59 protein-coding genes and 1 pseudogene (2 of these 60 cut by a window edge) are annotated in these 54,674 nt (G+C 61.9%); 20 read left to right on the top strand and 40 right to left on the bottom strand.

The window, feature by feature from the left end:
- The 7 genes and pseudogenes from AXW83_RS15695 to AXW83_RS15665 all read left to right on the top strand — a co-directional run.
- Nucleotides 1–467, top strand: partial view of an ABC transporter ATP-binding protein gene (locus tag AXW83_RS15695; protein ID WP_156640098.1) — the 3' portion only. Its footprint begins 289 nt before the window's first position; 467 of the gene's 756 nt are visible here — the last part of the coding sequence; its start codon lies beyond the left edge, outside the window; its stop codon occupies nt 465–467.
- 17 nt (nt 468–484) lie between these two features.
- Nucleotides 485–1,309, top strand: coding sequence for an IclR family transcriptional regulator (locus tag AXW83_RS15690; protein ID WP_066615008.1), 825 nt, complete (start codon nt 485–487; stop codon nt 1,307–1,309).
- 11 nt (nt 1,310–1,320) lie between these two features.
- Nucleotides 1,321–2,025 carry an SDR family NAD(P)-dependent oxidoreductase gene (locus tag AXW83_RS15685; RefSeq protein WP_236841686.1) on the top strand — a complete coding sequence of 235 codons (705 nt, stop codon included), beginning with the start codon at nt 1,321–1,323 and terminating at the stop codon, nt 2,023–2,025.
- Nucleotides 2,026–2,039: 14 nt separating this feature from the next.
- Nucleotides 2,040–2,690 carry a hypothetical protein gene (locus tag AXW83_RS15680; RefSeq protein ID WP_066615006.1) on the top strand — a complete coding sequence of 217 codons (651 nt, stop codon included), beginning with the start codon at nt 2,040–2,042 and terminating at the stop codon, nt 2,688–2,690.
- Between the two features lie 329 nt (nt 2,691–3,019).
- A complete protein-coding gene (locus tag AXW83_RS15675; protein ID WP_066615005.1) occupies nt 3,020–4,012 on the top strand; it encodes a dihydroxyacetone kinase subunit DhaK in 993 nt (330 codons plus the stop codon).
- A 1-nt stretch (nt 4,013) separates the two neighbouring features.
- Complete coding sequence (locus tag AXW83_RS15670; RefSeq protein WP_066615004.1) at nt 4,014–4,631, top strand: dihydroxyacetone kinase subunit L; 618 nt, start codon at nt 4,014–4,016, stop codon at nt 4,629–4,631.
- 42 nt (nt 4,632–4,673) lie between these two features.
- A pseudogene (locus tag AXW83_RS15665) lies at nt 4,674–5,739 on the top strand (ABC transporter ATP-binding protein).
- Nucleotides 5,740–5,892: 153 nt separating this feature from the next.
- Here the strand turns inward: AXW83_RS15665 and AXW83_RS15660 are convergent.
- From AXW83_RS15660 to AXW83_RS15630, 7 genes are all read right to left on the bottom strand, one after another.
- Nucleotides 5,893–6,966 carry a Gfo/Idh/MocA family protein gene (locus AXW83_RS15660; RefSeq protein WP_066615003.1) on the bottom strand — a complete coding sequence of 358 codons (1,074 nt, stop codon included), beginning with the start codon at nt 6,964–6,966 and terminating at the stop codon, nt 5,893–5,895.
- A gap of 15 nt (nt 6,967–6,981) precedes the next feature.
- Nucleotides 6,982–7,722 (bottom strand): SDR family NAD(P)-dependent oxidoreductase, encoded by a 741-nt coding sequence (locus AXW83_RS15655; RefSeq protein WP_066615002.1) that lies wholly within the window; start codon nt 7,720–7,722, stop codon nt 6,982–6,984.
- A 153-nt stretch (nt 7,723–7,875) separates the two neighbouring features.
- Nucleotides 7,876–8,625, bottom strand: a complete 750-nt coding sequence (locus tag AXW83_RS15650) for an N-acyl homoserine lactonase family protein (RefSeq protein ID WP_066615001.1) — start codon at nt 8,623–8,625, stop codon at nt 7,876–7,878.
- Nucleotides 8,622–9,635, bottom strand: coding sequence for a Gfo/Idh/MocA family protein (locus tag AXW83_RS15645; RefSeq protein ID WP_066615000.1), 1,014 nt, complete (start codon nt 9,633–9,635; stop codon nt 8,622–8,624). The genes AXW83_RS15650 and AXW83_RS15645 overlap by 4 nt, the downstream gene beginning before the upstream one ends.
- 98 nt (nt 9,636–9,733) lie before the next feature.
- Nucleotides 9,734–11,023, bottom strand: coding sequence for an ABC transporter substrate-binding protein (locus tag AXW83_RS15640; protein WP_066614999.1), 1,290 nt, complete (start codon nt 11,021–11,023; stop codon nt 9,734–9,736).
- A gap of 67 nt (nt 11,024–11,090) precedes the next feature.
- Nucleotides 11,091–11,834, bottom strand: coding sequence for a carbohydrate ABC transporter permease (locus AXW83_RS15635; protein ID WP_168166106.1), 744 nt, complete (start codon nt 11,832–11,834; stop codon nt 11,091–11,093).
- Between the two features lie 101 nt (nt 11,835–11,935).
- A complete protein-coding gene (locus tag AXW83_RS15630) occupies nt 11,936–12,865 on the bottom strand; it encodes a carbohydrate ABC transporter permease (protein WP_082767165.1) in 930 nt (309 codons plus the stop codon).
- Between the two features lie 295 nt (nt 12,866–13,160).
- Between AXW83_RS15630 and AXW83_RS15625 the strand changes: the two genes are divergently transcribed.
- On the top strand, nt 13,161–13,967 hold the full coding sequence (locus AXW83_RS15625) for a GntR family transcriptional regulator (RefSeq protein ID WP_236841685.1): 807 nt from the start codon (nt 13,161–13,163) through the stop codon (nt 13,965–13,967).
- On the opposite strand, the gene AXW83_RS15620 is transcribed toward AXW83_RS15625, so the two are convergent.
- From AXW83_RS15620 to AXW83_RS15595, 6 genes are all read right to left on the bottom strand, one after another.
- Nucleotides 13,968–14,270: a hypothetical protein gene (locus tag AXW83_RS15620; RefSeq protein WP_066614995.1), complete on the bottom strand. Its 303-nt coding sequence runs from the start codon at nt 14,268–14,270 to the stop codon at nt 13,968–13,970. It lies immediately after the preceding gene.
- Entirely contained in the window at nt 14,267–15,313 is a 1,047-nt protein-coding gene (locus AXW83_RS15615) for an LLM class flavin-dependent oxidoreductase (RefSeq protein WP_066614994.1), read from the bottom strand. The genes AXW83_RS15620 and AXW83_RS15615 overlap by 4 nt, the downstream gene beginning before the upstream one ends.
- A gap of 31 nt (nt 15,314–15,344) precedes the next feature.
- Nucleotides 15,345–15,851, bottom strand: a complete 507-nt coding sequence (locus tag AXW83_RS15610; RefSeq protein ID WP_236841684.1) for a flavin reductase family protein — start codon at nt 15,849–15,851, stop codon at nt 15,345–15,347.
- 205 nt (nt 15,852–16,056) lie between these two features.
- Entirely contained in the window at nt 16,057–16,632 is a 576-nt protein-coding gene (locus AXW83_RS15605) for a flavin reductase family protein (RefSeq protein WP_066614993.1), read from the bottom strand.
- A gap of 30 nt (nt 16,633–16,662) precedes the next feature.
- Nucleotides 16,663–17,388 carry an SDR family NAD(P)-dependent oxidoreductase gene (locus AXW83_RS15600; RefSeq protein WP_066614992.1) on the bottom strand — a complete coding sequence of 242 codons (726 nt, stop codon included), beginning with the start codon at nt 17,386–17,388 and terminating at the stop codon, nt 16,663–16,665.
- A gap of 36 nt (nt 17,389–17,424) precedes the next feature.
- Nucleotides 17,425–18,180: an SDR family NAD(P)-dependent oxidoreductase gene (locus AXW83_RS15595; protein ID WP_066614991.1), complete on the bottom strand. Its 756-nt coding sequence runs from the start codon at nt 18,178–18,180 to the stop codon at nt 17,425–17,427.
- Nucleotides 18,181–18,334: 154 nt separating this feature from the next.
- Here AXW83_RS15595 and AXW83_RS15590 point away from each other — a divergent pair, with 154 nt between their 5' ends.
- Entirely contained in the window at nt 18,335–19,105 is a 771-nt protein-coding gene (locus AXW83_RS15590) for a hypothetical protein (RefSeq protein WP_066614990.1), read from the top strand.
- A 222-nt stretch (nt 19,106–19,327) separates the two neighbouring features.
- Here AXW83_RS15590 and AXW83_RS15585 read toward each other — a convergent pair whose 3' ends face one another.
- The 8 genes from AXW83_RS15585 to AXW83_RS15550 form a co-directional block, all read right to left on the bottom strand.
- The gene (locus AXW83_RS15585; RefSeq protein ID WP_066614989.1) at nt 19,328–20,146 is read right to left on the bottom strand and encodes a carbohydrate ABC transporter permease; all 819 of its coding nucleotides are present in this window, start codon (nt 20,144–20,146) and stop codon (nt 19,328–19,330) included.
- The gene (locus AXW83_RS15580) at nt 20,146–21,105 is read right to left on the bottom strand and encodes a carbohydrate ABC transporter permease (RefSeq protein ID WP_066614988.1); all 960 of its coding nucleotides are present in this window, start codon (nt 21,103–21,105) and stop codon (nt 20,146–20,148) included. The genes AXW83_RS15585 and AXW83_RS15580 overlap by 1 nt, the downstream gene beginning before the upstream one ends.
- Complete coding sequence (locus AXW83_RS15575) at nt 21,102–22,517, bottom strand: FAD-binding oxidoreductase (protein ID WP_156640090.1); 1,416 nt, start codon at nt 22,515–22,517, stop codon at nt 21,102–21,104. Before AXW83_RS15575 ends, AXW83_RS15580 begins: the two co-directional genes overlap by 4 nt.
- Nucleotides 22,489–23,247, bottom strand: coding sequence for an ABC transporter ATP-binding protein (locus tag AXW83_RS15570; protein ID WP_066614987.1), 759 nt, complete (start codon nt 23,245–23,247; stop codon nt 22,489–22,491). Before AXW83_RS15570 ends, AXW83_RS15575 begins: the two co-directional genes overlap by 29 nt.
- A gap of 9 nt (nt 23,248–23,256) precedes the next feature.
- Nucleotides 23,257–24,399: an ABC transporter substrate-binding protein gene (locus AXW83_RS15565; RefSeq protein ID WP_066614986.1), complete on the bottom strand. Its 1,143-nt coding sequence runs from the start codon at nt 24,397–24,399 to the stop codon at nt 23,257–23,259.
- A 25-nt stretch (nt 24,400–24,424) separates the two neighbouring features.
- Complete coding sequence (locus tag AXW83_RS15560; RefSeq protein ID WP_066614985.1) at nt 24,425–26,326, bottom strand: branched-chain amino acid ABC transporter ATP-binding protein/permease; 1,902 nt, start codon at nt 26,324–26,326, stop codon at nt 24,425–24,427.
- Between the two features lie 10 nt (nt 26,327–26,336).
- Entirely contained in the window at nt 26,337–27,209 is an 873-nt protein-coding gene (locus AXW83_RS15555; protein ID WP_236841959.1) for a branched-chain amino acid ABC transporter permease, read from the bottom strand.
- 108 nt (nt 27,210–27,317) lie between these two features.
- Nucleotides 27,318–28,265, bottom strand: coding sequence for a dihydrodipicolinate synthase family protein (locus tag AXW83_RS15550; protein ID WP_066614983.1), 948 nt, complete (start codon nt 28,263–28,265; stop codon nt 27,318–27,320).
- Between the two features lie 300 nt (nt 28,266–28,565).
- Between AXW83_RS15550 and AXW83_RS15545 the strand changes: the two genes are divergently transcribed.
- Complete coding sequence (locus AXW83_RS15545) at nt 28,566–29,903, top strand: extracellular solute-binding protein (protein ID WP_066614982.1); 1,338 nt, start codon at nt 28,566–28,568, stop codon at nt 29,901–29,903.
- Between the two features lie 110 nt (nt 29,904–30,013).
- On the opposite strand, the gene AXW83_RS15540 is transcribed toward AXW83_RS15545, so the two are convergent.
- The 4 genes from AXW83_RS15540 to AXW83_RS15525 form a co-directional block, all read right to left on the bottom strand.
- A complete protein-coding gene (locus AXW83_RS15540) occupies nt 30,014–31,288 on the bottom strand; it encodes a TRAP transporter large permease (RefSeq protein ID WP_066614981.1) in 1,275 nt (424 codons plus the stop codon).
- Nucleotides 31,288–31,785 (bottom strand): TRAP transporter small permease, encoded by a 498-nt coding sequence (locus AXW83_RS15535; RefSeq protein WP_066614980.1) that lies wholly within the window; start codon nt 31,783–31,785, stop codon nt 31,288–31,290. Before AXW83_RS15535 ends, AXW83_RS15540 begins: the two co-directional genes overlap by 1 nt.
- A 9-nt stretch (nt 31,786–31,794) precedes the next feature.
- Nucleotides 31,795–32,793 carry a sialic acid TRAP transporter substrate-binding protein SiaP gene (locus tag AXW83_RS15530; RefSeq protein ID WP_066614979.1) on the bottom strand — a complete coding sequence of 333 codons (999 nt, stop codon included), beginning with the start codon at nt 32,791–32,793 and terminating at the stop codon, nt 31,795–31,797.
- A 226-nt stretch (nt 32,794–33,019) separates the two neighbouring features.
- On the bottom strand, nt 33,020–33,784 hold the full coding sequence (locus AXW83_RS15525) for an IclR family transcriptional regulator (protein WP_066620569.1): 765 nt from the start codon (nt 33,782–33,784) through the stop codon (nt 33,020–33,022).
- Between the two features lie 304 nt (nt 33,785–34,088).
- Here AXW83_RS15525 and AXW83_RS15520 point away from each other — a divergent pair, with 304 nt between their 5' ends.
- On the top strand, nt 34,089–35,057 hold the full coding sequence (locus AXW83_RS15520; protein WP_066614978.1) for a Bug family tripartite tricarboxylate transporter substrate binding protein: 969 nt from the start codon (nt 34,089–34,091) through the stop codon (nt 35,055–35,057).
- A gap of 107 nt (nt 35,058–35,164) precedes the next feature.
- The gene (locus AXW83_RS15515; RefSeq protein ID WP_168166104.1) at nt 35,165–36,250 is read left to right on the top strand and encodes a glycoside hydrolase family 88 protein; all 1,086 of its coding nucleotides are present in this window, start codon (nt 35,165–35,167) and stop codon (nt 36,248–36,250) included.
- A gap of 78 nt (nt 36,251–36,328) precedes the next feature.
- Here AXW83_RS15515 and AXW83_RS15510 read toward each other — a convergent pair whose 3' ends face one another.
- Both AXW83_RS15510 and AXW83_RS15505 read right to left on the bottom strand, forming a co-directional pair.
- A complete protein-coding gene (locus AXW83_RS15510) occupies nt 36,329–37,828 on the bottom strand; it encodes a tripartite tricarboxylate transporter permease (RefSeq protein WP_066614976.1) in 1,500 nt (499 codons plus the stop codon).
- 15 nt (nt 37,829–37,843) lie between these two features.
- A complete protein-coding gene (locus AXW83_RS15505; protein WP_168166103.1) occupies nt 37,844–38,269 on the bottom strand; it encodes a tripartite tricarboxylate transporter TctB family protein in 426 nt (141 codons plus the stop codon).
- A gap of 357 nt (nt 38,270–38,626) precedes the next feature.
- Between AXW83_RS15505 and AXW83_RS15500 the strand changes: the two genes are divergently transcribed.
- Both AXW83_RS15500 and AXW83_RS15495 read left to right on the top strand, forming a co-directional pair.
- A complete protein-coding gene (locus AXW83_RS15500) occupies nt 38,627–39,613 on the top strand; it encodes a dihydroxyacetone kinase subunit DhaK (protein WP_066614974.1) in 987 nt (328 codons plus the stop codon).
- Between the two features lie 2 nt (nt 39,614–39,615).
- Nucleotides 39,616–40,227 carry a dihydroxyacetone kinase subunit L gene (locus AXW83_RS15495; RefSeq protein WP_066614973.1) on the top strand — a complete coding sequence of 204 codons (612 nt, stop codon included), beginning with the start codon at nt 39,616–39,618 and terminating at the stop codon, nt 40,225–40,227.
- A gap of 7 nt (nt 40,228–40,234) precedes the next feature.
- Here AXW83_RS15495 and AXW83_RS15490 read toward each other — a convergent pair whose 3' ends face one another.
- The 7 genes from AXW83_RS15490 to AXW83_RS15460 form a co-directional block, all read right to left on the bottom strand.
- Nucleotides 40,235–41,521 carry a four-carbon acid sugar kinase family protein gene (locus AXW83_RS15490; RefSeq protein ID WP_066614972.1) on the bottom strand — a complete coding sequence of 429 codons (1,287 nt, stop codon included), beginning with the start codon at nt 41,519–41,521 and terminating at the stop codon, nt 40,235–40,237.
- Between the two features lie 8 nt (nt 41,522–41,529).
- Nucleotides 41,530–42,261 carry an SDR family NAD(P)-dependent oxidoreductase gene (locus AXW83_RS15485; RefSeq protein ID WP_066614971.1) on the bottom strand — a complete coding sequence of 244 codons (732 nt, stop codon included), beginning with the start codon at nt 42,259–42,261 and terminating at the stop codon, nt 41,530–41,532.
- A 22-nt stretch (nt 42,262–42,283) separates the two neighbouring features.
- Entirely contained in the window at nt 42,284–42,943 is a 660-nt protein-coding gene (locus AXW83_RS15480; protein ID WP_066614970.1) for an HAD family hydrolase, read from the bottom strand.
- A gap of 10 nt (nt 42,944–42,953) precedes the next feature.
- Nucleotides 42,954–43,985, bottom strand: a complete 1,032-nt coding sequence (locus AXW83_RS15475) for an amidohydrolase family protein (RefSeq protein WP_066614969.1) — start codon at nt 43,983–43,985, stop codon at nt 42,954–42,956.
- Nucleotides 43,986–44,921: 936 nt separating this feature from the next.
- The gene (locus tag AXW83_RS15470; protein ID WP_066614968.1) at nt 44,922–45,314 is read right to left on the bottom strand and encodes a response regulator; all 393 of its coding nucleotides are present in this window, start codon (nt 45,312–45,314) and stop codon (nt 44,922–44,924) included.
- The gene (locus tag AXW83_RS15465) at nt 45,311–46,252 is read right to left on the bottom strand and encodes an HWE histidine kinase domain-containing protein (protein ID WP_236841683.1); all 942 of its coding nucleotides are present in this window, start codon (nt 46,250–46,252) and stop codon (nt 45,311–45,313) included. Before AXW83_RS15465 ends, AXW83_RS15470 begins: the two co-directional genes overlap by 4 nt.
- Nucleotides 46,253–46,430: 178 nt before the next feature.
- Nucleotides 46,431–46,811 carry a response regulator gene (locus tag AXW83_RS15460; protein ID WP_066620567.1) on the bottom strand — a complete coding sequence of 127 codons (381 nt, stop codon included), beginning with the start codon at nt 46,809–46,811 and terminating at the stop codon, nt 46,431–46,433.
- A gap of 708 nt (nt 46,812–47,519) precedes the next feature.
- Here AXW83_RS15460 and AXW83_RS15455 point away from each other — a divergent pair.
- The gene (locus tag AXW83_RS15455) at nt 47,520–48,110 is read left to right on the top strand and encodes a tyrosine-type recombinase/integrase (RefSeq protein ID WP_066614966.1); all 591 of its coding nucleotides are present in this window, start codon (nt 47,520–47,522) and stop codon (nt 48,108–48,110) included.
- Here the strand turns inward: AXW83_RS15455 and AXW83_RS15450 are convergent.
- Nucleotides 48,102–48,308: a helix-turn-helix domain-containing protein gene (locus AXW83_RS15450; RefSeq protein ID WP_236841682.1), complete on the bottom strand. Its 207-nt coding sequence runs from the start codon at nt 48,306–48,308 to the stop codon at nt 48,102–48,104. The genes AXW83_RS15455 and AXW83_RS15450 overlap by 9 nt on opposite strands.
- A gap of 142 nt (nt 48,309–48,450) precedes the next feature.
- On the opposite strand from AXW83_RS15450, the gene AXW83_RS15445 reads away from it, so the two are divergent.
- The 4 genes from AXW83_RS15445 to AXW83_RS27650 all read left to right on the top strand — a co-directional run bounded on the left by AXW83_RS15445 (nt 48,451) and on the right by AXW83_RS27650 (nt 51,165).
- Complete coding sequence (locus tag AXW83_RS15445) at nt 48,451–49,065, top strand: hypothetical protein (RefSeq protein ID WP_156640088.1); 615 nt, start codon at nt 48,451–48,453, stop codon at nt 49,063–49,065.
- 155 nt (nt 49,066–49,220) lie between these two features.
- Nucleotides 49,221–50,273 (top strand): hypothetical protein, encoded by a 1,053-nt coding sequence (locus AXW83_RS15440; RefSeq protein ID WP_066614963.1) that lies wholly within the window; start codon nt 49,221–49,223, stop codon nt 50,271–50,273.
- Nucleotides 50,270–50,620, top strand: a complete 351-nt coding sequence (locus AXW83_RS15435; RefSeq protein ID WP_066614962.1) for a DUF3768 domain-containing protein — start codon at nt 50,270–50,272, stop codon at nt 50,618–50,620. The genes AXW83_RS15440 and AXW83_RS15435 overlap by 4 nt, the downstream gene beginning before the upstream one ends.
- Nucleotides 50,621–50,622: 2 nt before the next feature.
- Nucleotides 50,623–51,165: a hypothetical protein gene (locus AXW83_RS27650; RefSeq protein ID WP_066614961.1), complete on the top strand. Its 543-nt coding sequence runs from the start codon at nt 50,623–50,625 to the stop codon at nt 51,163–51,165.
- Nucleotides 51,166–51,633: 468 nt separating this feature from the next.
- Here AXW83_RS27650 and AXW83_RS26615 read toward each other — a convergent pair whose 3' ends face one another.
- From AXW83_RS26615 to AXW83_RS15410, 4 genes are read right to left on the bottom strand one after another with little or no spacing between them, the layout of a single operon-like run.
- A complete protein-coding gene (locus AXW83_RS26615; RefSeq protein ID WP_082767162.1) occupies nt 51,634–51,939 on the bottom strand; it encodes a YciI family protein in 306 nt (101 codons plus the stop codon).
- A 14-nt stretch (nt 51,940–51,953) separates the two neighbouring features.
- Entirely contained in the window at nt 51,954–52,385 is a 432-nt protein-coding gene (locus tag AXW83_RS26610) for a GlcG/HbpS family heme-binding protein (RefSeq protein WP_082767161.1), read from the bottom strand.
- 17 nt (nt 52,386–52,402) lie between these two features.
- Nucleotides 52,403–53,584 carry an alpha-hydroxy acid oxidase gene (locus tag AXW83_RS15415; protein ID WP_082767160.1) on the bottom strand — a complete coding sequence of 394 codons (1,182 nt, stop codon included), beginning with the start codon at nt 53,582–53,584 and terminating at the stop codon, nt 52,403–52,405.
- Nucleotides 53,581–54,147: a hypothetical protein gene (locus AXW83_RS15410; RefSeq protein ID WP_066614957.1), complete on the bottom strand. Its 567-nt coding sequence runs from the start codon at nt 54,145–54,147 to the stop codon at nt 53,581–53,583. Before AXW83_RS15410 ends, AXW83_RS15415 begins: the two co-directional genes overlap by 4 nt.
- Here AXW83_RS15410 and AXW83_RS15405 point away from each other — a divergent pair.
- The gene (locus tag AXW83_RS15405; protein ID WP_066614956.1) at nt 54,136–54,330 is read left to right on the top strand and encodes a hypothetical protein; all 195 of its coding nucleotides are present in this window, start codon (nt 54,136–54,138) and stop codon (nt 54,328–54,330) included. The genes AXW83_RS15410 and AXW83_RS15405 overlap by 12 nt on opposite strands.
- 73 nt (nt 54,331–54,403) lie before the next feature.
- Here AXW83_RS15405 and AXW83_RS15400 read toward each other — a convergent pair whose 3' ends face one another.
- A protein-coding gene (locus tag AXW83_RS15400) for a 5-dehydro-4-deoxyglucarate dehydratase (protein ID WP_066614955.1) crosses the window boundary here: on the bottom strand, nt 54,404–54,674 show its 3' end. 680 nt of this gene lie beyond the right edge of the window; 271 of the gene's 951 nt are visible here — the last part of the coding sequence; its start codon lies beyond the right edge, outside the window — the gene reads right to left on this strand; its stop codon occupies nt 54,404–54,406.

The following is a 54,674-nucleotide window of genomic DNA, read 5'->3' as shown; positions in this document are numbered from 1 at the left end:
CCGACATGACAGGGCGCAGCCGCGCCGAGCTCAAGCCAAAGGCGATGGAGCTTCTGACCAGCGTCGGCCTCAAGGATTTCGCGAATAGCCTGCCGCATGAGCTGTCCGGCGGCATGAAGCAACGGGCGTCGATCGCACGTGCGCTTCTGCTGCAGCCTCGGCTGCTATTGATGGACGAACCGTTCGGTGCGCTTGACGCCCTGACGCGCGAGCAGATGCGCGTCGATCTGGAGGCGCTTTGGCTCGCCAACCGCATGACGGTCGTGTTCATCACCCACTCTATCGACGAGGCGGTGCTCCTTGCCGACCGCGTGATCGTCATGACGCCACGGCCGGGCCAGGTGGAGCAGATCCTGGACATCAACATTCCACGCCCGCGAGGTTTGGCCGCGCGCCGATCGCCGGAGTTTCTTGCGCGCAGCGAGGAGATTACCGAATTCTTCCTCTCCCGCGGCGTATTGCACTGATATCGAGGGACGAAGCCATGGCGGATCTTTCCGCGAGGTCTGGTTGGGGCGGTGGTATCGACAGGGTCGTGGTCGCGATCGAGCTGATGGCGCAGGCTGACGGACCCGTTCGCCTTTCTGATCTGGCAGCGACGCTTGGCGTGCCCAAGAGTGCTGTGCATCGGGTGCTCGCGGGGCTGGTCGAGCGCGGCTGGGTCGAACGCGACGAGGGCGATACTTATGTTCTCACCTTGCGTTTGGCGCTTCTTGGTCAGCGCCTTTTGGCAAGCTATGACGTCGACAACCTTCGGCAGCCGATTCTTGATCGGCTTGCAGCACAGACCAAGGAATTGGTCAGGCTGACGGCCGTTCAAAACGGGGAACTCGTCTGGATAGGCTCGGCTCGTGGACGACGCTCCGGCCTCGTCTACGAAGCGGATATGACGGAGAGGGTCATCCCGTTTGCGACAGCCAACGGAAAGGCTTGGCTCTCAACTCTCTCGATCGACGATGCGGTAAAGATCTGCCTCGATGCCGGACTTGGTCGTGCCACGGGTAGTGACAAAGCCGTGAAAACAATCCCGGAGCTGATCGCCGAACTCGATCTTACCCGATCGCGGCGATACGGGCTCGCGATGGAGGAGGCTGAGCAAGGCGTGGCCGCAATCGCCGTTCCTGTCGAATGCAATGGTGCAGTCGTCGGTACAATGAGCATAGCTGCGCCGATCATCAGGCTGAGCGAAGATCGCATTCAGAATTTGCTACCTGATTTGCGGCGCGCCTCGCAACTTATGGCCCTGGCCTGGTCCCCTTCATCAAAGAAAGCGCCGTCTCCCGCGAAACGCGCCGAGGCATCGCTGTGACGAACCCGGGTGTGGCAATCGTGACGGGGGGCGCCGGGGCGATCGGTCGCTCGATTCTGCAGCGGCTGAATACGGACGGTTTCACCACTGTATCCTGGGATCTTATCGACGACGTAGCCGAAGCTCACTTGGCGCTTTCAGTCGATGTCACCGATGCCGACGCGCTCGCCGCAGCCGTCTCGGAGACGGAAAAGCGGCTTGGTGCGATCCGCGTGCTCGTCGTGAATGCTGGTATACTGGGTCCTGTCGCGCCGGTGTGGCTGGTGGCGCCAGCCGAGGTTCGGCGCGTGCTCGAGGTCAATCTAGTGTCCGCCTTCATGACACTGGGTGCGGTTGTCCCGGCGCTTCTTAGAAACGATGCGCCTAGTCGCGGACGCATCGTCGTCATGGCCTCCGTACAAGGCAAGGAAGGGACCGCCCTCGCCGGCCCTTACGCGGCATCGAAGGCAGGGCTGATCGCGCTCGTGAAATCGCTCGGCAAGGAGCTCGCGGGCGAAGGCATTCTCGTCAACGCCATAACGCCGACCGTCGTCGCTGGGCCTATGGAAAGGTCTCTGGCGCCGGAGCGGCGCGCGGACCTGCTGGGTCGCATCCCGCTCGGCCGTTTTCTCGAGCCGGACGAAGTGGCCGCGACCGTTTCATGGCTGTGCGGGCCGGGCTGCACATTCTCGACCGGCGCGGTCTTCGACCTGTCGGGCGGACGATCCACCTACTGAGGGAAGAGACATTCATGCTAGCCGGCGGCGCTGTCGTTGCGATCTGGAACAACATCACTCCTGAGGGGCGGGAGGAGTTCTATAATTGGCATATCAACGAGCACATCCCGGAGCGGGTCGATATTCCCGGGTTTCTGCGGGGGCGTCGCTACATCGCCGTGACACCCGAGACCGACCCGGAGTTTTTCACGCTGTACGAGACGGCCGATTTCGAGGTCTTGCGCAGCGCGGGCTACGCGGCGCGACTTGAGGCTCCCACGCCCTGGACCCGTACGGCCACCAGTCATTTTCGCAACACCGCTCGCGCTCTCGCGCATGTGGCCGCCAGCAGCGGACCGGGCAGTGGCGCCGGACTGTTGTCCATTCGCTTCGCGGCCACCGAGGAAGCGAAAGCTGAATTGAGCGATCTCGTCGCCAGCATATCCAGGCGCCCGCGGATCTGCGGGGCGCATCTTTGTGTCGCCGACGGCGCCTCTTCGCTGGTCCGCACGGCCGAGTCACGTGACAGGACGGACATCGAGGCGCCGCCCACCTGGTTTGCCCTGATCGAAGCCACCGATACAGATGCGCTCGCCGATGTCGTTGCTCGGGAACAGCTCGTTAAAGCTGGTGCGAGCGAGCCGATACATGTCGGGTTCTACCGCTTGGAGTATACGCGCGACTGACGGATGCCTGTTCAATCTTGCTGAGGCGCATCTTCTGGAACACCTATGTGTCCTGGAATTTCGCGCAGCAGACGCCGCCGCATCCGTCTGGTCCGCCCTCAACATATAGCGAAGACCGCGAAAGGTTGCCCGATCGGCACCCTCGCCGGGCGCGGTCGCCAATGTCGACGATGCTGCGATCATGTCGGAGCAGGCCAAGGCTCGCCATCGTCTCAGATGCGATGACCGACCGAGCCGGCTTGGATGGCGCGGTCGCCGGAAATTCCGCTCGACGGCCGCCTGTTCACATTGTAGACAATCCACCAAATTAAAAACGGGAGGACATCGTGATGAAGAAACTCATGAATGCGCCAGACGCCTTCGTCGACGAGATGCTCGAAGGCTTGACCGCGGCTCACCCCTCGCTTGTCCGGGAGGGTCCTGGGGGACGGGTGATCCGAGGCTCTCACGCTCCGAGAAGGGGCAAGGTTGCGATCGTATCCGGTGGCGGCTCCGGACACTTGCCGCTCTTTACCGGCTATGTCGGCACGGGACTCATCGACGCCTGTGCGATCGGAGACGTATTCGCCGGGCCGTCCGTGGATTCTTGCTCGGCCGCGATCCGGGCAGTCGATGGCGGGCGTGGTGTCCTTAGGCTGTACGGCAACTATGGCGGCGACCGCATGAATTTCGATCTCGCCGGTGAGTTGCTTGAGGATGAGATCGAGACGGCCACGGTTGTCGGAACCGACGATATTGCCAGCGCCGGTGTGGCGGAGCGGCAAAAGCGCCGCGGCGTAGCCGGGCTGATCTTCGCCTATAAAGTGGCCGGGGCGAAAGCGGAGGCCGGTGCTGAACTGTCCGAGGTTGCGCGTGCCGCCCAGAGGGCGGTTTCGCAATGTCGCACGATCGGCGTCGCGCTTGCCTCCTGCCAGATACCAGGCTCGTCCAGGCCGACCTTCGAGATCGGCGACGACGAGATTGAGATGGGCATGGGCATCCACGGCGAGCCGGGAATATGGCGCGACAAATTGAGAGCCGCCGACGAGATCGCTGACGAAATGGTGAGCCGTCTAATGGGCGATGAGGGTGTCGAGAAGACCGGACGCGCATCAGTTCTGATCAACAGCCTCGGCGCGACGCCGCTGGAGGAGCTTTTCATCGTCTTCCGGCGCGTAAAGCAGCAACTGACCAACGCCGATATCGATATTGTCCGCCCGCTTGTCGGCCACTACGCGACGTCGATGGAGATGGCGGGCATGTCCATCAGCATCTTGCACCTCGACGCCGAGTTGGACGCTCTGCTTGCGGCTCCTTGTGAAGCGCCTTTCTGGAGAGCCTGACATGCCAATAGATGCCCAAACGCTGAAGACGACCATGGATCGCGCAGCGCTTGCCGCGCAAAAGGCCGAACAGGACCTCAATGAAGCCGACGGCAAAATCGGCGACGGCGATACGGGCGTCATGCTTCGGCGCCTCTCCGAGCGACTTGCAACAGCAGCCCCGGCAGATGAACAGGACGTAGGCGCTTTTTTTCAGGCTTTGGGAAAGGCCAGCGCAAGCGGCACCGGATCGAGCCTCGGCACGCTGGTGACGGTATCCATGCTGGCGCTCGCCAAGGAAACCCGAGGCCGGACAGAGCTGCCGTGGAGTGAACTTGGGGGTCTGCTGCAAATGGTCTGCGCCACCATGATGAACCGTGGCGGCGCCGCGCTGGGAGACAAAACGGTCGTCGATAGTCTCGACGCGGTAGCGAGAGCCATAGCGGGGCTCGACGAACCGTCCGTCATCGCGCAAGCGGCACGTAAAGCGGCCGATCAGACACTCGATGTCTATCGCGACAAGCCAAACAAGATTGGGCGCGCCAGAATGTTCAGCGAGCGCAGCATTGGGATCGACGATCCCGGTATGCTGGCCTTCAAGGTCTTGCTCGACGGGATTTCCCAGAACGCTGCGGCCTGAAATTCACTTCGCGGCAAATAACCCTTCGGTAGACAACCGACGATGGCATCCGTTTCGGTCGAGAACGTTCGAAAAAGCTACGGGTCGGCGGCAGTGCTGCACGGGGTATCGATCGATATAACGGATGGTGAATTCGTGATTCTCGTCGGCCCCTCGGGTTGCGGGAAATCGACTTTGCTGCGCATGATCGCCGGCTTGGAAGTAATATCCGGCGGCCAGATCAGAATAGGCTCTAAAGTGGTCAACAATGTCCCGCCCAAAGAGCGCGACATTGCTATGGTTTTCCAGAACTATGCGCTCTATCCGCATATGTCTGTCGCCGACAATATGGCATTTTCGATGAAGTTGCGAAAGGCGCCAGCAGAGGAGATCAAGACACGGGTCGGCCGTGCGGCCGATATTCTCGGCCTTGGTCAATTGCTGGAGCGCTATCCTCGCCAACTGTCTGGAGGTCAACGTCAGCGCGTCGCCATGGGCCGAGCAATCGTCCGTGATCCCTCGGTATTCCTGTTCGACGAGCCCTTGTCGAACCTCGACGCCAAGCTGCGCGTACAGATGCGGACTGAAATCAAGGCGCTGCATCAGCGGCTCGAGACGACGACTGTCTATGTCACACACGACCAGATCGAGGCGATGACTATGGCCGACAAGATGGTTGTCATGCGTGACGGAGTTATCGAGCAGATCGGAGCTCCGTTGGATCTCTATGACCGGCCCGCAAACCTCTTCGTCGCCCAGTTCATCGGATCCCCTTCGATGAACGTTCTGACGGGAACGGTCGATGCCGGCAGGTTTCGAGCTGCGAATGGCGCTGCTTTTCTCCTCCCCGCCGCCGCTACCGCGTCGAAACCAGGAGCGGCAATGCTTTACGGAATACCCTGAACATCTGGTGATCTGCGACCCGACCGATCGCGATTGTGTTCCAGCCACTGTGCAGGTCATCGAGCCGACCGGCTCGGAAACGCAGGTCTTCGTGAAGCTGGGCGACGACCAGCTCGTAGCGGTCGTGCGCGAGCGGATCGACGCTCGTCCCGGCGATCTGATCCACCTCAAGCCCGAAGTGGGTCGAGTCCACCTATTCGATTCCGCTTCGAGCATAAGGCTTTAGTCTAAGACCGAAATCGACCTGCCAAGCGGGCGTTCAGGCAAGGATTGATGGTTGCCAGACGACGTTTAGATCGATCTTTCCACGGCGGTCCAGACGGCTTGCCGTGGAATTTTCAGCGCGGCGTCATAGGCTGCCCGGGCAGCCCTTGATGGCCTATGATCGACCAATGGCGCGGTCAAGTTCCGCGAAGCGATCCTTCAGCGCTAAACGCCTACCGGACCGCGCCGATTCCGCGATCGCCTCGGCAACGATCTGGTTTTTGGTTCCATCGACCGCTGTAACCAGCGGCAGCTCATGGCCGCGGACGACCTGCAGGAAATGGGCGCATTGCAACATGTAGGGATCATGGATGCCGGTCGATCTATCCGTCGTCTCGATCGGATAGGTCCATCCGCGCGTTTCCCCATATGACCAGAAGGTCAGGTTTGGCAGCGCGAGCGACGCTTTCGATCCGCCGATCAGGTAGACGTCCCTATCGTAGACTGGATACGCGGGCTCCTCCGCAGCATTCAAATCCCAAGAGTACGGCGATGCAACCGTATCCGAAATCAATATTGTCGCGAGGGCGCCATTCTCGAGCCCGACGATGATGGCAGCGGTGTCTTCCACCGGAAATCCGCGCGTGTTGTTGGCATAGCTCGCCTGGACCGTGGCGATTTCCCCGCCGATGAAGCGGAGGGCGTCGATATCGTGAATGAGGTTTATCAACACCGGCCCGCCCCCAGGAACACGCCGCCATTCAGGTTTGAAATAATCGTCGGGCTTGCAAAACGTCAGCCTCATATCAAGGCAGACCAGCTTGCCGATCTCGCCGGATTGGACGATACGGCGAGCTTCACGGATCGTCGGGCTGTGGCGCCTGTAGTGGCCGATCAAGATCGGAACGTTCGCGTCCGCCGCGGCAGCGGTCAGCTTCGTCGCCGCCTCCACGGTATCGGCGACAGGCTTTTCCATGAGCATCGGCTTTTTATTGGCGATGCATTCGAGCCCAACCTGCAGGTGCAGCACGTTCGGTGTCGCCACGATGACGCCATCGGGCCTCTCATGCCAGACATCGGCTGTATTCGCGAACCATGGCAGGCCCTCGCTCTCGCAGAAGCGTCGGGCGTCGTCGCTCGGGTCCGCAACGGCGACGATTCTGCAACCGGGACTCCGCCTCAGCCAAGCAGCGTGTCGCTTGCCGATGACTCCGGCGCCGATAATTGCGATCCTGGTCGATGCAGTCATGCGCAACAGCCCCCGTCAATAATCGGCTCGGCCACCGGAGACGTCAAAAATCGCCCCCGTTGTGAAGCTGCAGGCAGGACTCGCGGCCCATCCGATCGTCGCGGCAATTTCCTCGACGGTGGCAAGACGGCCCATAGGGATCTTGCTCTTCGCGCTGTCGATATGAGCCTCCGTCATCTGCGAGAGTATCGCGGTTTCGGCCATGACAGGTGTCACCGCATTGACGGTGATGCCGTCCTTCACGACCTCGCGCGCCAACGCTTTCGTAAAGCCGATCACCCCCGCCTTTGACGCGCAATAGGCAGAAACGCCGGGGGTCCCTTCCTTCCCGGCGATCGAGGCCACGTTGACGATGCGGCCGTAGCCTCGCTGCCGCATCGACGGGAGGGTGAGGCGACAACAATGGAACACGCTGGTGAGGTTCACATTAAGGACCCGCTCCCAAGCCTCGGTTGGGTACTGCTCGACATCCGCAACGGGACCGTTGATGCCCGCATTGTTCACGAGGATGTCAATTCGCCCGGTTTCGGCCAGGGCCTGGTCAACGGAATGTTGAATGACGAGCGGTGATGTTACATCGACAACACTCGTCAAAGCCGGTTCAAAGCCACACGCGGCTGCGTCAAAGCCCTCAAAGTCCAAATCCCAAAGGACGATCGAGCAGCCCCTTGCCGCGAGATGACGAGCTGTCGCGAGCCCGATGCCGCGTGCGCCTCCCGTAACGACAGCCGTCTGTCCAGACAGATCAAATTTCATCGGGGCCCCACAGAAGCCAGCCGTTTTCTACCTCACCGCTGCACCGACCCGATCCGCCTGTTGAGGTTCCGGCAGCATGCACCAACAAGAAGGTAAACCGGCGGGGCTCGAGTACAGGCCGCCGACATGGGAGTTTGCGTGCCCTGCCATCGCTCATGGATATTCGTCTTTTTCGAACACCCGCATATCATGCCCGGGAAGCACGACATCAGCGATCTTACGGATCTTGGCGGCGGTCTTGTAGGTCTGCTCAAGATCCACGTACCAGCCTGGCGGGACCTCGTCCTCAAGGTTTTCATAGGTCGGCACCGCGTCGCATGCGATGAGATGACGGCCACCCGTCGTTTTGCAACATAAACCCATGCATCCCGGCGTATGGCCGGGGAGATGGACCAGCTTCAATCCAGGAGCTATCTCTTCGTCGCCATCGATAATTCGCATGCGGCGGCGAGCAAGGAGCCAGCGCGGCAACTCGCCATCCGGGCGCTGCCATTCATAGAGAGGGCTCTGAACCGGTAGCGGCGCGATGCCCCATTGCAGCTCACTGCGTTGAATTATGACTTCGGCGTTGGGAAACAGATCCAATCCGCCGGAGTGGTCCCAATGCAGATGGGAAATCACGACCGTCTTGACCTCGCTCGGGTCGACCCCGAGTTTTCGCAAGGCGTCTTCTGGCTCCACGGCCCGGTCCAGGCTTCGGCCGACAAGCGATTTCACGAATGCCGCATCACCGGGGCCGGTGTCCACGATGACGGTGCGGCCGCCGCCCCGCACGACCCAAATGATCGTGGGCACAGCGGTCTTCTCTCCCATGTGCCGCTTGAGCGTGAGATTGCCCCATTCAGACCCATGGATGATGCCGCTGTTGACCGGCGTGATCGTGTAGTTCGGCTCGGTTGTCATTGGGGCTTTCCAACATGAACTACGTGGGTCAAGGCCCCGCCGTCGGCCGCCGAGCGATAGGCGGCATCGACAACCCCCATCACGAGCGCCATATCGGCGACGCCTGCGGAAGGGGCCCGCCCCGCTGCGAAGTCCGCGAGAGTCTGACGGGCGAAAGTTTCGTAAAAGACGTCGGTATCGAGTTCGACCGAGATGTCCGTCGATGTTTCGCTCGGGCGGAGCGTCACCCGCAGACCATCCTCCACCGTGCGAATATAAGCCCGTTCCGAGGCGCAACTCAGCGTGAACTCCCTCTTCTCCCCTGCATTCTGGGGAAAAGTGTAGCCGACTTCGACAGTGCTGATCGCGCCCGAACCGTGACAAAGAGTCAGTGCGGCATAGTCCTCGATCTCGAGGCCGTAAGTTCGGTTCGAAGTCCGACACGAGACCGCGCTCACCGGCTGGCGCGTCGCCAGAATCGCAAAATCAATGAAGTGGACGGCAAGGTTGATCAGGCATCCACCGCCTGAAATAGCGCGATCGAGCATCCACGGCACGCCCATCATGCTGTAACGTTGAGGCGGCCCGGCAATGTTGCGGATCGACAGGTGCGAAACGCCGCCGCCAAAACCGCCCATCGCATTTTCCATCGCATGGCGTAGGCCACTGATGCGGTAGATGAACGGCACCGCGATGAAAAGCTTGCCGGCAATTGCCAGAGTCGCCGCCACGTCGGCACGCGTGAGGCCGAAAGGTTTTTCCATGACGAATGGGATTTGCCGCCGGATGAGGTTGGCAGCCAGCTGCGGCATCGCCGCATGAGGGGCAAAAGCAAACACGAAATCCGGCTTTGCATGATCGAGAAGTTCGTCGTTCGTCTTGTAAATATTCGTGCGACAGGCCTCGGCGATACGCTCGCAGGCCGCAGGCATCGGATCAGCTACGCCGACGATATCGATCTCATCGTCGGTCAGGCCGGGGAGATACAGCGGGCAGTGCCAGTGTCCAACCCCGAGCAAGGCGACTTTCATGGACTTCTTTCGCTTAGATCAGCGTCAACTGAGATCTTGCGTCGATCGGAGATTATCTCCGATCGACGCAAGTTCAGTCCGGGCGGCGAATGGAGGCGCTACTGCACCTTTGCGATAGCCTCGGCATATTTCGTCATGATTTCGGTCGCGGCATCCTGCGGCGTGCCGTTCTTGAGGATCATGCGCTGGATCGCTTCGCCGACGATCTGGTTGAAGTTGGCGCCGATGACTGTGTAGTTCACGATGCGGCCCCGCGTCTTGATGAGCTCCGCCCACGCCAGCTGATCTTTACCTTCGGCAGTTTGAAAGTACGGGTCTTTGTAGACCGCGCCGCGAGCGACGACCTCTCCGCCACGCGCCGCAATGGCTTGAGCGTCCGGCCCCGCCATGAATTTGATGAACGTCCAGGCCGCGTCTTTTACCTTGGAGTTATTGTTGAGCATGAGCTGGAAGCCGTAAACCACCTGTTTGTCGTTCGCAGTGAAGCCTGGGGGCGGAGCCCAATCGAGATCTTCTCCCGCGCCCTGCTTCTGGATCGAGCGGTAGCGGTGAAGTCCGAACGTCGCCATGGCAACGGTACCGGCTCGGAGGCCATCATGAGTTTCATTGAAGCCGAACTGCAACGAAGCAAGCGGCGTCGCCTTGCATTTCAGATAGAGGTCCTTGATCTGCGTCAGAGCCTTGTCGAGCCGCTCCTTGTCGAAGCCAGGCGTGCGGTTGTCCTCGCCGAAGTATGCGCCGGACTCTCCAGCCATCAGCGTGCTGAACAGGAATTCCGCGAAGGCCTGGGCGCCGCCGATGCCACCGGACGAGCCGAGCGGGATCGCGTAGCCGACTGTCGGCCCCTTGGACAGCTTAGCGCCTGTCTCGCACACGTCCGCGAAGGTCGCGGGAGGCGTGACGGCCGCTTCCGCGAGCTTTGATTTGCGGTATAGCAGAATCGGGATGCGATAATCCTGGTAGAGACCGTAGGTCTTGCCGCGGATGCGGGCATTCTCCAACGGAATTAGGAAATCGCCGACGTCGAGATTGTCTTTTTTGATCAGGTCGTCGAGCGGCTCTACGTTGCCGGTCGCGATGAACTCGGGGACGAGATAATCCATCGCGCGCACCACGTCGGGCGTCTGCAAGCTGCTTTTCAGCGCCCGCGCGGTATTGGTGATCGGCGGATCGAGGAATATCTTGATCTTAACCGATGGGTTCTGCTTTTCGAACTCGGCGATCATCTTACCCTGCTGGACAGCGCGCGGATCGTTGGCGTTGTTGGGGTCCAGGAAGGTGCTGTAGACGACCTCGGTCGTCCCCTGCGCGAAGGCCGCCGTGATACTTAATGCACCCAGGATCACCGAAGCCGTCATGAGGCTGCGAATTCTATGCCGTTTGACCATTGTTTCTCTCCCTTTTTGTCGCGACGCCATCTAGAATTCCGGCGCGGCGCTCTTCTTTTCTGATGGCTCAGCCTTTGAGACCGCCGGCAGTGAGGCCAGCGATGAACCAGCGCTGCGCTGCGATGAACAGAACCAGCACCGGGATCGACGCAACGATGGCGAACGCCATGAAATAGGACCAGGACATGCCGATTGCATCGAAGACCTGATTGACCAGCGCAACCTGCAGCGTCCGCCGGCCGATATCCGGTGCGAATGTCGCGACCGTTATGTAGTCGTTCCAGATCATGATCATGCCCAAGACGATGGTTGCGGCGAGTCCGGGCCGGATCAGCGGAATGACGATGCGCGTGATCGACTGGAACCGCGACGCGCCGTCGATGACCGCCGCCTCCTCGATTTCCTGGGGTACGCCGCTGACGAAATTCTGGATGAACCACACAGTTTGCGGTGCCACCCGCGCCGCCGAGATCACGATGATCGCGAAGGCATCGTTAACAAGTCCCAGCCGATCGAGAATAAAATAGGTGGGAGCAAGTAGAGCGACGCCGGGAACCATCGACGTCATCAATATAGCCAGCATAAGCACGCGCTTGCCGGGAAACTCGAAGCGCGCAGCCGCGTATCCAGCGGGGCCGGCCACGACCAGCGCGAGCGCCACGCCTCCCATCGAGTAGAGCAGCGAGTTGAACAACTCGATACCAAAGGTCTTGTGGGTGAAGACGCGGCCGTAATTCGACCATGTCAACGGATCGGGCCAGAGCGAGGGCGGGTAGGAAACCGCGCCGACTTCCGATTTGAGAGATGTCATGAGGCCCCACACCATGGGTCCCAGGACCAGGATGGCGGCCACAGCCGCCGCGGTCCGGATCCAAATGGTCGAGGCGCCGGACGCCGGTGTCATCGCCCTGTTCATGCGCTGACTCGCCCCGTCAACTTGAGATAGCCCCACCCCAGCACGACGTTGGCGAGCAATGTGACAACCGAGAGCGCAGCGGCCGGCGCGATGTTGACGGATTGCACGGTGCCTCGAAACACCTCGAGGCTCCATGTCGCGGTACTGCCTAGTGGTCCGCCGCCAGTGAGCACGATGATCAAAGTGATCAAAGTCAGGTAGAGGATCGACAAAGTCAATCCGGTGCTACCCAATGCAGGCGCTATATACGGCCATATGACGTAGCGTAGTGCGTGAAATTTATTGCCGCCGTCGATGGACAACGCCTCGAACAATTCATCTGGCACCCCCTGCAGCGCCGCGCTCATCATGACCATCGCGTATGGAAACGACCACCACGCAGTAATAAGGATCACCAGATAAAGAGCTTGATCCGGATCACCGAGCAAAAGGCCGGCATCGAAACCTAGCACCCGAGCCACATATGCGACCGGACCATAAGACGGATTGTAAAGCCAAAGCCAGAAACTGCCGACAACCGCCTGCGACAATGTCCACGGAACCAGCAACAGAACACGAACGACCTTGCCACCACGCGGCAGCGCCTGGATCATTAATGCACTGAGCAAGCCGAGCGGCAGAACGATCAGGAGCGTCCCGAAGACATAGATCAACGAGTTGCTCGTGAGCTGCCAGAAGGCTTCCGAAACAAAAAGCTCGCGATAGTTCGCCAAGCCGGCAAAGCCGATCATTTCGAAATACCGCGTCTGCTGAAACGACATCCAAACGACAAGTATCGTCGGATAGACGGTGACGCCAAAGAGCAGGACTAGGACCGGGGCAAACCAGAGCATCGGCGCATAAGGCCGCCAGCGATCACCGTTCGGCATCCGCGCAGAGGTCGAAAGCCTCGGGCCCGACACGCCAGTCATCGTGGGCATCGTCATGTGCAAACCGCCCCGGCGCGCGGCTGTCCGCTGCACGATGTATCTGCTGGCCGATGTTTCATTCGGGCTTCCTCATTGCCTGCCCTTACGGGCTCGTGTCTACGCACTGGCGATCTCAAATTTGTAGACAATCCACAACGTCGGTCAACTCCTTTTTGATGGCGGCGTCGTGGAATCATAAGCCGAAGATTGCGGGCAATCAGCAATTCGGGTAGCTCTGCAATGTCCGCCGCAACAGCGATTTGCCCTCGCGGCGACTTGACTGAAACCGACTGCCGAAAGTTGAGGAGCCTCCGTGCTTAAGCCGACCCGGCGCAACGTTCTCGCACCGCAAACAACAATGGAAAGTTCCGAATACGCCGCTGGGCAGATTCGGGACGCCATCGTTGCGGGCTTCTACAAGCCGGGGGATCGGCTAGTTGAAATGGATCTTGCCGCCCAACTCAACGTTTCTCGCCATCCGATCCGCGAAGCCTTGCGACGCCTAAGCCGCGAGGGATTTGTCGATGTGCGCCCCAATCGCGGCGCTGTCGTTGCGGAAGTCGATGCGCCCAGCATCCTTGAGATCTACGAATTGCGCTCAGCGATTGGATCGCAGGCACTTCGCCATCTTCTGGCAGATGGAAAACCACCTGTATCCGGTCGCCTCAAGCCGCTCGCGCACATGGCTCAGAAGGCGGTGGCATTTGCTGTCAAAGGCAGCCAGGCGGACATGGTCCGCCACGACCTCGAATTCCAAGCCATGATCGTGGAAGCCAGTGGATTACGCCGTGCATCGGCATTTTTCCGTGAACTTGGCTCGGAGTTGCAGCGGTTTATCAACCTCCTTCGGATCGAGTACCCCGATCGCGCGGGCACTGCGAAAAGGGAAGTCGTCGGCCTCTACGACGCCATCGCCGCCGGCGACCTGAAGGCGGCCGAGACTATATGGCATGACAAGATGACGACGGGAGCCAGCCGCTTGATTGCGCTCGTCAGCGGCAGCGACCTCGCCAAAGATCCGCAGTGGCGAATGTTCACCGAGGCTGCCGCGAGGTTGGAAACAGATCAGGCGGTGGCTGCAGAGTCGGCCCCGCGTAGGAAAGCGAGCGCATCGCCTTGATCAAGAACTCCATTCGACATGGGCCTTGATCGCCGATCCATCATCCGAGACCCAACCATGCGGTGCGGCTTTCGCGATCATCTTCGATAGCCCGTCCTGCCACTCGGCCGTTGCAGATGCCCCGCGAAGGAAACAGACCATAACCCAGGCAGTATGGGCATCGGCAAAATCGACCTTTCCCGACACGCGTCCGGAAACATCGGCCCATGCATCCGACGACGCATCGACCGTAACCTTAAAGCGCGCGAAATCATCGAGATCGTCGATCGCTACGACTCCGCCAGTCGATACCCGCACGATCACGAGGCTTTTCTCAATTCGGCGTTAGTTGTGTTCACCGCTTCCGTGATCGCCTGCATGGAACGGCGAGTGCCTGGCGTCTTGAATTCGCCGAAACGCAGCGTGATGAACAGGTCGGAAATGCCGAGACCGGCAAATCTGGCAGCCTGCCTCTCGATGTGCTCCCGATCTCCGATCAGACTTGCTGCTGACCAACCCGCATAGGTCGGCTCGCCCTTCTCATGGCCGGAAGCCTCGTTGATCCCGCGGACGATTTGATGGCGCTGCTCGCGTAGCCTGACCTGGACGCGATGAAGAAAGCCGCCCGACCGAACGACCGTGTCTTCCTCGTCCTTTGACTCGACCAGATAGCCATGAGTTTGCAGGGCAAAGCGTACCGATTTCGGATCGATCTCGCGCTTCCGGCACTCGGCGTGGAAAGTATCGACCAGCTTCGAAGCCAGGTCCGGCCCGTTGTTGCCGACATTGCAGACGATCGACAGCCCGCGCTCCAGGGCAAAGCCCATAGACTCGGCGGAGCCTGCCGCGATCCAAAATGGCGGATGGGGCAACTGACGCGGCGCGGGCGTTATCGTCAGCGAACCAGTTTTATAATGGCGCCCCTCGAATGGCTGATCGGGATTGGCGAAAAGATGGGTCAAAAGATCGATTCCCTCGACCAGCCGCGGCCCAGCCTCGCTGAAATCAATACCGAGCCGGTCGAACTCATAGGGCTGATAACCTCGGCCGAATCCCGCCTCGAGCCGCCCATCCGACAGTTGATCGACCATAGCCAGCTCTTCGGCGACCAGAACGGGATTTCGCAATGGCAGCAGAATGATGCTGGTACCCAGGCGAATGCGCTTGGTCTCCCGGGCCAATGCCGCCAGAAGCGTCAGCGAATTCGGAACCATCGCATAGTTGGAAAAGTGATGTTCGGCAAACCATGCGCCGTCAAACCCGACCTCCTCCGCGAACCGGGTGTCGTCGATCAGGGTCTGGTACATGTCGCGGGTATCGATTGTCGGCTCGGTCGTTTGGCCGAGTAGAAAGGCATGTAGCTTCATCGTTGATCTCCTTACTGCCGAGAGAGCGCCGCTAGATCGCAAGCGAAGCGAGTTCGCGTGTCTCCGCGTAACGTCCGTTCTGGTAAACCAATGGGGACACCTCTTCGGCAAAGCGCACGCACTCGACGCGGCCGATGAAAATGTCATGGGTGCCGTAATGCACGACGTGATCGGTGAGGCAGAAAAGGTTGGCCTGCGCGTCGGGTAGGTAAGGCAACCCGGAGCTGCCGTCTGTTTCCCAGTCGCCGATCGAGAAACGCTCCTGCCCTTTGAGCTTGCCGCCGAAAGCGCGCGAGATATCCGTGTGGCCGATGCTCAGCATGTTGAGGCAGAATCGACCGCTGGTCTTCAGCGGACGGTTGAGGGATGCCGCGCCATTCACGCAGACCAGTATGGAAGGTGGATCGACCGAGACGGACGTGACGGCCGTCGCCGCCATGCCGTGCCATCCGCTCTCGTCGGCACAGGTGACGATGCTCACCGTCGAGGCAAGTCGCCGCATAGCTTCCAGAAAATCAGACTGGATGAGGTCCGTCATATTTTCCTCCCGCGCAGTTCGTTGCGAACCCTTCGAGATCGCTTGCGTGATGATTGTAGACAATCCTCAATATGTCAAGTCATCTATATGCGGATTTGGCCGTTCGCGTCGAGAATTCGGACTAACTCTCTGAAAATACGACGGTTATCGTAGCCAAGATAAATATCTTGTGAGGATTGTCCACAATCCTTGGCTTGCGCGCTGATTAGGGCTTGTTGACTCGGAACGGCTGATCGGGCGAAGTGTAAAACGCGCCGCCGAGCCGCCCGACAGGGGCTAGGGCCGTAACGCTGACGCGGCCACTCTCCAATATTCCGTCATCGATGAAGACGTGGAGGATTTCGCCAATGATCAGTGTGCCGTCCCCGAGCGCGATGCTTTGGACGCGCTTGCATTCCAACGCCGCCTTGGCCAGCGCAAGCCGCGGCGGCAAGACGGTGCGACTCGGACTGGTTTCCAAGCCGGCGACCGTGATTTCGTCGATCTCAGGCGGGAACGCTTCCGATGAAGCGACCATCTGCGGCGACAGGCTTTTACTGACGATGTTGACGACGAACTCGCCGGTCTCTTCGATGTTCTTCAAGGTGTCCTTCGGGCCCCGAAAGGAAATCACGAGAAGCGCGGGCGACACCGAGACGAGATTGAAATAGCTGAACGGCGCCAGATTTCGGACACCGTTACCATCCTGACTCGTCACCCAAGCGATTGGGCGTGGAACAACGACGCTGTTGATCAGCCGCTCGCATTCGAGCGGCGACAATTCGGAGATCTGCAAGTCCATCGGAAAATCCTGTTGGTAGCTTGTGCGCCATCAGCGCATCAAAAGGCCGCCACTGCTGACTACGGTTTCGCCGGTCATAAACTGGGCGCCGTGCCCATCGACGAGCCAGAGGACGAGGGCCGCGATTTCAGCGGGTGTCGCCGTCCGGCCGAGGGGGACTTGGCTCGCCACCTGCTCCAGGCGGCCAGGTATCGCACGAAGGCCGTCGGTATCGACCGGCCCGGGCGCAACTCCGTTTACCCGAATATTCCGCGAAGCGAGTTCCGCTGCCATGCTCCGTGTCAGGTTGACCACTGCCGCTTTGGCGGCGCTGTAGAGCAGCTGTTCCGGCTTCGCCATGAACGCGTTGACAGATGCGAAATTGATGATCGCCCCGCCGTCCGACATGTTTTCGGCGATCGCTTGGCTGAGAAGGACCGTACCCAGTACGTTGATGTCGAATATCTTTCGATAGAGCTCGACGCTCGCTGTCGCCAGGGCTGACATGGGATAGATGCCCGCTGCATTGATGAGTGCACGAGCAGATCCCGGAAGCTTTGAGGTCGCCTGCCGGATCGAAGCCGGATCGGTCACATCGACAGCAGATACCGACACAGCGCTCACTGGCGACGCGGCGAGCAGTTCATCGAGCCGTTCTTGGTCTAAGTCGAAGGCCGCAACGTGCCACCCATTGGCAATGAAGGCCTCGGCGCAAGCTCGGCCGATGCCTTTGGCCGCGCCAGATATCACCACCAAGGGCTTCTCAACAACTGCCATCGAAGTTTCGCTCCGTAGTCCGAGGAAGGCGAGTGACTACGCTGAGGCTGTCCAGCCGCCGTCGCACATGAGGACGGCGCCGGTGATGTAGGATGCAGCGTTGCTGCAGAGAAAGGCGACGGCACTTCCGACATCCTGGGGCTGCCCGATACGGCCTGCCGGAATTCGTTTTTCGGACCATGCCCGCTGTTCTGGATCAGACAGTCGCGCTTGCGTCATGGCGCTTTCGATCGTCCCTGGCCCGACGGCGTTGACCCGAATCCCGAAAGGCGCGAGGTCAATCGCGGCATGCTTTGTGAATGCGACAACCGCGCCTTTCGACGCGCCGTAATGCGTGAGGCTGGGCAGAGCTACAAACGACGAAATACTGGCCAGATTTACGACCGCACCGCCGGGCTGCATGCGCCGCGCGGCAGCGCGGGTGCCCAGAAAGACACTGCGGCCGTTGACGCTCATCATGCGATCCCAATCGGCGACCGTCAGATCGAGGAGCGCTACGCGCTGGGACATGCCTGCGTTGTTCACCCAAGCGACGAGCGGTCCGAGTTGGACAGCGGCGTCGGCCAGTGCTTCGACCGACGCTTCCTCCGTTACATCGACCCGCCGGGCCTCTGTCGTATATCCCTGTTCACGCAAGGCCGCGCAGGCTGCTTCCGCAGCTTGGAAATCCAGATCTGCAATAACGACTTTCGCTCCCTGCTCGCATAGGCGTTGCGCGATGCCAGCTCCAATACCCCGCCCTGCCCCAGTGACGACGGCCCAGCCGTCGATGTGAAAGGAACCCGTCGTCATTACGCATCTTCCCTCGCGCGGCGATTGGCGCCGTTAAAAAGATTGTAGACAATCGCCACTTTGGGAGCAATAGAAATGCGATGCTCATGAGGTGAGCCGGCGAGCCCGTGGAGATGGAGCGGTAAACCGGCGCCGCCAGCAGGGAGTTACGACAATGACCTCCATGACAGTGCCCGGCACGGGCTACTTGGCGACTATTCTAGCCAGGGCCCGTTCGACGGGACGAAGGGATCTGCCTGACGACGTTGGTCAGCTGGCAGATGTGGCCGACGCGGTGGCAGTGCAATACCAAGTGCTCGAGCAACTCGACGCGGATCCGCCCAAGGGTTGGAAGCTCGGCTCAACCCGCGATGGACAACCCAGCTCCGCCCCGCTCTATCCAGTCGTCCTCGCATCAGGTCCGACAGAATTTCCTTGGCGCCAAGGGCTGTTGCTGGAAGTTGAATTAGGAATGGTGTTGGGAAAGTCGCTGCCGCTCATAGCGGGACATTCCTATCAAGACTCGGAAATCATGGAGGCGGCCGCAGGCGTTTATCTGGGCCTTGAAATCTGCGGGTCCCGCCTGCAGAACGGATCGATCGCACCCTATGCGCTATTCTTGGCTGACGGCCTCGCGAACGACGGATACGTCCTTGGTCCGGAGGTCGACAATCAGCTTTTCATGACAGCCGCGCTCCCCGAGCTTCACGTTGACATCGATGGGATCCGCGTATTTTCCGGCCAAGGAAAGCACCCGCAGAATGTGCCGATGATCCCGCTGACCGCTTATGTCAATGGACATGCGCCTTACATGCGGGATCTGCAGCGGGGACAAATCATCACGACCGGGAGCTTGTGCGGCGTCATACCGATTCCGACTGCCTGCACGACCCGTGTTAGCTTTGAAGACAAGGTCATCGAGCTTCGCTTCGTTGCGACTGCCTGATGTCGAGGTCATCGCAATCGAAATCACATCAGATTAATTTTCAATCAATCACGAACTGTGATTGTCTTTTTTGATTTCGATAATGATGTTGCGACCAATTTTATTGTGACCGCGATCAACAAACGCGACCTCGTATCTGCTGCTGCCGAGAACATATACAGAAATGATCCAATGCAGATTTAAAAACTCTCATCAGCACTATCCTGCCTCATAGGATGGTTTTCACCCATCCTTGAGCCCTCCCGCCGAGAGCCCGGCGACGATTTGGCGCTGCGCCAGAACCGTCACCAGCAGCACCGGCAGGGTCACCAACAGCGCCGCAGCTGCCAGCGGGCCCCACGAGATTTGCTCGAAAGTCAGCGAGTTGTAGACGGCCGAAGGCAGCGTGCGGCTGTTCTTGCCGCCGAGCACGACCGAGAAGATGAAGTTGTTCCAGGAGAAGATGAAGGCGAGGATGCCGCCGACGGTGACGCCGGGCATGGCCAGCGGCAGCGCCACGTGACGGAAGGCCTGCAAGGAACTCGCGCCGTCGATGCGCGCCGCATCCTCAAGTTCCATCGGGATATTCTCGAAATATCCGATCATGATCCAGACGATGATCGGGATCGTGATGACGAGATGGGTGATGACCAGCGCCGTGATGGTGCCGACCAGCCCGGTCATCTGGAACAGCAGGAAGAGCGGGATCAGATAGGACAAAGCCGGCGTCATGCGGGCGACCAGGATCAGGATGGCGAACTTCGTCGCTTTGCCGCGCGCGATCCCGTAGCCGGCCGGCACGCCCACCAGCAGGCCGATCAGCACCGCCCCGCCGGTAACCAGGATCGAATTCCAGAGATACAGGGCAAAGTTGTTCTGCGCGAAGACGTCGACATAGTTCTTCAGCGTCGGCGGATTCGGGATGAAGACCGGTGGAAAGGCGGTGTTGTCGAGCTCGTTCTTGAACGACAGCGAGATCATCCAGAGGAAGACCAGCACAGCCGGCGAGACCAGCACGAAGACGGAGGCGTAGAAGCCGAGCTTTGTGGCGAGGCGCTTCATCACGCGTTCCACTTCGACTTCTGGCGCGCATAGAGCAGCAGCAGCGAGAGCATGATGACGATGACGAAGAAGATCACCACGACGGCCGAGGCGTAGCCGATCTTGTAGAACTGGAAGGCCTGCAGATAGAGGAAGATGTTGAGCATCTCCGAGGCCGTGCCGGGCCCGCCCTGGGTGATCACGAAGATCGTGTCGAGGGCCTTCAGCGCATCGATGGTGCGGATCACGATTGCCACCATGATGAACGGCCAGACCAGCGGCAGCGTGATGTGGCGGAACATCGCCCAGTCGCTGGCGCCGTCGATCAGGGCGGATTCATAGGGCTCGCGCGGCAGGCCCGCGAGGCCACCCAACACGATCAGCATGACCAGCGGCGTCCAGTGCCAGACCTCGACCATGACCAGCGTCGGGATCACTGTGCCGGGATCGTAGACCCAGTTCTGCGGGCCGATGCCGACGAGCGAGAGCAGATAGTTCAGCACGCCGAGCTGCGGATGGAACATCATCGTCCAGACCAGCGAGACCGCGACCGGCGTCGCCATCATCGGCATCACGAAGACGGCACGCAGGATGCCGCGAAACGGAAACTCACGGTGGAAGACGAGCGCTGCCGCCGTTCCGAAGAGGATCGGCAGCACCACCGCCAGCACGGTGAAATACAAGGTGTGCCCCATCGACTCGATGAAGCGCGCATCGCGGAAGAGTTCGGCGAAATTCTGAAGCCCGACGAATTCCGGGCCGCCGCCGATCTTCCAGTCCTGCGTCGACATGTAGAGCGTGAACAGCCACGGGAACACGATCACCGCCGCGACGATCAGCACCGCCGGCAGCGAAAACACCCAGTAGCGCGGCGTGAAATCGGCCGAGTGCTTGAAGAGTTTCGCCTGGGGCGGCGTGGAGGCAAGCAATTTGGTTGGGAACTCGGGCCGCGACGAAACTTTGCTTTCTGCATAGCTCATGCTGGCAGCACCTTGCCCGGGTTGAGAATGTTGTGCGGGTCGAGGCTGGTCTTGATCAGCCGCATCAGATCGACGGCTGCATCGCCATGCTCGCGGCGCAGATATTTCGCCTTGCCATAGCCGACGCCGTGCTCGCCGGTGCAGGTTCCGCCGAGCGCGATGGCGCGGTTGACTAGCAGGCCGTTCAGCCGCTCCGCCTCCCGCAGCTCGGCGGGATCGTCGAGGTCGATGATGAAGCTCAGGTGGAAATTGCCGTCGCCGACATGGCCGAGCGCCGGCACCGGGAAGCCCGCCTTCTCGGTCTCGGCGCGGATTTCGGTGATGCAGGTCGCGAGCTGCGAGATCGGCACGCAGGCATCGGTGCCCCAGATCTTGGCGCCCGGCCTCAGCGCGAGCAGGGCGTAGTGGAGGTTATGGCGCGCCTGCCAGAGCCTTGCGCGCTCGTCGGCACCGGCGGCATGACGCCAGCCGGAGCCGCCATGGCCCTCGGCAATGTCCCGGACGGAGGCCGCCTGATCCTCGACCTCGCTGCCGGAGCCGTGGAACTCAAGGAACAGCGTCGCGGTCTCCGGATAGCTCAGCCCGTTATAACGATTGATCGCGCACATACAGAGATCGTCGAGCAGTTCGATGCGCGCGACCGCGATACCGGCCTGGACCGTTTCGATGGCACAGGAAACCGCACTGCCGACGTCGGGAAAGGAGCAGACGGCGACCGAGATCGCCTCGGGTATGCCCTGGAGCCTGAGCGTCACCTCGGTGATGACGCCGAGCGTGCCCTCCGAGCCAACGAAGAGCCGGGTCAGGTCGTAGCCGGCCGCGGATTTGCGAGCGCGGTTGGCGGTCTTGACGACGCTGCCATCGGCCAGGACGGCGGTCAGCGCGATGACGTTCTCGCGCATGGTGCCGTAGCGCACCGCATTGGTGCCAGAGGCCCTTGTCGCGGCCATGCCGCCAAGCGTCGCTTCGGCGCCGGGATCGACCGGGAAGAACAGCCCGGTGTCGCGCAGATGAGCGTTGAGCTGCTGGCGCGTGACGCCGGCTTGGACTACGCAATCGAGGTCCTCGGCATGGACGGCGACGATCGCATTCATGCGCGACAGGTCGATGCAGACGCCGCCATGCAGCGCCGCAACATGGCCCTCCAGCGAGGTGCCGGCGCCGAAGGGCACGATCGGCACGCGCGCCGTGCGGCATAGCGAGACGATCGCGCTGACCTCGTCGGTGCTTTGCGCGTAGCAGACGACATCGGGCGCGGCGGTCGGGTGATAGGATTCGCCATGGCCGTGGAGCTCGCGATCGGCGGCGGCGAGCGAGCAGCGCGCGCCCAAAAAAGCGCGCAGCGCACGGACGAGGCCGGCGAGCGGGGCCGGTTCCGCGAGTTCAGGCGCCGAGATAGGTCTGGCGGACATAGTCATCTTCGATCAGTTGCTCCGCCGGGCCCGACAGCGAGACCCGGCCATTTTCGAGAACATAGCCAAAATCGGCGACGCCGAGCGCGGCATAGGCATTCTGCTCGACGATCAGGATGGTGCGCCCGGTCCGGGCGATGCGCTGGATGTCGTCGAACATCTCGACCGTGAGTTTTGGAGAGAGCCCCATCGAAGGTTCGTCGAGCAGCAGCACGCGCGGCCCGGCCATCAGCCCGCGCCCGATCGCCAGCATCTGCTGCTCGCCGCCCGAGAGCACGCCGCCGAGATGGGAAGCCTTGCGCGCCAGGACCGGAAAAAGCTCCAGCACCTCGTCGAGCCCTGCCTTGACGGCCGCCTTGTCGTGTCGGCGCACATAGGCACCGACCTCGAGGTTCTCGCGCACCGTCATCGTCGCGAAGATGCGCCGGCGCTGCGGCACGCAGGTGACACCGTCGGCGACGATCGCCTCGACCGAGCGGGTGTGGATCGGCACGCCATTGAGGCGGACCTCGCCGGCGCTCGGCCGCACCCGCCCGATGATCACATTGAGCGTGGTCGACTTGCCGGCGCCATTGGCGCCGATCACCGCGACGACCTCGCCCTTGCGCACCTCCAGCGACAGATCGAAAAGGATCTGCGCCGGCCCATAGCCGGCATCGACATGGGTCAGCGCCAGGCTGGCCGCCACTTGCCGGGACGGCGCCGCGTTGAGAAGGCCGGCCTGTTCCATGGCGGCCTTTCAGAACTTCACCGTCGAGCGCACGACCGGCTGGCCGTCCTTGACCTCGACGATATTGATCTGCTGGTTGCAGTCGCCATTCTCCTGGCAGGCATAGGTCGCCAGGACACCGTCATATTTCACCTTGTCGAAGGCCGCGCGGACCTTATGGGGGTCGGTCGAGCCGGCGGCGTTGATGGCGCGAGCGGCGTAGTGGGCGGCGTCGTAGTAGGTCGCGGCCCAGATCTCGGGCAGCGAGCCATATTTGGCCTCGTATTTCTTGACGAATGCCTGGACGTGCGGGGCTGGATTCGAGGCGACGAAATCATTCGCGCTGACCACACCCTCCGATGCCGCGCCGGCGAGCTTGATGAAGGTCGGCTCGCTGGCCGAGGTGCTGCCTCCGAACTTCATCTCGAGGCCGAGCTGGCGCGCCTGCCTGACGATCAGGCCGGCCTCGTTGTCATGAGTCCACATCAGGACGAGGGCCGCTCCAGCGTTCTTCAGCTTGGCGAGCTGGGCCGAGAAATCCTTGTCGCCGGCATTGTGGCTCTCGACCGCTACCGGCTTCAGCCCGGCCGCCTCGAGCACGGCGGTGATGCGGGAGAGGCCGCCGCGACCCATGTCGTCATTGATCGCGATGATGCCGATCTTGTCGGTCTTGAGTTCCTTGCGCGCGTATTCGACCAGCGCGCGGGCCTGGATGTTGTCGTTGCCGCGAATACGGACAACGAATTTGCAGCCATTGGCCGTGACCGGGATGCCGGTTGCGCCGGTGATCGAGACGGTCGCCCCGGTGCAGTACGTCTTCTGGGTGGCGAGCTGCGCCACCGAGAAATGCGGGCCGAGGATCACGGGCGCCTTGCTCACCTGCATCAGCTTGGTCACGGCGTTGAGCGCGGCGTTGGGATTGTCGCCCTGGTCGTCCTCGAAGGTAATCTGCAACGGCTTTCCGAGCACGCCACCAGCGGCGTTGATCTCCTCCAGCGCCAGTTCGACGCCCTGCTTGTAGTTGCGGCCGAGCAAGGCGCGCGGGCCGGTCAGCGGCGCGGCGGCCCCGATCACGGTCTGCGCCTGCGCCTGGCTCGTCCATGACAAAGGCAGCGCCGCGGCAGCGAGCGCGGCGATGGCGATGAGGCGGATGGCGGCTTGGTTCTTGTTCATTTGTCCCTCCCGTGGTGGTGGCTGGTCATGTCGCGGATCGTTCGGGCGATCTGTCGTTCTGGATGGGGCTGTCGTCGTGGCGAGGCGCGGGCCTGGCCCGGCGGGCGACCTTGCTGCCGAGATAGGCGTCGATGACGCGCGGATCGCGCGCCACCTCGGCAGGCGCGCCTTCAGCGATCTTCTCGCCAAGATTGAGCACAACGACCCGGTCGCACATGCCCATGATCAGCTTTACCCGGTGCTCGACGACGAGGATGGTCATGCCCTGGTCGCGCAGCCGCATCAGGATATCGCCGAGGTCCATGACGAGGCCGCCGCGCAGGCCCGCCGCCGGCTCGTCGAGCAGCAGGAGCTTTGGCTTGCTGACAATGGCGCGTGCGATCTCGACCAACCGGCTCTGGCCGAAGGAGAGCTCGCTCGCCCTGCGCTCGGCCAGAGCCCCGACGCCGATCAGGTCGAGCGCGGCGAGCGCGGCCTGGCGCGCACGCGTCTCCTTGGCGCGCAGGCCTGGACCGCCGACGACCGCCTCGGCGAGCCCGCAGGAGCGCGACGCCTGATGCGCCAGCATGACGTTCTCGACCACCGTCATCGAGCCCCAGATCCGAACGTTCTGGAAGATGCGCGAGACGCCGGCGGCATGGACGTCCCAGGCCGGCAGGCCGGTGAGGTCGCGCCCGGCGAGCGCGATCGCGCCATGCGACAGACGCACGATGCCGGAACAGGCATTGATCATGGTGGATTTGCCTGAGCCGTTGGGCCCGATCAACCCGAGGATTTCGCCGGCCTTGACATCGAAGGAGACGGCATCGAGCGCCGCCACTCCGCCGAAATGGCGCGTCGCCTCCTCGATCGTGACGAGAGGCGGCCCGGCGGGCGAGGTCGGCTGCGACGCGGCTGCGGTCTCGGGTCCGCGGGCAAGGGACAGGCCGCTCGTCTGCGCGACACTTTCGGCCGGCCCTTCGCGCCAGCCAGGCGTGAAGGGCGCCAACGCCCAGTCGGCGAAAACGCCGAGCCCGCGCGGCGCCACCAGCAGGACGACGACGACCGAAAGACCGAACATGGCTAGATAGATCAGTTGCAGGTCGCGCAGCGCTTCCGGCAGTACGGTGACGACGAGGGCTCCAAGAAAGCTGCCGCCGATCGAACCGAGGCCGCCGATCACCACCATCAGGAGCAGCTTGATGCTCTCGACAACGACGAAGTTGTTGGGCGAGATGAAGCCGATGCTGAGCGCGTAGAGCCCGCCGGCCAATCCGCCCCAGACGGCACAGATCACGAAAGCCGCGACTTTCGTGCGCTTCGAATTCACGCCCATCGATTCCGCCGCCAGTTCGTCGTCGCGGATGGCGCGCATGTCGCGGCCCAGACTCGTTCCGAACAGGCGCAAGGTGACGACGTAGATCGCGAGCGTGACGAGCAGCAGTGGCAGATAGAGCTGTTCCGGCGTGGTCTTTCCGAGCGCGGGCAGTTCGATGACGGGGATGGCGCGCAGGCCAAAGGCGCCGCCGGTCAGCCACTCCTCGTTGAGCACGACGAGGCGGAAGATCTCGTTCAGTCCGAGCGTCGTGATGGCGAGGTAGTGGCCGCGGATGCGCACGCTGAGCAGACCGAGCGCTGCCCCTACAAGGCCCGTCCCAGCGATTCCGAGCGGCAAAGCGAGCCACCAGGGCAGGCCGCCTTTGAGCATCAGAAGCGCGGTGGAATAGGCGCCGAGCCCCATCATCGCAGCCTGGCCGAGCACGATCTGGCCGGTGATGCCGGTCGCGATGTTCAGGCCTAGCGCCGCGATCGCGGCGATCCAGGCGAGGTTCAGCACCTGGATGTAATAACTGTTGAGGCCGATGAGCGGCGGCAGAACGAGCATGGCGAGGAAGGCCGCCAGCGACAGCTTCCTGGTCCGGCCGCTGGTCAGGAGGGTCGCGCCCATCACGGCGCCCTCAGGCCCGGTCCGCCTGCCGCTCGGGCACGAGGCCCTGCGGCAGGAAGGCCAGGAACACCAGCAGCAGGGCGAAGGCAATCGCATCCTTGTAGGCCGAGGAGATCAGGTAGGCGCCGAGGTTTTCGCTGAGACCCAGCAGCAGCGCGCCGATGACGGCGCCGGGCACGCTGCCGAAACCGCCGATGATCATGGCGACGAAGCCCTTGAGCCCGACCAGCGTGCCCATTTCGGTGGTGACGAAAAACAGGGGCGCGAGCAGGATGCCCGCCAGCGCCGCCAGCACGGCCGAATAGGCGAAGGCGCCGGCGAGCACGCGCTCGACCGGAATGCCCATCAGCCCGGCGGTATCGCGGTCGAGCGCCACCGCCCGCATCACTTTGCCGATCATAGTGTAGCGCAGCACGAGATACTGCCCGGTCATGCTGACAACCGCGACCGCGAGGATCAGCAATTGCTGGTAGGAGACGACGATGCCGGCGAGCCTGAACGAGGCGATGCCCAGCGGGCCGTCATAGAGCAGCGGCTCGGGTCCGTAGATGATATGAGCCATCTCCTTCAGAAAGATGCCGAAGCCGACCGTCGAGATGATCGCCACCAGCGCTCGCTGCCGTTGCAGCCGCGAGAACACGATCCGGGAGAAGGCCGCACCCATCAGGGCCATCAGCACGATGATGCCGACGAGAGCGAGTGGAAAGGACAGGCCGAGTTTCGTGACCAGCGTGGCGACGAAAACAAAGGCGGCGAAGGTGATGAATTCGCCGGCAGCAAAGTTGACCAGGTTCATCGTGTTCCAGACGAACACGTAACCGAGGGCGACGAGGGCATAGATCGCCCCCATCGCCAGACCGCTGGCGATGATCTGCCCGAGCATCGTGTCCACCCTAACCGCTCCCAAACGGAAGCGTTTTTGATTGTACTGCGGCTCTGCGGCCGGCTTTGGCGGGGCGCGCGGTTCGCGCGCCCCGTCATCGTTCGCGGTTCAGGCTGCGGCGACGCTGCGGATCGTGGCGGCCGGCTTCAGGGTGATCGGGAGATTGGCGAGCGCCTTGTCGATCACCGCCTTCTGGGCGTCCGTCACCGGCTGCATCGGCGCTCGCGGCTGAAAGAAGCCAATGCCCTGGCGGCTCTGCACGTATTTGACGCAGGCCGGAAGCGAATCGTGCGGCATGGCGTTCCAGAGCACATTGATGCGCTTGTGCAACTCCAGCGCGGACTTGTGGTCGCCGGCCTTGACCAGATCGAACAGCTTGACGCAGACGCCGGGAACAGCGGCCGTCAGGGCCGTGATCGCGCCATGAGCACCCAGCGAAAAGGCCGGATAGAGCAAGGCGTCGATGCCCGACAACACGACATTGCCGGGCTTGATCGCGCCGAGCAGGTCGGAGACCGATTTCAGGTCGCCCGAACTCTGCTTCATGCCGACAACGCCAGGCACCTCGTCCATGATCTTCAGCATCATCTCGACGCTGAGATAGTTCCAGGGAATGACGTTGTAGATCAGGATCGGGATGCCGGTTTCCTCATGGATCGCGCGGAAATGCTCGATCGTGCGCTCGGCATCGGGCTTGAACAGATAGTGTACCGGTGTGATCTGCAGGGCGGCGATGTCGAGCCCCTTGAGCATCCGCATGCGGGCGATCGCCTCACGGGTGCTGTTGACGATCAGCCCGACCAGCAGCGGCTTGCGGCCCGCCATGGCGGCATGGCTCTCCTGCATGACCTTGGCGAATTCGTCGCGATCGAGCGTATGGCCCTCGCCGGTGCTGCCGCCGACCACGATGCCGTTGACGCCCTGCTCAACGGCGTAGTCGACCTGCTCCTTGACGGCGGAATAGACGATCTCGCCATGCTTGTCGAAGGGCATCGTCAGGGGCGGGATAATGCCGGAAAGGGCGGCTGTGCTGGTTGTCTGCTTGGCTTCGCTCATGGGCCTCTCCCGCGGCTGGTCTCGGCTGGTTGATGATCTCCAACCTCTGACTTTGAAAGTAGGACGGCGAAAATATCCCGTCAATCAGTTTTATATTCCATATTACGGGATATCATGTTGTCGTGCAGTGGGTTTCCGCTTCTCTGGCGTGGCGCTCGGCCTATTGGGCTTAGGCACGTAGACGGATCGGCTATATACATCGAATTCCGTTTTACGGGATTATATCCCTTGAAAATGGCACTGCGCCGTGGCAGCTTCAATCAAAAATCCGAGATTGAACACAGCCCTTGGGAGGCAACAATGGATCATCCGAAAGACAAGGCTGGCGCATCGCGTCGTGAACTTCTGGGCGGGCTCGCTGCCGGCGCCATAATGCCGACCGGCGGGGCGGCTTGGGCGCAGGCCGGCTTCGATTGGCGCAAATTCGCAGGCCAGAGCATCGCGGTTTCGCTGGTCAAGAACCCGCGCGCCGATCTGCTGGCGAAGTACACCCCCGAATTCGAAGCTCTGACCGGCATCAAGGCCGAGATGGAGCTGATCCCCGAGCAGCAGCATCGCCAGAAGCAGTTGATCGAGTTCGTCTCGGGTAAGCCCTCCTTCGACGTCACGACGGTATCCTGGCACGTCCAGAAGCGCCAATTCGGCAAGGGCCGCTGGCTCGAAGACCTGCGGCCTATGCTGGCCGACGCCTCGCTGACCGCCGCGGATTTCGACTTCAAGGACTTTTCGGCCGGAGCGCTCGCCTTCGGCACGCAGGCCGATGGCCGCGTAGACTCGCTGCCGCTCTCGCTCGACTATCTGCTGATCTACTACAACAAGGAGATGTTCGAGGCGAAGGGCGTCGCTTTCCCGAAGACCTATGAGGAGATGGTTCAGGCGGCCGCCAAACTGACCGACCCGGGCAAGCGCCAATATGGCTGGGTCGCGCGCGGTCTCAAGAACGCCAACACCTATGTTTGGGCGGCGCTGATGCTGGGTTGGGGCGAGGATGCGATCAAGTCGAACGGCGAACTGAACACCGCCGGCCCGGCCGCGATCGAATCGGCGAAGATGTTCGCCGATCTCTGCCGCAACAGCGCGCCTCCCGGGACGATCGGCTATAACTGGAACGAGTGCCAGACCAGTTTCATGCAGGGTGGGGCCGCGATGTGGCCCGATTCCAGCGGCTTCGCCACACCTCTCGAGGATCCGTCGAAATCGCGTATCGTCGGCAAGGTCGGCTATGGCGTGGTGCCCAGGGGGCCGGGTGCCCAGGCCGTCGGCCTGACCGGCGACGGCATCGGCGTGACGGCAGCAAGCACAAAGAAGGGGCCAGCCTATCTCTACGTGCAGTGGGCCACTAGCAAGCTGAACCATGGCCGCTTCCTGCAGAATGGCGCCGGAGCCGGAGCGCGCGACTCGATTTACAGCGACCCGAAGGTGCTCGCCGAGGTCAAGACCTCGAAGGACTGGGTTTCGGGCATCCAGGCCTCGGCGCCGCTGGGCCGGCCGGCTCTGCCCAATATCATCCCGGTGACAGAATTCCGCGACGTCTTCGGGGTGGCACTCACCAATATGATCTCGGGCGCCGACCCGGCAACCGAACTGCGCAAGGCGACCGAGGCGTTCAAGCCGACGCTGGAGGCCAGCGAGAGATAAACGGACTCCCCCCGGGGCGCGAACCTGCGTTCCCCAACTGCAAGGGCCGCGGCTTCCGCTGCGGCCCTTTTTTCGTGCCGGTTGGCTTCTTCTCGACGGGTTTGCCGTCATCAGTTTCCGTAGAACAGTCGCGGCAGGAACAGCACGACCTCGGGAATGAAGGTGATGATGGCGAGTACGATCAGGAGTGGCGGAATGAATGGCAGGATCGCCTTGGCGAGATCCGTGAACGGAATGTCGCCGACGCGGGCCACGACGAAGAGTGCCATGCCGAAGGGCGGCGTCAGCAACCCGATCATCAGGTTCATCACCATAACCACGCCGAAATGCACCGGGTCGATGCCGAGCTTCAGCACCACCGGCAGCAGCACCGGCACGGTCAGGATCATGATCGCCATGCCCTCCATGAAGCAGCCGAGCACGAGGAGCAGGATGTTGATCAGCAGCAGGATGACCCAGGGCTTGTCGGAGAAGCTTAGCAGCGCATCCGCCAGATGTTGTGGCACTTGTTCGCGCGTCAGGATCCAGGTGGTGAGGTTTGCGCAGGCGACGATCATGCCGATCACGGCCGTTGTCATGGCCGAATCGCGGAAGATCCGCGGCAGGTCGCTCCAGGACAGTTCCTTGTAGATGAACAGCCCCAGCACCAACGCGTAGACTGCGGCGACGGCGGCGCATTCCGTCGCCGTGAAGATGCCCGCAACGATACCGCCCATGATGACGAAGGGGGCGAGGATGGCGAGCCAAGCTTCCTTGAAGGCGATCCAGATCTCGGACTTCGTTGCGCGCTCGTAGCGCGGATAGCCCCGCTTCTTGGAGATGAAGTAGACGTAGATCATGAGGGCGATCGCCGTGAGCACGCCGGGCACAGTGCCGGCGATCAGCAGCCGCCCGGCTGAGGCGCTCGCCGTAACCGCATAGATCACGAGGATGATCGAGGGCGGAATCAGCGGACCCAGGATGCATGCGGCGGCCGTGAGCGAGCCGGCAAAGGGCGCGTCGAAGCCCTGCTTCTTCATCTCCTTGATGATCAACGTGCCGATTCCGGCAGCATCCGCCAGCGCCGAACCTGAAATTCCCGACATGATGACGTTGGCGACGACGTTGACATGGCCGAGGCCGCCAGAGATGTGGCCCACGAGGACGCGCGAGAATTTGAAGATGCGAGTCGTGATTCCGCCGGTGTTCATAAGTTCGCCGGCCAGCACGAAGGCAGGCACGGCCAGCAGCGGGAACGAGTCGAGTCCCGCAAATAGGCGTTGTGGCGAGCTCACCATCGAGCCGCCTTCGATCCAGAGGAAGAGATAGCCAATCACGCCGAGCGTAAAGGCGATCGGCATGCCCGCGAGCAGGAGGCCGAGCCAGCCGGCAACGTAGAAGGCCATCAGTCGATGCTCCGTATTGATGCCGCGCTGAGCGCATCATCGGCCGTGCCGCGCGCATCCTCGACGAGCGCTACGAGCGTGCGGGCGATCATGCAGAACGCCGTGATCGGGAAGACGGCGTATACCAGCCCTTGCGGCAGTTCGAGCGTCGCCGTCGGGATGTCCCACATCCGCTGGACACTGAGCGCGCCCCAGTAAAACAGGTTGCCGAGGAAGAACAGGACCAGCAAATGCGAGCCGACGGCGGCAGCGATTCTCGCGCGCCGAGGCAAGGCGTTGAGCAGCACGTCGACGACGACATGGCTGCGGTTCGCGATCGCGCCGCTCGCCCCGAAGAAGACCAGCCAGATGAAGAGGTGGCGCGCCACCTCCTCGGTCCAGGCCAGCGGGCTGTTGAAGACGTAGCGCGTCACGATTTGCAGGCAGAGCACGACGAGGATCGCCATCATCAGCAGGCCGGCTATCTCGGTTTCGAAATTCCTGAGCTTGTCCTTCATGGCGTCGGTTCAGCCGAGCTTCTGCAGTTCGGCGAAGGCGCCCTTTCCCCAGATCGTCTCGTTCTTCTCGTAGACCGGCTTCATCGCGTTCTGGAACGAGGCGCGATCAGGCTCGACGATGGTGACGCCCTTGCTCCTGAACTCCCCGACGAGACTGGTTTCGAGGTCGATCAGGATCTTGTCGTTGACCTCGCCCCCGGCATTGAGCGCATCGACGATCAAGACCCGGTCGGCCTCAGGGATCGCATTCCAGCGCTTGGCGCCGGCGATGATGATCTGCGGCGTCACGATATGGGCCGTCAGATTGACGAACTTCTGAACCTCGAAGAATTTCTGCGAGTTGATCGTCGGCAGCGGGTTCTCCTGGCCGTCGACCACGCCGGTCTGCAGGCTGAGATAAACCTCGGCCAGCGCCATCGGCGTCGGGACGGCGGCGATGGCGCGGATCATGTCGAGGTAGAGCGGCACCTCCGGCACACGCAGCTTCAGTCCCCTGGCGTCGGCAACGGTCTTCAGGGCGCGATCGCGCGTGGTGAAGTGCCTCGCACCATAATACCAGGGCTTGCCGACGCGCTGCATGTTCTGCTTTTCGGCGAGCATCTTGAACTGCGCCAGCGACCACGGGCTGTCCATCATCTTCACCAGCGTGGCAAAGCCGTCGCACAGGAACGGCGCCTCGAAAATCGAGACCGGGCGGTGCCAATTGCCGATGATGCCGGGGCCGTCGATCGAGAAATCCAGCCCGCCATCGGAGACCTGCTGGTCGAGCTCCTTGCCGGTGCCGAGCTGGCCGGCGGGAAAGATGACGATCTCAACGCGCCCACCGGACTTCTCCTTGACCAGTTCGGCAGCCTTGGCGGCGCCGATCGTGACAGGGTGGTCCAGCGGATATTGATGGCCGAGCTTCAGGCTCAGTTTCTGCTGGCCGCGCGCGGGCAGGATCGAGGCGGCAAGGCCGATTGCTGCCCCGGCGAGAATCTGACGACGCGTGGATGATGACTGCGACATGGCTTCCTCCGCTTTGCGGCCCTCGCTATCGAGGCCTTATTGCGGACTATAATCCCGCTTTTCGGAATTGAAAGCGCAAATTGCGTTCGCTGGCTGGCGCGCAGGCGGCCGCCCGCGCTACACGGCCACAGCACAACCCGGAGCTGCCTAGGGCCACGCTGGCTTGTCCGTTTGCGAAATCTGAAGGAAGGGGGATGCGCGGCGCGACGTATCGCACCTGGTGTCGTCAAAGCTGCGCTGAGACGGCGTTGGCGTTGTAGACGACCATCTCGGCGAGCGCGTCGATCTGGGCGTCGGGCAGGCGGAAAGCAGGCCCGCTGATGCTGATGCCGGCGATGACGCGGCCGTGCTGGTCGCGGATCGGCGCGCCGATGCAGCGCAGGCCCGGCTGGTGCTCGGCATTGTCGATGGCGTAGCCTCGCTGCCGCGTCGTCTCGAGTTCGCGGCGCAATTCGTCGGGGTCGGAGATCGTTGTGGTCGTGAAACGGCGCAGGCCCGCCTCGATGATCCGTTCCAGCACGGATTGCGGTTGGAAGGCCAGGATCGCCTTGCCGACGCTGGTGCAATGGACCGGCGCGGCTTCGATATGCGTGATCGGCGCATGACTGTCGGCCGATGGGTCGGAGCGGTGGATCACCACGGCCTGACGCCCGTCGAATACAGCCAGATGCACGAGATGGCCCGTCAGGCGACCGAGTTGCTCGACGAAAGGCCGCGCCTCACGATGCAGATCCATGCTCGACAAGACGGTGTTGCCAAGCTCGAACAGCTTGATCCCGAGCCTGTAACGGTCGCGCTGCTTGTCCTGGTCGAGAAAGCCGACTTCCTTCAGTGAGGCGAGCAAGCGGTGCGTGGTGCTGCGCGGATAGCCGGTGCGCTCGCAGACCTCGGACAGCGAGAGGGCGCGGTTGGTCGTCGAGAAGCAGTCGAGAATGCGGACGACCTTCGAGAGCGACTTGAGCGTGTCGTCGGCGCCGCGGCTAGCGACCATCTGTCCGTCCTTTTGCACGAGCTTGCGTTGCCTTTGCCTGTTCTCGTTCCAGAACTCGTTTGTCAGCGTCCCGCCTGCATTCGTCAAGCGGCCGGTCTTATGCGGGAATTCACCGGCAAGGCCGCCTTTCGCTGCCGGACGCACCCTCGCGACCCTGCCGCCGATATGCCTTCGATCGGCCTGTCGTCCGAAACAGCGGCCACCGAAAAGGCTTGATCCCAGATTGACATTATTACGGGATCAAATCTTATAATACGGAATAGAGCCCGGGAAACGGGCGCGACAGGTTCGGGAGGGAACCATCATGGCGATCACGCGGAGACGGTTGATCCAGGCGGCGGGCGCAACCCTCGCTTTGCCGGGCATTGCGCGCGCTGCGGGCTATCCCGAACGCGACATCACTCTTCTTGTGCCCTGGCCGCCGGGCGGCGGTACCGATACGCTGGCGCGGACATTGGTGAAAAACGCGCAGAAATATCTCGGCGCCTCTGTCACGGTGGTCAACCGCACAGGCGGCAACGGCGTCGTCGGCATGCAGGCCGGCGCCCAGGCCAAACCCGATGGCTACACGCTCTCGCTGATCACGCTGCACCTGTCGAGCTACCGGCTGCTCGGCGTCAATCCGCTGTCCTATCGCGATTTCGAGCCGCTGGCGCTGCTCAACCGTTCGCTAGGCGTGCTGGCGGTCAAGGCGGACTCGCCGTTCCAGACGCTGAAGGATCTGATCGAATACGCCAAGGCCAATCCCGGCGTCGTCACGGTCGGCAATTCGGGCGCCGGCGCGCCGCCCCATCTCAGCGCCGCGCTGATCGCCAAAACATATGGTTTCAAATGGACGCTGGTGCCGTTCGAGGGCACGGCGCCGGCGCGCACCGCAGTTGCGGGCGGCCACATCACGGTGCTGGCCTCGGGCGCCGACGAGGCGCTGCAATTCTACAAGACCAAGCAGATGCGCTATCTAGCGATCACGGCCGACCAGCGCCATCCCTCTTTCCAGGAGGTTCCCACGATCGCCGAGGCCGGCTATCCGGTCGACGGGCTGATCCTTGACTGGCGCGGCATCGCCGTGCCCAAGGGGACCCCGCCAGAGATTCAGACGGTGCTGATGGAAGGCATCCGCAAGATGGCGAATGATCCGGACTACATCCAGCTGATGGACAATCTCGCCTTGCCGCGAGCGAATATGGAAGGCGAGCAGTTCAGGCAATTCCTCGAGAGCATGGAGCAGAACATGGCTCCGGCCCTCAAGGAAGTCGGGCTGCTCAAAGCCTGATGACGCAGCCATCGTTCCTGAGGGAACCCTGGCCGAGCGATATAGCTCGGCCAGGCGGTTCCGCAGCGCGTTCGGCCGAGCAGGCGTTCGCCCTGGTCGAGGCCCGGATGCGCGTCACTCTTGCAGAGGTCGGCACCGGCTGGCCGCATTATGCCGACCCGGAAACCGGCCGCTGGACGACGACCTCGCGAGGGGACTGGACCGGCTGCTACTGGGCCGGGATGCTGTGGATTGCCGAGGCGGCCGGTGCTCCAGTCGAAGCCTCGGCGACGCGCAAGGCACTGCTGCGGCAGACGGAAACGAGGGCCGGCGACGACACGGTCTCGCGCGCCTTCATCTTCTATTTCGGCGCGGCGCTGGGCGCGATCCTCGGGCGCGACCGGGAGGCGGAGCGCATTGCGGTGCTCGGCGCCCGCGCCCTAGCGCGTTCCTATAACCCGCGCGCCCGGATCATTCCGATCGGCTCCGATTCCGAGGAAGAGCACAGCATGGGGCCGCAGCACGTCACGATCGACGGGCTCGTCGGCAGCCTGCCGCTGCTGGCCTGGGCAGCGCAGGTGACGGGCGACGGCGAATTGCGCCATATCGCACGCGAGGACGCCTTGCGGCATCGCGAATTCTGCGTGCGCGACGACGGCTCGGTGTGCCAGTCGGCGCAGTTCGACCCGCGCAGCGGCGATCTCGTGCGGCGCTACACCCATAAGGGGTTCTCGCACGACTCGACCTGGGGCCGCGCCCAGGCCTGGGCGATCGTCGCCTTTGCCGCGGCAGCGAAATGGTATCCGGAGGAGCCGCTCTTCCTGAGCACGGCCTGCGCCGTCGCCGATTGGTGGCTCGCCCACGCGCCGGCGGATGATTGCGTGCTGTGGGATTTCGATGCGCCGCTCGGATCGTTCCGCGACAGCTCTGCAAGCGCGATCGCCGCCGCCGGCCTGCTCAAGCTGGCGCCGCATCTGCGCGAGGAGCAGGGCAAGCGCTATCACGCCGCGGCCGAGCGCCAGATCCTGGCGCTCTCGAACCGCTATCTGACGCCCATCGGCGCCGGCGAGGTCCGCCCACCCGGCATGCTGATCGAGAGCTGCTACAATCCCCATGTCGCTCTGGCGACGCGGCACGAACTGATCTGGGGCAGCTACTACTTATATGAGGGTCTGGCGGTCCTGGCGGGCCGGCTGCGGCCCGATGTGATCTGACGTCTCAGATAGCGGCTTTGGAGAGCGACCGGCGCGGCCCCTTCGCGTCCGGCTGGGTCGTCTCAAGGGCCATTGGTCTCAGGCGGGCTGGGCCTTCGCGATCCGTGTCCGCCGCGCCCGGCGGATCGAGGCAAAGAAGACCAGCACCGCCACCGCCAGGATGCCAAGCGCGATCGGCCGCGACAGGAAGAGCCCGAGATCGCCCTGCCCCATCACGAGCGAGCGGCGCAGATTGGATTCCATCATCACGCCGAGAATGACGCCGAGCACCAGCGGCGAAACCGGAAAGCCGTTGCGCTGCATCTGCCAGCCGATCACGCCGAAGGTGAGCGTCACCCAGATGTCGAAGGGGTTGTTGTCGATCGCATATGCGCCGACCAGGCTGAGCAGACAGACGATCGGCACCAGCACACGCCGGTCGATCTGGACGATGCGGGCAAAGAAGCGGGCTCCGGCGAGACCGATGACCACGAAGGCGATATTCGCGCAGATCATGCCGGCGAAGATCTGGTGGATCAGATCGGGCCGTTCCTGGAAGAGCAGCGGGCCGGGCTGGAGGTTGTGGATCGTCAGCGCACCCATCAGCACGGCGGTGGCGGCATCGCCCGGCACGCCGAGCGTCAGCATCGGCAGCAGGTCCCCGCCGGTGCTCGCGTTCTCGGCGCTTTGGGCCGCGGCGACCCCCTCGGGCGCGCCCTTGCCGAAGCGGTCGGGATCGGGATCGGAGCGCTTGGTTTCGGCATAGGACAGGAAGCTCGAGGTTTCCGCGCCTACGCCCGGCGTCACGCCGACGACGATGCCGAACAGGCAGGAGCGGACATAGACCTTCCAGAAGCCAAGGATCTCGCGCAGCTTCGGCAGGACGTTGCGAACCGCCGGCGGCGTCGGCGGCAGATCGCGCATGCCCTCCATCTGCCGGAACACCTCCGACAGTGAGAACAGCCCGATCATCACCGCGACGAAATTCACGCCACCCGAAAGCTCGCCGAAGCCGAAAGTCAGGCGGGGAAACCCGCCGATCGGATCGAGCCCGATCATCGCGACGAAAAGACCGACCAGCACGCTGGCGAGGCCCTTGACCGGCTGGTCGGCGGCCAGCGTCATCGTCACGGTGAGGCCGAAGACCGCCAGCGCGAAATATTCCGGCGCCGAGAAGCGCAGCGCAAAGGACGCCAGCAGCGGCGCGAAGATCGCCAGCGCCAGCGCCGAGAACAACCCGCCGATGCCTGACGAGATCGTGGCGATGCCGATGGCGCGGCCGGCTTCGCCCTTCTGCGCCATCGGATAGCCGTCGAGCAGGGTAGCCGCAGCGGCCGGCGTACCCGGCGTGCGGATCAGGATCGAGGCGATGCCGCCGGCATAGATGCCGCTGGCATAGATCGCGAGCAGCATCACGATCCCGGCGATCGGCGTCATCGCGAAGGTGAAGGGGATTAGCAGCGCGATCGCCATGGTCGCCGTCAGCCCCGGGATCGCCCCGACGATGATGCCGAGCACCGTGCCCAGGATCAGGAAGCCGAAGATGCGCGGCTCGAAGACATGGACGAAGCCTTGGGCGAGAAGTCCGAGGTCGAACATTGCAAGCTCCGTCGCTCAGAGGCCAAAGGCCGCCGTAAGGGAGGTCCAGATCGTTCCCGCCGGCAGCGGCACATGCAGGAGCGTCACGAAGGAGCCCCAGATCAGCGTCATCACGATGACGGCCGCTACGATGGCGCGTTGCCAGCCGACGCCGTTCAGGCGCTGGAGGGCGAGCAGCGCGAACACGCCGGTCAGCGGCAGGCCGAGCCAAGGCATCGCCGCGCCAAAGGCGGCCATGATCGCGACGGCGAGCAGCACCTTGCCGGGCTCACCCGTGGCATCGTCGGCCAGGCCCGGCCGCAAGAACAGGATAGCCGCGATCGGCAGCATCAGCATCGCGAGCGCGCGCGCGACCAAAGTCGGATCGCCGGCAACATCGACCGCCTTCGGCCAGCCTCGCGACTCGATGAAGATCACGGTGGCAAGAGTGAGCAAAGCCAACGCCGCTATCCGGTCGAAGCACAACAGGCCAGGGCGCCTCGGCTGCATGACAACCGGAGCTGCGGTCGCGGTTTCGCGTTGGCGCGCATCCTGAATCGTCATTGTGCCTCCCGCCGGACGATCATTGCCTGTCGTCCGTTATTTGGATTTATATCCCGCATATAGGAATTAGATTGCCGGGGTTCGTCAAGCCTATGATTGCCCAAGCTTGCGACCTGACCCTCCTTCCTCGCCAAATATCTTCCCGGATTGCGGAATGCAATTCCATCTGATAATCGTCTCCGGCTTCCGCCGGCTCAGTCCCCGTCGCGGAGAAACGGCCGTAGAGCCGAACAGGACACCAGGGAGCCAAAGCGCATGAAAAAGATCATGAACGCGCCCGACCGTTTCGTCGACGAGATGCTCGATGGACTGGTAGCGGCCCACCCATCGCTGATCCGCAGCGGCCGCGTCGTCCGGGCCGCCCATGCGCCACGCCAGGGCCGCGTCGGCGTCGTTTCCGGCGGCGGGTCAGGGCATCTGCCGCTGTTCACCGGCTATGTCGGGCGCGGCCTGCTCGACGCCTGCGCCATTGGCGACGTTTTCGCCGGCCCCTCGGTCGATGCCTGCCAGGCCGCGATCAAGGCCGCCGATAGTGGGCGCGGCGTGCTGCGGCTCTACGGAAACTATGGTGGCGACCGAATGAACTTCGACCTCGCGGGCGAGCTCCTGGAGGAAGACGGCATCCAGACCACGACCGTTCTCGGCACCGACGACATCGCCAGCGCTGGCCCCGACGAGGCGCATAAGCGCCGTGGCGTCGCCGGCATCGTCTATGCCTACAAGATCGCCGGTGCGGCCGCCGGGAAAGACCTTGATCTCGACGCCGTCACGGCGCTGGCGCAGCGCGCCGTCTCGCGCTGCCGCACCATCGGCGTCGCGCTGGCGCCATGCCAGATTCCGGGCGCCGCCGGCCCGACCTTCACGCTGGGCCCGGACGAGATCGAACTCGGCATGGGCATCCATGGCGAGCCCGGCATCTGGCGCGACAGGCTCAAATCCGCCGATGCGCTTGCCGACGAGATGCTCGACCGGCTGCTAGCCGACCCGGTCGAGGGCGCCTCCAAGCGCGTCTCCGTGCTGGTCAACAGCCTGGGCGCGACGCCGCTGGAAGAGCTCTTCATCGTCTATCGCCGCATCGCCGCCACGCTTAGCGAGCGCGGGTTCAGCATCGTGCGGCCACTCGTCGGGCCGATGGTCACCTCCATGGAGATGGCCGGTATGTCGGTGTCGCTGCTGCATCTCGACGACGAGTTGGAAGCCCTGCTCGGCGCGCCGGCGGACTGCCCGTTCTGGAGGGTATGAGGATGGGCATCACGGTTGCGATGCTTGCCCAAGCCGCCAAACGCGCCGCCGCGCGGGCAGTGCTCGTCGAGGACGAGCTCAACAGGGCCGACGGCCAGCTCGGAGACGGCGACACCGGCGTGATGCTGCGCCGGCTGTTCGAGACGATCGCGGCGGCCGTGCCGGACGCCGAGACGGATCTTGGGGTGGCGTTCCGCGCTGTCGCGATGGCCTGTTCGAGCGCGACCGGCTCCAGTCTCGGCACGCTGGTCACGGTCTCGATGCTGACCCTCGCCAAGGCGACCAAGGGGCGAACCGACATCCCCTACGCCGAACTCGGCGACCTGCTGGAGACGGTGCGCGACACCATGCTGACGCGCGGAGGGGCGGCGCTTGGTGACAAGACCGTGATCGACATCCTCGATGCGGTGGCGGGCGCGATCAAGCGGCGCGACGAGCCAGCAGAAATCGCGCGCCGGGCTTCTGCTGCTGCTTCGAACTGCCTCGACAGCTTCCGGCAGCGTCCCAACCGGATCGGCCGGGCGCGCATGTTTGCGGAGAAAAGCGTCGGCCTTGACGATCCCGGTATGCTGGCATTCGCAAGCCTGCTGGACGCGGTCGCGCCGGCCGCCTGACGGCAGCTCAGCGCCAGACCTGACTGCCGAGCTTTGCCAAAGCCCGCCCGAACACATCGACCTCCCCGATCTTGCCAGGCTTCAGAAAGAATGATCCCGGCGGCCCGTCGATGCTGATGCAGGAACCAGCTCCGAGCGCGTCGAAAGGCGCGACCTGCATCTGCCGGACCCCGAGCGCCGCGACGACGGCGCCCGACGTCTCGCCGCCTGCGACGACGAAGCGGCGGACGCCCCGCCGATGGAGCCCCGTGGCGATCCCGGCAAGGACCGTCTCCGCCAGGCGGGCCGCGCCCATGACCCCGAAACGGGCCTGAGCCTCGCTGACCTCATCTGGACCGGCCGCCGTCGTGATTGCGATGTCGCGGCCGGCGGCAAGGTGAGGAGCAGCCCATGCAAGCGCGGCCCCGACCTCCGCCCCGCCTGATTCCGCCCTGCGAAGGTCGATCCGCAGTAGAGGGCCGGTCAGGCTAAAATGGTCGAGCTGGTCCAGCGTCGCCGGTCCGCAGCTTCCGGCCAGGATCGCTCCCAGGCCCTCTGCCGAGCAAAGCTGCGGGCGCAGCGGCGCTCCCGCGTCGTTCGGCCTGCGCTCGCGCCACAGCGTAGCCAGCGCGATCGCGATGCCGTCGCCGCCGGTCATCGCCGGCCAATCCAGCGAGAGTTCTGCTGCCCGCCGGACATCATCATTGTCGACAGAGTCAGTGATGAAGCATGAGATGCCGGCAGCCACTTGCGCGTCAAGCCAGTCCCGCGCTGCAGCAAAGCCCTGATGCAGGATGTGATGCGGCAGCAGCCCGACCCGGCGCGCCGTCTGGCGCTGCAGCACGCGCGCCATGTCGGGATCGTTCATCGGCGTGATCGGATCGAAGCGCTTGATCGATTCCGAAATCAGTCGGTCCTTATAGAACATGTAGCCTTCATGGACGAAGATGCGGAAATCCGGAAAGCCCGGACAGAACAGCATCCGGTCGAGCCCGTATTTCGCCATCAGCAGATCGGCGCAGGGGCCGATATTGCCCTTGTCGGTGGAATCGAAGGTGGCGCAGTATTTGTAGAAGACCTGCCGCGTCCGCAGCGCATCGAGCCGTTCGCTGAGCTCGGCGACGAGCGCGGTTGCTTCTTGCGGAGGCAGGAAGCGGGCGCGCGTCGCGACGATCGCGGCCTCCGCGTCGCCGAGATCGTCGAGCGCGTCGGGGTCGACGATATAGGGACACGCGATACCGGCCCGCTCTAGCCAGCTCGCGACCATCAGGCCGCCGGTGAAATCGTCGGAGATGATGCCAAGCCCGATTGCCATGCCTTGCCTCAGACGGCGGTATAGCCGCCATCGGCCGCCAGATTGGCGCCGGTGACGAAGGCTGCGGCCGGCGAGGCGAGGAACAGCGCAGGTCCCACGATGTCATGGGGCTCGCCCCAGCGGCCTGACGGCGTTCGGTCGAGTACGCGTTGGTAATGTGTCGCGTCGGCGCGGGATTTGGCCGTCTGCTCGGTGACGATGAAGCCGGGGGAAATGGCATTGACACGGATGCCCAGCGGGGCGAACTCGATCGCCAGCGAACGCGTCAACTGGGCGACGCCGGCCTTACTCGCGCCATAGGCCGGCACGCGCGGGCTGCCGAACTGCGCATACATCGAGGCGATCGCGACGATCGCGCCGCGCGAAGCCGAAAGGCTGTCGCGAAAGGCGTTGGCGAGATGGAAATAGCCATGGAGATTGACGGCCATAACCCGCCCGAACATATCGGGATCATATTCGTCGTTGCGCCTGGCCATGCCGGCGCAGTTGACGAGCACATCTAGCCCGCCAAACCCGTCTGCGAAGGCGCTCACCGCCGCGCCATCGGCGACGTCGAGGCTGGCATAGGCGAAGCGGCCGCGATCGACCTCGATCGGCTCAGGCTCGACGCCGGTGATCGAAACCCGCGCGCCACATTGCGAAAAGCCGTCGGCGATGGCGGCGCCGATGCCGCCGCGGCTCGCGCCGATGACGAGCACCCGCTTGCCCGAGAAATCGAAAGCGGAACGATAATCCATCATGCGATACTCCTCCCTTGCCGGCTCACCATCGTGGCGCGGCCTCGAAATCCGCGATGACGGCATGGCCGCGCTCGCCGCAGCGCGCCGCCCCATCCGTCCACTCGCTGGCGGAAGACACGAAGCAGAAGCGCGCTCCGACGGCTTCGGCGGCCTCCATGTCGACGATCGTGTCGCCGAAATAGAGCAATGGACGCTTGAGCAGGCCGTCGGCGAGCAGCGCCTCGATCTCCGCCGGCTTGCCGCGCTCGGCTCCGCAGATCCTGACGAAATGCCGCGACCAGCCGCGTGCCACGACGACGCGGTCGAGATCGGCTTTCTGCGCGGCCGAGACCACGGCGCAAGGGACGCCCTCGCTCGTCAGCCAGTCGAGATAACGATCGATGCCAGGCAGCGGCTGGCAGGCCGTGAGCACCTCCTGCATCGTCGTGGCGAAGCCCTCGCTACTCCGGGTAACCCGCCGTTCCCAATCCGCGTAACCGGCGCTATCGCGAAAATAGCGGGCGAAGAGCGCAAATCGCGTCTGCCCAGGCCAGGCGTGAAAATCCGCGAAGAAACGCGCGATCCCCGGCTCGGACTCGCCGGCGAGGGCCGCACGGAATGCGGCGCCCTTGACGCGATTGGAGTCGATCAGCACGCCGTCGCAATCAAAGACGATGCCACCCGGTCGCGCGAACCCCTTCATCAGGTCGCGCTCAGGCTTCCATCGGCGGCAGCCGGCCTTCGGGAATACGGAAGACCTTGCGAGCGTTGCCCTCGAAGATATCGCGCTTTTCGCTCGGGCTCAGCCAGTCGAAAGCGTCGATATAGGGTTTAAGGTCGTCCATCTGCTTGCCGGTCTCGGGATCAACGACCGAGCCTACGCCGGGAAGTTCCGTGCCGAAGATGCAGCGATCAACGCCGACCGTCCGGATGAGGAACTCGATGGCCTCCTTGGTGTAGAGTACCGTATCGTAGTGCAGCCAGCGCAGCTTGTCGCGGAAGCGGACATTGCCCTTGGTCCGCAGCGAGGCGGCGTCGAACCGGCCGAGCTGATAGGGCACAGCACCGCCCCCATGGGGCACGACGATCTTGAGCGTCGGGAAATCCTGGAAAACCGTCGAGTTCAACAGCCCCATGATCGCGATGTTTTCCTCGTTGATCAGGTGGACGCTGTAATCGGCGCGCTGCGAGCGCGAGGTGGTGGCGTGGACGATGCCCGGCACATCGAGCTCGCACAGCTTCTCCCAGAGCGGATACCAGTAGCGGTCGCCCAAAGGCGGTGCCTCGTTGCCGGAGTTCTCGTAAGGGTCGGGGTTGAACAGGCAGCCGACGAAGCCGAGCCGTTCGATGCAGCGTTCGAGCTCCGACAGCGCGTTCTCGATCGGCGAGCCAGAGCATTGCGGCAGAAAGCAGACGCCGAGAAACTTGTCGGGATACAGCGCGCATTGCCGCGCGATGATGTCGTGACACTCCTCGGTGAACCAGTGGATCAGCTTTTCCGGCTTCTCGTTGTGCATGAGGTGGAAAGGGCGCGGCGAGACGAACTGGACATGCGTGCCGTGTTCCCTGAGCAGATCGAAATGCCCCTTGGCCGAGATCTCCGGGATCTCGAGAGCATGCCGGATCTCGTCGTCGGTGACCTCGACCTTGCCCTTGGCGTGCCAGCCCTGGTGCGCCAAGAGCAAGGCACGATAGGCCCAGAGCTGCTGAGGGGCGCTGACATGAGCATGGCAATCGATGATCATTTGGACACCTTCGCAAAGAATTCCCACAAATCGGGATTGAATTCCAGATAAGCGCTCCTGTTTGAAGCGGCAAGCATTAGTTGCCCGGTCAGAGACGATCGAATGGCGATTGAGCGTCTAGCCACCGAGCTTTGCCACATCTCGTTGAAGGCATTTGACCGTTTCACCCATGGCTGTGAGTAGGCGCCGAAGATTGACCCTACGAATTCTGCCTATACCTCATTGATTTTAATGGCATATTACCGTTCGTAGAGGGGTCACGATCGGCGCCAGTCTTGACGCCTCTTCCGAAGAAGATAAGCTCATAACTTGAATGGTTTAGAGGACAGTTGAGGTGGGTCACACTTCGGTCCTTAAGCACATTCGGCTAAATAAAGCGTTAGTTCGTCCAGAGCTTTTTGGATTTCCGACATCACTGCCCTCCGGCACCGCACGTGAGATCTCTTTTTCCCAAGAAGCTGAGAACAAGCATCAAAAAGGCATTGGAATCCAAGAAAACCGCTCACTGACGCCAGATCATGGATCTGAAAGCGTTGACCAGGGACGCCGATTTCGCTGTCCTCCAGCAGAGAGATTTTCTGTCCCAACGAAGCTGAAAACATTCGTAGCGAAGCTTCCATTTTATCGACGCCAACGTGGCCTACGAGCGTGTCGAATACGAACTTGTCCCAAATGGCCTGATGCCTTTCGACACCTGCGACAGGGCTCGGCTGCGGGCGCCTACTCGGATTTGCAATTTTCAGAGGCCGGCCCATCTCGCACCTTTCGGTTGCACGCAGGCTTCGTTAACGAATCATTAATTTTGTAGAATACCTGATTATTTGCAAAATCGTTCAAGGAAAAAATTCGCGCGGGTATTGTTCATCAGAGCCAAAATAGTACGGTTTCAGCAACGCGTACTTTTGAGAACTCTGCCGGCGCCAAATACGTTTTCAGTTAGGCTGCTCTTGGCAACGATCGATCCGGTGGAATGAGTGCCCGCATCGCCGAGACCAGTTCCTCGAACTGATACGGCTTCTTCAGCACCGGGCGGTCCTGGTAACCCTCGATCACACCTTCGGCGCCATAGCCGGTCGAGAACAGGAATGGCACGCCGCGCGAGGCCAACGCGGTTGCGACGGGATAGGTCCTGTCGCCGTTAAGGTTCAGGTCGAGCATCGCGACATCGAAGGTTTGCGTTTCGACAAGCACGAGGGCCTGCTTGACGGTCGCTGCGGCGCTTACCGTCTCGCAGCCCATGTCCGCAAGCATGCCTTCGATCATCATGAGCAGCATCATCTCGTCCTCCACCACGAGGATGTTTAGTCCGGCCAGGATGCGATCGGTCATTGCGGTCCTTGCGGTGCGGGAATGTCGATCGTGCACGCAACGCCACCAGACAGATATTCCAGATCCACGGTGCCTTCGAGTTCGTGAGCCAGGCCTCGCTTGATCACCTGCGAGCCGAACCCCTTCCGGGTTGGCGGCGACACGGGCGGCCCGTCCTTCTCCTCCCAGCGAATAATGAGCCGGTCTCCATCTGATTTCTCTGCGATCGCCCAGGTGATCAGGATTGAGCCGGCCTCATTCGAGAAGGCACCATATTTCACCGCGTTCGTCGCGAGCTCGTGGAACGCGATTCCCAGCGCCAGGGCCACCTTCGGCGGGACACTGATGTTGTCGCCTGTAATCACGAAACGTTCCTTGCGACCGTTGGCGACGCCAAAGGGCTCAAGGGCGGCATCGAGGAGATCGTGCAATCCGGTCCCTTCCCAGTTCCTCGCGCTCAGGAGGTCGTGCGACCGAGATAGGGCGAAGATGCGGGAGCTGATCGATTCCTTGATGTTTTCGAGTGATGAAGGCGGGCGCAGGGCTTCCGTCACGATCGACTGAACCGTGGAGAGCGTGTTCTTCACGCGATGGTTCAACTCGTCGATGAGCATCCGCGATTGCTCCTGTTCGAGCTTGTGCCGCGTCAGATCGACGAACGAGATGAAATGCTGGACGATGTTGCTGCGCTCGTCGCGCACGGGGCTGATGAACAGATCGGTCCAGAAGACGCTATCGTCTTTGCGACGATAGCAGACTTCAACGCTGCCTTCATCTGCTCCGTCGAAGACGGCTGCAAGATCCCCGAGCACTTCCGGCGTGGCTCCGTACGCCATCATTTCGTCAAATCGCTGCCCAAGGACCTCGGCGCGGTCGTAGCCGGTCAGGCCGAGAAAGCTGTCATTGGCAAAAATAATGGGGTTCTCGGGCGCCTTGGCGTCCGTGAAGACCATCGCCATCCGCGTGGTCTCGGCAGCAATCACTAATGGTCCCAAGTCTTCGCGAAAGCTCTCGACCTCGCCTTCTGCGGCGACCTGCTTCTTAGATTTTGATCTTATTGCAGGCATCACGAATCCCCGTCTCGAGAACCCGGCTGCAGCAACGCTAGATTATTCGGAGTCCCGCGGATAGCGCTATCTACGCCGCCTTGCGCAGAGCCTGGCCGACCATGGCCTCGCTGTAGGGCTTGCGGAGAAACACCGTGTCGGTCGGCATCTCATTAGCGCGAGGCGTGACGCGTCCCGACGCGATGATCAGCACCACGGGGGGCCAGCGATGGCGTATTGCGTGGGCGAGCTTCAAGCCATCCATCGACCCCGGCATCTCGATATCGGTAAAGACGATCGAAATCTCGGGCCGCGTTTCCAGCAGCACGATGGCGTCATCGGCGTTGACGGCTTCAATCACTTCGAAACCGGCGTCCTCGATCATCGAGACGGCATTCATGCGGATCAGTGGCTCATCCTCGACGACGAGGACGGTAACGCGGCTGGCAGTTGGGGTCGAGCTCGTAATCATGCAGGCCATCTCGGCTATCAGCAGAGTTCAGCGACACGTTAGGCGAACGAGATAAAATATCTCGTTTCGATGACGCAAGTGAAACTTGTCAGCCTTCCCCATGACATCGATACGCAGGGTTTTGCCGCAACGAAAGCTAACCCGCTGGCCGGAACTCAAGACGGCATGAGAGGCCGCAGTTCGATCGGCCCAGTTAGAAAATGGACCGGAAGCGCTCTATTGGACGGCGTTTCAACGGTATAAACGGGTGCTTCCGGCCTCGGCTCCCATGCACATTGGTCACGAAAGAGCGCTGTAAGATACAAAATATTGCGTAACATAACGTATAACAATTTGTGCGTCATACTTAGATTAAGTGTATGAAAATATTGATATATTTTTCGAGTTCGAATCCCTCCCTGTCCGCCATTGCCATTCTTAAGATATTGATTTTGCTTGCCTAACTATCCGGCGAGAATCTGGATCCACAAATCAGCCCACAAACAAGAGCACTCTGTCGAGAGCAGCTGTTGTGTTACGCGGTCTGGGGGCGAGTTGTGGTGATCCACGCTGAGCTCAGCCCCGAATGAAGAATCGTGTTGTTTCGTAGTCTGAGCCACGACCTGCTCATGCTTCTTGACAAAATAATATAGGTATAATATCCTATTATAGGCGCAGCGCTTTTGCCCGAGCGCCGCGCCCACAATCTCCCATATCGAAGGAATTATTATGCTCGGCCGACAAGCGAAGACGCTGTCGCCAGCGATGCTGCGCCGTGTCTTGGTGGAGGCACAACGCGGCAGCTGGCCGTCGCGTGACGAAGTGACAATCCTGCTCTCGATTTTTGCGGGCCTCAGGGCCAGCGAGATTGCAGGGCTGCGATGGAGCATGGTGTTGCGGCCCGATGGCCGCATCGCCGATCTGATCTGCATAGAATCTGCGATCAGCAAATACGCAAGTGGCCGGCGCATTCCGATGCATCCGCGGCTTCGGTTAGCTCTGAAGCGCCTGCAAAGCGATCTTCTCAGCGAGTGGCGTAAGCCCGGCGAGCCTGTGGTCCGCTCCTTTCGCAACGGTCCGATGCGCGCCAACAGCATCGTCAACTGGTTCACGGCTTTGTATCGGCAAGTTGGACTGGATGGCTGCTCTTCACATTCTGGACGTCGCAGCTTCGTCACCGCCGCCGCTCGCAAGGCCCATAAGGCGGGCGCCTCGCTTCGTGATGTTCAATTGCTTGCCGGTCATCGGTCGATTGAGACGACCCAACGCTACATTGATGGCGACACTGATGCCCAGCGTAGGCTAGTCGGGCTAATTTGAGCGGCGGGAGCCGCTGGGCTTATCGACAGCGTCTTCTGGCCAGCTGCTCCGGTCCCTCAGTAGGTGCTCAGGCCCGACACCGAGGGCCTTTGCCACCCAATACAGATTGTCGATCGAGAGCGCATGAAGTGAGCGCTCGAGCTTGCTGACATTGGTGCGATGCAGTTCGGAGCGCGCCGCAAGCTCCTCCTGGCTCATTCCTCGTTCAGCCCGCAGCCGTCTGACGTTTGAGGCCAGAGTTTCTCGTAAGGGGCTGATGCGGTCGCGTTTCACCCGCGCATATCTGAGTCTTGACGTGTTTATGACTACAGCGTTTATGCTTCAAAAAAGGAGAACGATGATGAATGAGCAGCCCACCTCACAGGCCGGTGTCCTTACGGGACCAAAGCTGCGCTGGTTCCGGCGCTTTTGGTTCGTGTTCATTTGGATGGCGACGATCGTCCTTCTCTCGAAGGTTGAGCTGCTGATTGCCTCCGTACTTGCCGCGATATTTTTGATTGTGGTCTGGACAGGGGAAGTCGGCCGCTTCCGTGGCGGGGTCATGCCGCACGGCCATAAGGCGTTCATGTCGGCTATGTTGGTGCTCTTACTGGGCTGGGGCTGGATCAATGTTGCCCAAGCTCAAACCCTGCCGCTCGATGAAAACGACTTTCCAATCTGTGACAGCGTCGAGATGAAGCAGGCCGTCAAGCAGACGCTAAACTCTGGACCAGCGGCGCAAATGCAAGGCTTCAAAGCGCTCGAAGTTTTGAATGGGATGACAGCGGCCGAGAATGCCGTGCCGCGACGGAATGATGAGACGGCGGCAGATGTTCGAATCCGTGAACAGATGAACGAGATGATGCGTGGAGTGTGTGTGTATCAGGTTCTCACCAACGAAGGCGCACGATCCATGTCGGCGAACTTCCGTTGGATCGATCGCGCGCGGGGCCGCTATTTCATAGAAGTACGTTAGGCCTAGCACCGGCGAAGCTAAAGACTGTCGGTTCATCAGCCACGCCTTCGACGGTGGCGTACGTCGCCGTCTCTGATGGCTCTCTAATCTGCAGCGCCGTCTGACCGTCGTCCGACGCTGATCTGCTCATACCCACAATACGCGAGTTTTTTAACATGGTCTTTGATCGTGAACGCGGCCGGCTGCCTGATCAGCAGTTCGTCACAATAACAAGCCGCATCGTGACCGTCAGCGTTCGCGGGCGCTATCAGTTTCCGCTGCATAAGATGACGCATCGGGTCATGCTCCTCGATTATCTGGTCGAGGCCTTTTCAGAGCGAACCGATTGGGGAGACGTCGATGCCGTCCTGCTTCCAGGCGGCTTCTTTCGGATCGCACAAGCAATTGGCACAAAGCCACAAGCCGAGCGCAAGGCAATCCTTGCGCTGGACGATTCAGGCCTAGCCGGGGCCGCAGGTTCACGACTGCTGGATGAAGTGTGGCCTGGTGTAACGCTGGTCATAGGCATCGACAGCGAGCCGCTCAGCGGAAAACGTGGTGGCGATCAACTCGTCGCTGCCTGGCAAGGCGGAGCCATGACCGGCTTAGCCCGGAAGGCCTTCCCGGTTCGAGATGAGACCAATGGCGACGCGCCTCGCTACTGGGCATCTTTTCAGGATGCAGACGATCCCGGTCGCATCGTGACCTTGCGCCAAGGTCAGCGTGCGCTGCTGCTTGCCTGCTACGACGCGTTTGCTGTTCGGGCTCTCCATGGCCGCGAGTTCGTCGACCTGCAGGCGCTTCGATTGATTGCCGACAGGGCAGGGCGGATTCGGGCTCTCAAACCTGGCGAGCGCGACGATCACTTGCGCCGCTGGCTTGCCATGTTGAGAGCGTTTCCGCCCGATCTAGGGCTCGTCGCCATCCATGAGTTCGATCGCCCTGGCCGCGAAGGCTATTGGCAGCGCCACGGCATTGCCGGTGCTTCAGCTGCTCTAAAAGGTGCGCCCATCGTGGCGGCCTCGCACTTCAGGCGCCTGCTCCCGTCGCAGATCGATCGAAGTCCCTTGGCCTCGAGTGGCGTTGATGCTGCCCACCTTTGGCAAGGCCAGCGCCGCCTATCCCAGCGCCTGTTTCCAACCGACGGGTTCGTTCTCCACAGCAAAAGCGGCAACCCAATCCTGCTTGCTCGGCTCTTCGTCGCTTCTCATCAAAGGAACATAACATGAACGATACGCCACCATCGCCCGAAGCCAGCACAGCCACTGTCCGTGCGCTGAACGACGCGTTCCGCCAAACTTTTTTAGGCGGTACCGTTGTCATGACCGCGGCCGTCACCGCGCTGGGGCGAGCATCGCAAGCTGAAATCATTTCGCAGGTCCGATGCTATGGAGAGTTCAACGAAGCCAATGACCCTTTCGGAGAGCATGATTTCGGGGCTTTCACCCTCGCCGGCGAGAAGCTGTTTTTCAAAATCGACTATTACAACCGTGACATGACGGCCGGCTCCGAAAATCCCGCTGATCCACGCGTCACGTCTCGCGTTCTCACCATCATGTGCGCCAGCGATTGGTGATATTGGCTGCCGGCCTGACCCGCCCAGCCTTCGCGGTCGTCGGCGTCTTCTCCGGTATCATCAACGTCCTGATGCTTTCGGGCTCGTTTTACATGCTCCAGGTTTATGATCGGGTGCTGAGCTCGCGCAGTCTGCTGACACTAATCGGGATCTCGCTGCTGCTACTCATGGCTTATTGCCTGCAGGGCTTTCTCGATTGGGTGCGGGTGCGCATGCTGGCGCGGATCGGGGCGCGCTTCGACGATCAGGTTTCGCCGGCAGCCTTTGCGGCTGCGCAGAAGCTATGCAAAGGGCCCCGATCGGGGCCCTTTGCATATCGTCTCCTGCGCCGCCACTGGCCTGGTTTTGCTCCGCCCCGCTGGCCTGGAATCCGACCGCCGTTGACAGACAGTGGCAATACCGGCGGTGTTTTCCGCGAAGTAGGGCCGCGAGGCGGTGAGCGCGACAACTACACGACGGTGCCCGACCACACTCGGTTGCCGCCGACAACGACGCTCGGTTCGACCTGGGTTCCGGTCAAGCGGACACCAGACAGCAAGCGCTGATGTAGGAGGAGAGGGCGGCTATGCCGCCACTCTCTCTTTCATCGCATAACGAGAGAGGCTGGCCACGTTGCGGTTCGCATCGATGATCATCCAAAACGACCTTCGCCGCTGCATCCATAAGAGTTGGGCATTACCGCGTTGCGTGCCCATGAACCGTCATCCACTACCTGAGCTAACGTCCAGTGAATACGTAAAACACTGACCAGTTCCGGGGTGCCGCATAGATTGGTTGTAGCTCGCCGAAGCGAGCCTAAAGCCAACGATATCGCCTGACTCGAGCCATACCCGACAGATAGTGCCACTGGGGGTACCGATAACATGCATGCGCAGGTCGGGTTTGAAGCGTAGAAGATACAGTGCGCATCCAGCGAGCTATCAAGCCAATAAAACTTATGCTTCGCTCCCAGCGACCCGTCTACCCACCTGGACAATTGCGGTGCCGGCTTGCGGATACATTGCCTCATATAATTAAGATCGACTAACAAAGCTTTCGTGATTTAAGAAACCTTTGCGCCAGCGCGTCACTGTTACAACAGAAAACAATCCTTGGCGCATATACGGATCATTCTGGATAAAATGCTCGGCATCTTCGCGGATATCGGTATCTATTATATACATACTGCCGATTGCCGTCAGGCCATCGTCGGTCAATCGTGCGCCAGCCGCAATAAGCTTTTCGAGATTGGTTTCAAGGTAAGCAAGATGCTCAGGACGAGCTCTAGCTCGCAATTTTGCTTGATCCGCGGCATCTTCGGCGATGATCAGATAGGGCATATGGAGCCTCAAAGTTAGATGTCGAGCGAGAAGGTCTTGTGAAATTGATCATAGATCGTATTCGCGATTGCATCGTCATCGTCAGGGCTCGCACCGCTGATGCCTATGGCACCGACCATTCGGTTTGATCGTACGAGTGGGACCCCACCAAATAAGGGAACGCATCCCGGCACAGCTAGAAGTGTCGAATTTCCTTCGGCAAGTTGCTGCGCGAAGACTCGTGTCGGGCGCCGGAAGGCAGCTGCAGATCGCGCCTTGGCTTGCGCGACATCGACGGTCGCAGTGTGCACGCCTTCCATCCGAAGAAATCCGGCAAGGTGTCCACCGGTATCGACGACGGCAATCGAAACAGCAACGCCCATACGGGCTGCCGCTGCGACCGCTGTGTCGAGGAGACCACGGATCAAATCTCCATTCAGATCAGGCGCGCTGACTCGGTCATTCATTGAATTGAATCCTGAATTTAAGCGGGAAGCGGCCTATCAGATAAGCTTGGAAGAGCAGGAGTCAGCCAGTTTATGTCGAGGTCGGCTATCGACGGGCATCCGATCATCGCTAGCCCGCGATCGACCTCATCGGCCAATATGGAAACTGCCCGATCGGCACCCACTTGCCCGCCCGCGACGACGCCATACAGCGTTGCCCGACCTACAAAAACGAAATCCGCGCCGAGCGCTCGTGCGATCAGAATGTCCGAGCCGCGCCTAATTCCGCCGTCGAACATCACCGGCATGGATTTCCCGACTGCAGCTTTTATCGCTGCCAGCGAAAACAGCGGGATCGGCAGCATGTCATAGGCTTTGCCACCGTGATTGGAGACAATGATCCCATCAACACCTTCGGCACGGGCCCTGGCCGCATCCTCGGGATGCTGGATCCCTTTCAAAACGAGTCGCCCCTGCCATTGTTGGCGAAAACGTTTGAGGTCTTCCCAGGTTTGGATCGATGGACTTTGGGTCCTGAAGAACTGTCCTACCTTGGCAGGATTAGCTCCTGCCGGCGCATAACGCTGCCAACTTCCCATTGTCGGCAAGCCGCCACTGCGGAAATAGTCAACAATCCAGGCAGGATGGGTCAGCGCTTCAAGTAAGATCGCGGGCTTCAATTTTAGCGGAAGAGCAAAACCGTTTCGGATATCGCGCTCACGCTTGGCCGGAACGGGATTGTCCACGGTCAGCACGAGCACCTCGACACCGGCATCCGCAATGCGCCGCATCAAATCGGCTGAAATCTTCGCATCCTTTGCGGCATAGAGATGGTACCAGAGGCGCCCTGAAGCTTCGGCCGCAACTATCTCCGGTGATGCTACGCTAGCGCCTGACAGGACAAAGGGGATGTTGGAGGATTTGGCAGTCCGGGCCAACGTCATGTCTGCGCCCGGACGGAAGAGACCCGCGAAGCCCGTCGGTCCGATACCAAATGGCTGTCCATAGTGTCGGCCGAAGAGCGACAGACCGGGCTCGCGCCGTCCAACGTCGACAAGATGGCGGGGCATCAAGCGGTAATGGCCAAAGCTTGCTTCGTTTGCAGCAAGCGCGGTTTCGCCTTCGGTTCCTGATTCAATACAGTCGAACAATATTCGAGGAAGCCGCCGCCGCGCGAGGCGATGCAGGTCACCGATATTGAGCGCATTTTGCGCTCTCATTGCACGCCCTGCGATCGGGCTCGCGCCAAGAGATTATCGATGAAGCTTGCGAGCGCTTGTCCAGGAGCAGCGCCAAGCCCCCTTGCCGTCGCATTGACGTGGGAAAGGATACCGTCGCTGTAAATTGCACGTGCATTGCCGATCGGCGCGCTCATAGCTTCGACGGCCCCGGCTGGAATTGCGCGTTTGTCGAGTTCGGGCAGGCGTCTGATGCCTGCTTGATCAAGCCCCACACCTGCATCGTTGAAGAAGACGGCGTGAAGCTGCTGCCTGATTACGTCGTCGGGTTGTCCACGGAACAGTGCGGCATGGGAGCCCGTGATGACGATGGCGCCACTATCGCTATCCTCGAGCATCGGAGCGGCGTCGAGGCAAATCACTTTCGGCTCTCCCAAGCCCTCTCGCATCAGATAGCGCTTACCACCTGAAATGGCCGGAAGTTCTTGCTCGATCGGCTTCCCCCTGGTCATCCGTTCCGCGCATTCCCGCACACTCTGTCCGACCAGGCAGCCAAGCGCCTTTGCTGCTGCATTGACGTAGCTGATGCGGCCATGAGCCAGCATGTGATCGCCATCGGCGATGTGGCAGCTCATAGCGTCGGCAGTCGCAGCGGGCATTCCGATACGGTCGAGGTAGTCAAGTCCATTGACGCCCGCGCGCTGGGCGCCGACGCCTGCATCATTCAGGACGACGCCGCGAAGGCCCCATTTGCCGGCGTGGAAAGCGTTGTATTCGCCGCCATATGACCCGGAAATCAGGACCTGGCCGCGGCAGCTTTCCGTTGCTTGAGCGCTGGACGAAGCCGTGACGATCCGTACCTCACTTGATGACGACATAGCTGGCTTTCTCAAACGTCTGGAGCGCGCCGATCAGCGGGGCAAGTTCGTCGTATTCTTCGGAGGTGAGACTGGAGAGCGGCGGGCGCACGCGGCCGGCAGAACGACCGGCGATATCGACACCCGCCTTGACGATGCTGACGGCATAGCCCGGTTGACGCGAACGGATGCGGCCATAGGGCAGGAAAAATGCCCGCATCATCTCATCGGTCAGGGCAGCATCGCCCGCCTGCACAGCGTTGAAAAACGCCATC

Source organism: Bosea sp. PAMC 26642, assembly GCF_001562255.1.
Taxonomy (GTDB): domain Bacteria; phylum Pseudomonadota; class Alphaproteobacteria; order Rhizobiales; family Beijerinckiaceae; genus Allobosea.
This window is presented reverse-complemented; position numbering and strand designations above follow the sequence as displayed.

What these genes read in the sequence shown, in the direction of transcription:
- AXW83_RS15405 (WP_066614956.1), top strand. Translation starts at nt 54,136, where the DNA reads ATGAGCCAGCATGTGATCGCCATCGGCGATGTGGCAGCTCATAGCGTC.
- AXW83_RS15410 (WP_066614957.1), bottom strand. Translation starts at nt 54,147, where the DNA reads ATGCTGGCTCATGGCCGCATCAGCTACGTCAATGCAGCAGCAAAGGCG.
- AXW83_RS15570 (WP_066614987.1), bottom strand. Translation starts at nt 23,247, where the DNA reads ATGGAACAGGCCGGCCTTCTCAACGCGGCGCCGTCCCGGCAAGTGGCG.
- AXW83_RS15675 (WP_066615005.1), top strand. Translation starts at nt 3,020, where the DNA reads ATGAAGAAACTCATGAATGCGCCAGACGCCTTCGTCGACGAGATGCTC.
- AXW83_RS15615 (WP_066614994.1), bottom strand. Translation starts at nt 15,313, where the DNA reads ATGAAGCTACATGCCTTTCTACTCGGCCAAACGACCGAGCCGACAATC.
- AXW83_RS15670 (WP_066615004.1), top strand. Translation starts at nt 4,014, where the DNA reads ATGCCAATAGATGCCCAAACGCTGAAGACGACCATGGATCGCGCAGCG.
- AXW83_RS15590 (WP_066614990.1), top strand. Translation starts at nt 18,335, where the DNA reads ATGACCTCCATGACAGTGCCCGGCACGGGCTACTTGGCGACTATTCTA.
- AXW83_RS15540 (WP_066614981.1), bottom strand. Translation starts at nt 31,288, where the DNA reads ATGGCCTTCTACGTTGCCGGCTGGCTCGGCCTCCTGCTCGCGGGCATG.
- AXW83_RS15455 (WP_066614966.1), top strand. Translation starts at nt 47,520, where the DNA reads ATGCTCGGCCGACAAGCGAAGACGCTGTCGCCAGCGATGCTGCGCCGT.
- AXW83_RS15535 (WP_066614980.1), bottom strand. Translation starts at nt 31,785, where the DNA reads ATGAAGGACAAGCTCAGGAATTTCGAAACCGAGATAGCCGGCCTGCTG.
- AXW83_RS15470 (WP_066614968.1), bottom strand. Translation starts at nt 45,314, where the DNA reads ATGACCGATCGCATCCTGGCCGGACTAAACATCCTCGTGGTGGAGGAC.
- AXW83_RS15465 (WP_236841683.1), bottom strand. Translation starts at nt 46,252, where the DNA reads ATGGCGATGGTCTTCACGGACGCCAAGGCGCCCGAGAACCCCATTATT.
- AXW83_RS15510 (WP_066614976.1), bottom strand. Translation starts at nt 37,828, where the DNA reads ATGTTCGACCTCGGACTTCTCGCCCAAGGCTTCGTCCATGTCTTCGAG.
- AXW83_RS15610 (WP_236841684.1), bottom strand. Translation starts at nt 15,851, where the DNA reads ATGACGGACCTCATCCAGTCTGATTTTCTGGAAGCTATGCGGCGACTT.
- AXW83_RS15690 (WP_066615008.1), top strand. Translation starts at nt 485, where the DNA reads ATGGCGGATCTTTCCGCGAGGTCTGGTTGGGGCGGTGGTATCGACAGG.
- AXW83_RS15550 (WP_066614983.1), bottom strand. Translation starts at nt 28,265, where the DNA reads ATGAGCGAAGCCAAGCAGACAACCAGCACAGCCGCCCTTTCCGGCATT.
- AXW83_RS15585 (WP_066614989.1), bottom strand. Translation starts at nt 20,146, where the DNA reads ATGAAGCGCCTCGCCACAAAGCTCGGCTTCTACGCCTCCGTCTTCGTG.
- AXW83_RS15650 (WP_066615001.1), bottom strand. Translation starts at nt 8,625, where the DNA reads ATGACAACCGAGCCGAACTACACGATCACGCCGGTCAACAGCGGCATC.
- AXW83_RS15435 (WP_066614962.1), top strand. Translation starts at nt 50,270, where the DNA reads ATGAACGATACGCCACCATCGCCCGAAGCCAGCACAGCCACTGTCCGT.
- AXW83_RS15605 (WP_066614993.1), bottom strand. Translation starts at nt 16,632, where the DNA reads ATGGACTTGCAGATCTCCGAATTGTCGCCGCTCGAATGCGAGCGGCTG.
- AXW83_RS15630 (WP_082767165.1), bottom strand. Translation starts at nt 12,865, where the DNA reads ATGACGATGCCCACGATGACTGGCGTGTCGGGCCCGAGGCTTTCGACC.
- AXW83_RS15525 (WP_066620569.1), bottom strand. Translation starts at nt 33,784, where the DNA reads ATGGTCGCTAGCCGCGGCGCCGACGACACGCTCAAGTCGCTCTCGAAG.
- AXW83_RS15515 (WP_168166104.1), top strand. Translation starts at nt 35,165, where the DNA reads ATGCGCGTCACTCTTGCAGAGGTCGGCACCGGCTGGCCGCATTATGCC.
- AXW83_RS15495 (WP_066614973.1), top strand. Translation starts at nt 39,616, where the DNA reads ATGGGCATCACGGTTGCGATGCTTGCCCAAGCCGCCAAACGCGCCGCC.
- AXW83_RS15440 (WP_066614963.1), top strand. Translation starts at nt 49,221, where the DNA reads ATGGTCTTTGATCGTGAACGCGGCCGGCTGCCTGATCAGCAGTTCGTC.
- AXW83_RS15560 (WP_066614985.1), bottom strand. Translation starts at nt 26,326, where the DNA reads ATGGGCGCGACCCTCCTGACCAGCGGCCGGACCAGGAAGCTGTCGCTG.
- AXW83_RS15660 (WP_066615003.1), bottom strand. Translation starts at nt 6,966, where the DNA reads ATGACTGCATCGACCAGGATCGCAATTATCGGCGCCGGAGTCATCGGC.
- AXW83_RS15555 (WP_236841959.1), bottom strand. Translation starts at nt 27,209, where the DNA reads ATGCTCGGGCAGATCATCGCCAGCGGTCTGGCGATGGGGGCGATCTAT.
- AXW83_RS15645 (WP_066615000.1), bottom strand. Translation starts at nt 9,635, where the DNA reads ATGAAAGTCGCCTTGCTCGGGGTTGGACACTGGCACTGCCCGCTGTAT.
- AXW83_RS15575 (WP_156640090.1), bottom strand. Translation starts at nt 22,517, where the DNA reads ATGTCCGCCAGACCTATCTCGGCGCCTGAACTCGCGGAACCGGCCCCG.
- AXW83_RS15565 (WP_066614986.1), bottom strand. Translation starts at nt 24,399, where the DNA reads ATGAACAAGAACCAAGCCGCCATCCGCCTCATCGCCATCGCCGCGCTC.
- AXW83_RS15655 (WP_066615002.1), bottom strand. Translation starts at nt 7,722, where the DNA reads ATGAAATTTGATCTGTCTGGACAGACGGCTGTCGTTACGGGAGGCGCA.
- AXW83_RS15445 (WP_156640088.1), top strand. Translation starts at nt 48,451, where the DNA reads ATGAATGAGCAGCCCACCTCACAGGCCGGTGTCCTTACGGGACCAAAG.
- AXW83_RS15545 (WP_066614982.1), top strand. Translation starts at nt 28,566, where the DNA reads ATGGATCATCCGAAAGACAAGGCTGGCGCATCGCGTCGTGAACTTCTG.
- AXW83_RS26615 (WP_082767162.1), bottom strand. Translation starts at nt 51,939, where the DNA reads ATGCCCTATCTGATCATCGCCGAAGATGCCGCGGATCAAGCAAAATTG.
- AXW83_RS15460 (WP_066620567.1), bottom strand. Translation starts at nt 46,811, where the DNA reads ATGATTACGAGCTCGACCCCAACTGCCAGCCGCGTTACCGTCCTCGTC.
- AXW83_RS15595 (WP_066614991.1), bottom strand. Translation starts at nt 18,180, where the DNA reads ATGACGACGGGTTCCTTTCACATCGACGGCTGGGCCGTCGTCACTGGG.
- AXW83_RS15530 (WP_066614979.1), bottom strand. Translation starts at nt 32,793, where the DNA reads ATGTCGCAGTCATCATCCACGCGTCGTCAGATTCTCGCCGGGGCAGCA.
- AXW83_RS15490 (WP_066614972.1), bottom strand. Translation starts at nt 41,521, where the DNA reads ATGGCAATCGGGCTTGGCATCATCTCCGACGATTTCACCGGCGGCCTG.
- AXW83_RS15475 (WP_066614969.1), bottom strand. Translation starts at nt 43,985, where the DNA reads ATGATCATCGATTGCCATGCTCATGTCAGCGCCCCTCAGCAGCTCTGG.
- AXW83_RS15635 (WP_168166106.1), bottom strand. Translation starts at nt 11,834, where the DNA reads ATGACATCTCTCAAATCGGAAGTCGGCGCGGTTTCCTACCCGCCCTCG.
- AXW83_RS15480 (WP_066614970.1), bottom strand. Translation starts at nt 42,943, where the DNA reads ATGAAGGGGTTCGCGCGACCGGGTGGCATCGTCTTTGATTGCGACGGC.
- AXW83_RS15415 (WP_082767160.1), bottom strand. Translation starts at nt 53,584, where the DNA reads ATGAGAGCGCAAAATGCGCTCAATATCGGTGACCTGCATCGCCTCGCG.
- AXW83_RS15640 (WP_066614999.1), bottom strand. Translation starts at nt 11,023, where the DNA reads ATGGTCAAACGGCATAGAATTCGCAGCCTCATGACGGCTTCGGTGATC.
- AXW83_RS15450 (WP_236841682.1), bottom strand. Translation starts at nt 48,308, where the DNA reads ATGAGCCAGGAGGAGCTTGCGGCGCGCTCCGAACTGCATCGCACCAAT.
- AXW83_RS15520 (WP_066614978.1), top strand. Translation starts at nt 34,089, where the DNA reads ATGGCGATCACGCGGAGACGGTTGATCCAGGCGGCGGGCGCAACCCTC.
- AXW83_RS15600 (WP_066614992.1), bottom strand. Translation starts at nt 17,388, where the DNA reads ATGGCAGTTGTTGAGAAGCCCTTGGTGGTGATATCTGGCGCGGCCAAA.
- AXW83_RS15485 (WP_066614971.1), bottom strand. Translation starts at nt 42,261, where the DNA reads ATGATGGATTATCGTTCCGCTTTCGATTTCTCGGGCAAGCGGGTGCTC.
- AXW83_RS26610 (WP_082767161.1), bottom strand. Translation starts at nt 52,385, where the DNA reads ATGAATGACCGAGTCAGCGCGCCTGATCTGAATGGAGATTTGATCCGT.
- AXW83_RS15680 (WP_066615006.1), top strand. Translation starts at nt 2,040, where the DNA reads ATGCTAGCCGGCGGCGCTGTCGTTGCGATCTGGAACAACATCACTCCT.
- AXW83_RS15580 (WP_066614988.1), bottom strand. Translation starts at nt 21,105, where the DNA reads ATGAGCTATGCAGAAAGCAAAGTTTCGTCGCGGCCCGAGTTCCCAACC.
- AXW83_RS15500 (WP_066614974.1), top strand. Translation starts at nt 38,627, where the DNA reads ATGAAAAAGATCATGAACGCGCCCGACCGTTTCGTCGACGAGATGCTC.